Annotated in this window: 52 protein-coding genes, 2 tRNA genes and 1 riboswitch (2 of these 55 cut by a window edge); of the genes, 15 read left to right on the top strand and 39 right to left on the bottom strand. The window is 47.7% G+C overall.

What is annotated here, in order from left to right:
* A protein-coding gene (locus tag GXP22_03575; protein NOX08560.1) for a UvrD-helicase domain-containing protein crosses the window boundary here: on the bottom strand, positions 1 to 1996 show its 5' portion. Its footprint begins 1400 nt before the window's first position; the window shows 1996 of its 3396 coding nt (coding positions 1–1996); the start codon lies at positions 1994 to 1996; its stop codon lies beyond the left edge, outside the window.
* 1 nt (position 1997) lies between these two features.
* Complete coding sequence (locus tag GXP22_03580) at positions 1998 to 4667, bottom strand: hypothetical protein (GenBank protein ID NOX08561.1); 2670 nt, start codon at positions 4665 to 4667, stop codon at positions 1998 to 2000.
* Between the two features lie 168 nt (positions 4668 to 4835).
* Between GXP22_03580 and GXP22_03585 the strand changes: the two genes are divergently transcribed.
* Together GXP22_03585 and GXP22_03590 are read left to right on the top strand one after the other, a co-directional pair.
* Positions 4836 to 5084 carry a DUF2892 domain-containing protein gene (locus GXP22_03585; GenBank protein ID NOX08562.1) on the top strand — a complete coding sequence of 83 codons (249 nt, stop codon included), beginning with the start codon at positions 4836 to 4838 and terminating at the stop codon, positions 5082 to 5084.
* A 12-nt stretch (positions 5085 to 5096) separates the two neighbouring features.
* The gene (locus GXP22_03590; GenBank protein NOX08563.1) at positions 5097 to 6959 is read left to right on the top strand and encodes an EAL domain-containing protein; all 1863 of its coding nucleotides are present in this window, start codon (positions 5097 to 5099) and stop codon (positions 6957 to 6959) included.
* 32 nt (positions 6960 to 6991) lie between these two features.
* Here GXP22_03590 and GXP22_03595 read toward each other — a convergent pair whose 3' ends face one another.
* Together GXP22_03595 and GXP22_03600 are read right to left on the bottom strand one after the other, a co-directional pair.
* Positions 6992 to 8431: a sodium:proton antiporter gene (locus GXP22_03595; GenBank protein NOX08564.1), complete on the bottom strand. Its 1440-nt coding sequence runs from the start codon at positions 8429 to 8431 to the stop codon at positions 6992 to 6994.
* The gene (locus GXP22_03600; protein NOX08565.1) at positions 8428 to 8763 is read right to left on the bottom strand and encodes a cyclic nucleotide-binding domain-containing protein; all 336 of its coding nucleotides are present in this window, start codon (positions 8761 to 8763) and stop codon (positions 8428 to 8430) included. Before GXP22_03600 ends, GXP22_03595 begins: the two co-directional genes overlap by 4 nt.
* 96 nt (positions 8764 to 8859) lie before the next feature.
* Positions 8860 to 8942: riboswitch (cyclic di-GMP riboswitch) on the top strand.
* A 180-nt stretch (positions 8943 to 9122) separates the two neighbouring features.
* Here GXP22_03600 and GXP22_03605 point away from each other — a divergent pair.
* A complete protein-coding gene (locus tag GXP22_03605) occupies positions 9123 to 10043 on the top strand; it encodes a diguanylate cyclase (GenBank protein ID NOX08566.1) in 921 nt (306 codons plus the stop codon).
* On the opposite strand, the gene GXP22_03610 is transcribed toward GXP22_03605, so the two are convergent.
* Positions 10035 to 10829: a ferritin-like domain-containing protein gene (locus tag GXP22_03610; protein ID NOX08567.1), complete on the bottom strand. Its 795-nt coding sequence runs from the start codon at positions 10827 to 10829 to the stop codon at positions 10035 to 10037. The two genes, GXP22_03605 and GXP22_03610, sit on opposite strands and share 9 nt — an antisense overlap.
* Positions 10830 to 10860: 31 nt before the next feature.
* Here GXP22_03610 and GXP22_03615 point away from each other — a divergent pair, with 31 nt between their 5' ends.
* Positions 10861 to 11505 carry a DsbA family protein gene (locus GXP22_03615; protein NOX08568.1) on the top strand — a complete coding sequence of 215 codons (645 nt, stop codon included), beginning with the start codon at positions 10861 to 10863 and terminating at the stop codon, positions 11503 to 11505.
* Here GXP22_03615 and GXP22_03620 read toward each other — a convergent pair.
* The 7 genes from GXP22_03620 to GXP22_03650 all read right to left on the bottom strand — a co-directional run bounded on the left by GXP22_03620 (position 11453) and on the right by GXP22_03650 (position 20917).
* Positions 11453 to 13927, bottom strand: coding sequence for a HAMP domain-containing protein (locus tag GXP22_03620; GenBank protein ID NOX08569.1), 2475 nt, complete (start codon positions 13925 to 13927; stop codon positions 11453 to 11455). The genes GXP22_03615 and GXP22_03620 overlap by 53 nt on opposite strands.
* Positions 13928 to 14111: 184 nt before the next feature.
* Entirely contained in the window at positions 14112 to 14927 is an 816-nt protein-coding gene (locus GXP22_03625) for a hypothetical protein (GenBank protein ID NOX08570.1), read from the bottom strand.
* Complete coding sequence (locus tag GXP22_03630) at positions 14927 to 16282, bottom strand: hydroxylamine oxidoreductase (protein NOX08571.1); 1356 nt, start codon at positions 16280 to 16282, stop codon at positions 14927 to 14929. Before GXP22_03630 ends, GXP22_03625 begins: the two co-directional genes overlap by 1 nt.
* On the bottom strand, positions 16282 to 16491 hold the full coding sequence (locus tag GXP22_03635; GenBank protein NOX08572.1) for a hypothetical protein: 210 nt from the start codon (positions 16489 to 16491) through the stop codon (positions 16282 to 16284). Before GXP22_03635 ends, GXP22_03630 begins: the two co-directional genes overlap by 1 nt.
* 213 nt (positions 16492 to 16704) lie before the next feature.
* Positions 16705 to 19071, bottom strand: a complete 2367-nt coding sequence (locus tag GXP22_03640; protein ID NOX08573.1) for an FAD-dependent oxidoreductase — start codon at positions 19069 to 19071, stop codon at positions 16705 to 16707.
* A gap of 14 nt (positions 19072 to 19085) precedes the next feature.
* Positions 19086 to 20051 carry a sulfurtransferase gene (locus GXP22_03645; GenBank protein NOX08574.1) on the bottom strand — a complete coding sequence of 322 codons (966 nt, stop codon included), beginning with the start codon at positions 20049 to 20051 and terminating at the stop codon, positions 19086 to 19088.
* Positions 20048 to 20917: a sterol desaturase family protein gene (locus tag GXP22_03650; GenBank protein ID NOX08575.1), complete on the bottom strand. Its 870-nt coding sequence runs from the start codon at positions 20915 to 20917 to the stop codon at positions 20048 to 20050. The genes GXP22_03645 and GXP22_03650 overlap by 4 nt, the downstream gene beginning before the upstream one ends.
* 119 nt (positions 20918 to 21036) lie before the next feature.
* Here GXP22_03650 and GXP22_03655 point away from each other — a divergent pair, with 119 nt between their 5' ends.
* The 8 genes from GXP22_03655 to GXP22_03690 all read left to right on the top strand — a co-directional run bounded on the left by GXP22_03655 (position 21037) and on the right by GXP22_03690 (position 26345).
* Complete coding sequence (locus tag GXP22_03655) at positions 21037 to 21696, top strand: metalloregulator ArsR/SmtB family transcription factor (GenBank protein ID NOX08576.1); 660 nt, start codon at positions 21037 to 21039, stop codon at positions 21694 to 21696.
* Between the two features lie 98 nt (positions 21697 to 21794).
* A complete protein-coding gene (locus tag GXP22_03660) occupies positions 21795 to 22400 on the top strand; it encodes a DUF4202 domain-containing protein (protein NOX08577.1) in 606 nt (201 codons plus the stop codon).
* An 80-nt stretch (positions 22401 to 22480) separates the two neighbouring features.
* Positions 22481 to 23293, top strand: a complete 813-nt coding sequence (locus GXP22_03665) for a transporter (GenBank protein NOX08578.1) — start codon at positions 22481 to 22483, stop codon at positions 23291 to 23293.
* Positions 23294 to 23475: 182 nt separating this feature from the next.
* Positions 23476 to 23769 carry a heavy-metal-associated domain-containing protein gene (locus GXP22_03670; protein ID NOX08579.1) on the top strand — a complete coding sequence of 98 codons (294 nt, stop codon included), beginning with the start codon at positions 23476 to 23478 and terminating at the stop codon, positions 23767 to 23769.
* Positions 23770 to 23771: 2 nt separating this feature from the next.
* Positions 23772 to 24158, top strand: coding sequence for a hypothetical protein (locus tag GXP22_03675; protein ID NOX08580.1), 387 nt, complete (start codon positions 23772 to 23774; stop codon positions 24156 to 24158).
* A 141-nt stretch (positions 24159 to 24299) separates the two neighbouring features.
* Complete coding sequence (locus GXP22_03680; GenBank protein ID NOX08581.1) at positions 24300 to 24629, top strand: helix-turn-helix transcriptional regulator; 330 nt, start codon at positions 24300 to 24302, stop codon at positions 24627 to 24629.
* Positions 24626 to 25900 (top strand): type II toxin-antitoxin system HipA family toxin, encoded by a 1275-nt coding sequence (locus GXP22_03685; GenBank protein ID NOX08582.1) that lies wholly within the window; start codon positions 24626 to 24628, stop codon positions 25898 to 25900. Before GXP22_03680 ends, GXP22_03685 begins: the two co-directional genes overlap by 4 nt.
* 133 nt (positions 25901 to 26033) lie before the next feature.
* Complete coding sequence (locus GXP22_03690) at positions 26034 to 26345, top strand: hypothetical protein (protein NOX08583.1); 312 nt, start codon at positions 26034 to 26036, stop codon at positions 26343 to 26345.
* On the opposite strand, the gene GXP22_03695 is transcribed toward GXP22_03690, so the two are convergent.
* Positions 26284 to 27333 (bottom strand): Fic family protein, encoded by a 1050-nt coding sequence (locus GXP22_03695; GenBank protein NOX08584.1) that lies wholly within the window; start codon positions 27331 to 27333, stop codon positions 26284 to 26286. The two genes, GXP22_03690 and GXP22_03695, sit on opposite strands and share 62 nt — an antisense overlap.
* Before the next feature lie 487 nt (positions 27334 to 27820).
* On the opposite strand from GXP22_03695, the gene GXP22_03700 reads away from it, so the two are divergent.
* Positions 27821 to 28294: a tyrosine-type recombinase/integrase gene (locus tag GXP22_03700; GenBank protein ID NOX08585.1), complete on the top strand. Its 474-nt coding sequence runs from the start codon at positions 27821 to 27823 to the stop codon at positions 28292 to 28294.
* Positions 28295 to 28332: 38 nt separating this feature from the next.
* On the opposite strand, the gene GXP22_03705 is transcribed toward GXP22_03700, so the two are convergent.
* The 15 genes from GXP22_03705 to GXP22_03775 all read right to left on the bottom strand — a co-directional run bounded on the left by GXP22_03705 (position 28333) and on the right by GXP22_03775 (position 42915).
* Positions 28333 to 28409, bottom strand: a tRNA-Met gene (locus GXP22_03705).
* A gap of 53 nt (positions 28410 to 28462) precedes the next feature.
* Positions 28463 to 29902: an NADH-quinone oxidoreductase subunit NuoN gene (gene nuoN / locus GXP22_03710; GenBank protein NOX08586.1), complete on the bottom strand. Its 1440-nt coding sequence runs from the start codon at positions 29900 to 29902 to the stop codon at positions 28463 to 28465.
* 18 nt (positions 29903 to 29920) lie between these two features.
* Complete coding sequence (locus tag GXP22_03715) at positions 29921 to 31441, bottom strand: NADH-quinone oxidoreductase subunit M (GenBank protein ID NOX08587.1); 1521 nt, start codon at positions 31439 to 31441, stop codon at positions 29921 to 29923.
* A 33-nt stretch (positions 31442 to 31474) separates the two neighbouring features.
* Positions 31475 to 33430: an NADH-quinone oxidoreductase subunit L gene (nuoL, locus tag GXP22_03720; GenBank protein ID NOX08588.1), complete on the bottom strand. Its 1956-nt coding sequence runs from the start codon at positions 33428 to 33430 to the stop codon at positions 31475 to 31477.
* A gap of 7 nt (positions 33431 to 33437) precedes the next feature.
* Positions 33438 to 33743: an NADH-quinone oxidoreductase subunit NuoK gene (gene nuoK, locus GXP22_03725; GenBank protein ID NOX08589.1), complete on the bottom strand. Its 306-nt coding sequence runs from the start codon at positions 33741 to 33743 to the stop codon at positions 33438 to 33440.
* Positions 33740 to 34342 carry an NADH-quinone oxidoreductase subunit J gene (locus GXP22_03730; GenBank protein NOX08590.1) on the bottom strand — a complete coding sequence of 201 codons (603 nt, stop codon included), beginning with the start codon at positions 34340 to 34342 and terminating at the stop codon, positions 33740 to 33742. Before GXP22_03730 ends, nuoK begins: the two co-directional genes overlap by 4 nt.
* A gap of 26 nt (positions 34343 to 34368) precedes the next feature.
* Positions 34369 to 34860, bottom strand: coding sequence for an NADH-quinone oxidoreductase subunit NuoI (gene nuoI, locus GXP22_03735; protein ID NOX08591.1), 492 nt, complete (start codon positions 34858 to 34860; stop codon positions 34369 to 34371).
* A 15-nt stretch (positions 34861 to 34875) separates the two neighbouring features.
* Positions 34876 to 35904: an NADH-quinone oxidoreductase subunit NuoH gene (gene nuoH, locus GXP22_03740; GenBank protein NOX08592.1), complete on the bottom strand. Its 1029-nt coding sequence runs from the start codon at positions 35902 to 35904 to the stop codon at positions 34876 to 34878.
* A gap of 6 nt (positions 35905 to 35910) precedes the next feature.
* Positions 35911 to 38298, bottom strand: a complete 2388-nt coding sequence (locus GXP22_03745) for an NADH-quinone oxidoreductase subunit G (GenBank protein NOX08593.1) — start codon at positions 38296 to 38298, stop codon at positions 35911 to 35913.
* Positions 38295 to 39581, bottom strand: coding sequence for an NADH-quinone oxidoreductase subunit NuoF (nuoF, locus tag GXP22_03750; GenBank protein ID NOX08594.1), 1287 nt, complete (start codon positions 39579 to 39581; stop codon positions 38295 to 38297). The genes GXP22_03745 and nuoF overlap by 4 nt, the downstream gene beginning before the upstream one ends.
* Positions 39582 to 39584: 3 nt before the next feature.
* Positions 39585 to 40082 (bottom strand): NAD(P)H-dependent oxidoreductase subunit E, encoded by a 498-nt coding sequence (locus tag GXP22_03755; GenBank protein ID NOX08595.1) that lies wholly within the window; start codon positions 40080 to 40082, stop codon positions 39585 to 39587.
* Complete coding sequence (locus GXP22_03760; GenBank protein NOX08596.1) at positions 40082 to 41335, bottom strand: NADH-quinone oxidoreductase subunit D; 1254 nt, start codon at positions 41333 to 41335, stop codon at positions 40082 to 40084. Before GXP22_03760 ends, GXP22_03755 begins: the two co-directional genes overlap by 1 nt.
* 2 nt (positions 41336 to 41337) lie before the next feature.
* The gene (locus tag GXP22_03765) at positions 41338 to 42072 is read right to left on the bottom strand and encodes an NADH-quinone oxidoreductase subunit C (protein ID NOX08597.1); all 735 of its coding nucleotides are present in this window, start codon (positions 42070 to 42072) and stop codon (positions 41338 to 41340) included.
* 19 nt (positions 42073 to 42091) lie between these two features.
* Complete coding sequence (locus tag GXP22_03770) at positions 42092 to 42568, bottom strand: NADH-quinone oxidoreductase subunit B (GenBank protein NOX08598.1); 477 nt, start codon at positions 42566 to 42568, stop codon at positions 42092 to 42094.
* Positions 42559 to 42915 carry an NADH-quinone oxidoreductase subunit A gene (locus GXP22_03775; protein NOX08599.1) on the bottom strand — a complete coding sequence of 119 codons (357 nt, stop codon included), beginning with the start codon at positions 42913 to 42915 and terminating at the stop codon, positions 42559 to 42561. The genes GXP22_03770 and GXP22_03775 overlap by 10 nt, the downstream gene beginning before the upstream one ends.
* Before the next feature lie 191 nt (positions 42916 to 43106).
* Here GXP22_03775 and petA point away from each other — a divergent pair, with 191 nt between their 5' ends.
* Positions 43107 to 43736 carry a ubiquinol-cytochrome c reductase iron-sulfur subunit gene (gene petA, locus GXP22_03780; protein ID NOX08600.1) on the top strand — a complete coding sequence of 210 codons (630 nt, stop codon included), beginning with the start codon at positions 43107 to 43109 and terminating at the stop codon, positions 43734 to 43736.
* A gap of 49 nt (positions 43737 to 43785) precedes the next feature.
* Here the strand turns inward: petA and GXP22_03785 are convergent.
* The 7 genes from GXP22_03785 to rlmE all read right to left on the bottom strand — a co-directional run bounded on the left by GXP22_03785 (position 43786) and on the right by rlmE (position 50201).
* Positions 43786 to 43870: transfer RNA gene (locus tag GXP22_03785), tRNA-Leu, on the bottom strand.
* Positions 43871 to 43926: 56 nt separating this feature from the next.
* The gene (gene secG, locus GXP22_03790) at positions 43927 to 44307 is read right to left on the bottom strand and encodes a preprotein translocase subunit SecG (protein ID NOX08601.1); all 381 of its coding nucleotides are present in this window, start codon (positions 44305 to 44307) and stop codon (positions 43927 to 43929) included.
* A 36-nt stretch (positions 44308 to 44343) separates the two neighbouring features.
* Complete coding sequence (locus GXP22_03795) at positions 44344 to 45102, bottom strand: triose-phosphate isomerase (protein ID NOX08602.1); 759 nt, start codon at positions 45100 to 45102, stop codon at positions 44344 to 44346.
* 132 nt (positions 45103 to 45234) lie between these two features.
* Positions 45235 to 46575, bottom strand: a complete 1341-nt coding sequence (gene glmM / locus GXP22_03800; GenBank protein ID NOX08603.1) for a phosphoglucosamine mutase — start codon at positions 46573 to 46575, stop codon at positions 45235 to 45237.
* Positions 46576 to 46631: 56 nt separating this feature from the next.
* Positions 46632 to 47456, bottom strand: coding sequence for a dihydropteroate synthase (gene folP, locus GXP22_03805; GenBank protein NOX08604.1), 825 nt, complete (start codon positions 47454 to 47456; stop codon positions 46632 to 46634).
* 158 nt (positions 47457 to 47614) lie between these two features.
* Complete coding sequence (gene ftsH, locus GXP22_03810) at positions 47615 to 49543, bottom strand: ATP-dependent zinc metalloprotease FtsH (protein ID NOX08605.1); 1929 nt, start codon at positions 49541 to 49543, stop codon at positions 47615 to 47617.
* Between the two features lie 37 nt (positions 49544 to 49580).
* Complete coding sequence (gene rlmE / locus GXP22_03815) at positions 49581 to 50201, bottom strand: 23S rRNA (uridine(2552)-2'-O)-methyltransferase RlmE (protein NOX08606.1); 621 nt, start codon at positions 50199 to 50201, stop codon at positions 49581 to 49583.
* A gap of 188 nt (positions 50202 to 50389) precedes the next feature.
* On the opposite strand from rlmE, the gene yhbY reads away from it, so the two are divergent.
* Complete coding sequence (gene yhbY, locus GXP22_03820; GenBank protein ID NOX08607.1) at positions 50390 to 50662, top strand: ribosome assembly RNA-binding protein YhbY; 273 nt, start codon at positions 50390 to 50392, stop codon at positions 50660 to 50662.
* 12 nt (positions 50663 to 50674) lie between these two features.
* Here the strand turns inward: yhbY and greA are convergent, their stop codons facing one another.
* The 4 genes from greA to GXP22_03840 form a co-directional block, all read right to left on the bottom strand.
* On the bottom strand, positions 50675 to 51154 hold the full coding sequence (gene greA, locus GXP22_03825; GenBank protein NOX08608.1) for a transcription elongation factor GreA: 480 nt from the start codon (positions 51152 to 51154) through the stop codon (positions 50675 to 50677).
* A gap of 13 nt (positions 51155 to 51167) precedes the next feature.
* On the bottom strand, positions 51168 to 54377 hold the full coding sequence (carB, locus tag GXP22_03830) for a carbamoyl-phosphate synthase large subunit (protein NOX08609.1): 3210 nt from the start codon (positions 54375 to 54377) through the stop codon (positions 51168 to 51170).
* 15 nt (positions 54378 to 54392) lie between these two features.
* The gene (carA, locus tag GXP22_03835; protein NOX08610.1) at positions 54393 to 55532 is read right to left on the bottom strand and encodes a glutamine-hydrolyzing carbamoyl-phosphate synthase small subunit; all 1140 of its coding nucleotides are present in this window, start codon (positions 55530 to 55532) and stop codon (positions 54393 to 54395) included.
* Positions 55533 to 55750: 218 nt separating this feature from the next.
* Positions 55751 to 57671 carry the 3' portion of a VWA domain-containing protein gene (locus GXP22_03840; GenBank protein NOX08611.1) on the bottom strand. The gene runs 674 nt beyond the window's last position, so the window shows 1921 of its 2595 coding nt (coding positions 675–2595); its start codon lies off the right edge, out of view — the gene reads right to left on this strand; the stop codon is at positions 55751 to 55753.

A 57671-nucleotide genomic window follows, 5' to 3' on the forward strand; every position in this document is an offset into this window, starting at 1 on the left:
TCAGGCCCTCGACAGAATCCAGTTGTTGTAACACGAAAGGAATCGTCTGATAACGATTCTGATTTGCCAGAACATGCATGTCATGCAGACTCAAACCACACCAGGGTGCGCGTAATACTGCCAACCAGGCAATACGATCAGCAGGCAATAATAAACTACGAGTAATCGCCAATAGATCACGAATAACCGGACGTTGACCGAGAGATTCAATATCCAGTGCACGAAAACGTAGCCCGGCATGATGTAAGGCAGGAATGATCGATAGCAGATGACTACGATTTCGCACCAGAATAGCAGTGGTAGATAATGGGTTTTCCTGCGCAGCCCGTTGCACCAGATCAACCACTAATGCCGCTTCACCCTCATCATCCCGGTTAATAAAAGGATGAATAAAAACAGCCTGTTCCATGTCAGACTGATCATAGGCAATCGAGGGCAAATAAGACACTGCTCCGACAGAAAAATCATCCTCTACTGCCAATATTGAAGGGAAGTGTTGATTAACCCAATCCACAACAGAACAGCTGGAACGAAAGTTTACACTTAGCTCCCGACTATTGAGGGCAACCGAACCAATACCTTGTGTCTTTGTCTGTAGAAAAAGGCCCACCTCGGCCTCGCGAAAACGATAGATTGACTGCATGGGATCACCCACCAGAAATAATGTCCTGCCATCATCCGGCTGCCAGCCAGCAGTGAGTTTTTCTAACAAACTATATTGATTAAAAGAGGTATCCTGGTACTCATCAACCAGGATATGTTGCATACGGTAATCCAACGCTAATAACAGATCACTCGGTTCATCCACCTTACCTAGCGCATGATTAGCCGCCAGTGACATACCAACAAAATCAATCATTCCCCTTTCCTGAAACACAATGCGCAAATGTGCATCAGCCAGACGCAAGACCTGAAACAAGGTTTGCAAGGTATGCCAATCATCATCCTGATAACCCAATGCAGGCAGGGTCGTTACGGCATGGAGTAGTTCACGAAAGGTATCGTGTTCGCTAAATTGTATAATAAAGTCCTTAAATTCCAGTTTCGTCTCTTTTTTATCCGCAGGAAAGCCATTCGCCTTTGTCACTTGCTTACGCCATGTGCCCTGCCCCGTCAATAACAGGAAAGCAAGCGCACGCCAGACCGAGTAATCTTCTTCCAGGTTCTGAGTAAAACCTGCAACCCCTTGCAGACAAGCTAATAGCGCACTGGTAGCGGGTTTACTTCCACCCCGATTATCAGCAGCGAAACGTGCAAAGCGAAACAACTCCTGTTCCAGTTCACTCGGCAGATGTTGTTTGAGTTTATGCAGGTGCGTATCTACTTCTGCCATCAATGCTTCTTCCAGGCTAGCACGATCCAGCTCCCGATCACTTTCAATACTGATATGACGCAACCACTGATCACGCTTACCTAACATATTGATTAATAGTTCCTGCATACGTCGCTTGTTATTATCCAGATAAGTTAGCAAATAACAGACATCTTCTGACCAGGGATCCCGGCTCTCAAAATCAGCAATCGTTCGTAACGCGGCCTGCTGATAAAATTCTTCAGCATCTTCACAGATAACAGGCACCGAACCAAAACCAGATAACAAGGGCATCTGCCGCACGATACTGGCACATAAGGAATCGATGGTCTGTATCATCAAACGCTGTGGTTGCTGTAATAAATCCCAACCACAACGTTGACTCTGTTGCAATACAGTTCTTGCCAGTTGCCAGGTTTTTTTATCATGTGCTTCAGCCGGTTCAGAATCGACAGATGCCGACTGCAAGGCTTGAAAAATACGTTGGCGCATTTCACCCGCAGCCTTGCGCGTAAAGGTAATGGCAATAATCTCCTCGGGCTCCTGCACCATTGCCAGCAGCACCAGAAAACGCTGGGTAATCAAACCCGTCTTACCCGAACCTGCCGGAGCTTGTACAATATAAGAGTGTTGAGGATTCAGCACCTCATCACGCACGACCTGATCAGCAACCACTCTCATCACTTCATTCCCCAACCCGACAAAGCAATTCCAAACCACAATATTGACAACTCTTTATCCCATCCTTTGGATCCACCGCAGCCATTCCCGCACAGAAAGCCTGCGCCAGAGATTCGATTTGTTGCTGCCAATCGGCTAATAACTCATCCCAGCTACCATATTCAGGAAATTTGTTTTTATCATCGTCATAGGCCTTCACCCCGGGCAAGATATCATCACCCTCCATCGCTCCCCGAAAACATAACTGATCCAGACTAACGAGGGCAAAACTAACACCTCGAATATCACCCTCGACCACCATAGAATACAACGGTAATTGAGGTTCTTCTGGTCGTTCACCAAACCACTGGCGAGCTTCCACTTTACCCGTTTTATAATCAATCACCACCAGTCCACCATCAGCTAACTGATCCACCCTATCGACCTTAAGATTGACCTCGATACCAGCAACCCGTACATTAAATTGTTGCTCATTAGCCAATACATTAAAGTCACTACGCCCTTGCTCCAGTTCCAACCATGCCAACAACAGACGTAACAGACGTATCTTTTCCAGTTGCTGGAAACGCTCACTCAGAATCCGTGGTAACAAGACCGCCTCTTCTGTCAGAGCCTGATCAATACACGCCCCAATACGCTCATTTAATGCGTCGCTAGTCAAAGAATTCAATCGTTCAAGGCTGGTAACCGTCTGCCAGAAAAGCTCCAGGCTACGATGCACAATATTACCTCGATTACTTGCTGGTAAGACTGAACCCACCTCACCCAGAACTCTGGTATGCAAACGACGATTAGCAAAGGCTCGAAAGGGACAAAGTGCCTGATCTTTGAAGATACCACTACCGCCTCTGATACTGGCATCATCAATCACCGGCCCTTGCTCATCAACCATCGTCTCCAGACAGGCGCTTTGATGGATACGCTCACTCCAGGTCGACATGGAAGAAAGTTCAAGATCGTTCTCCGTAATGGGCGTTAGTCCATCAAACAGCGGACTACAGGAAAAAGACTTATCACCCTCATGCAGGGGATAACTAACAATAACCTCAGGCACTGACTGCACAATCGCCTGTATGTTCTTTTTCGCCATATCCAGAACCCGATCAGGTGAACTATGCGGCAACCGATATTCACGTTGCAATGCCAGTGGGATAAAGGCATCCGGCCGACAGGCGGGTGGCCATGCCTCGTCATGCATACCCATAATCCACACTGCATCAAAAGCAAGATGAGCAGCCTCCAGAATACCCAGAACCTGCACCGGGGCATCCCCTGTTTGCGGCTGAAATATACGTCCCCGACTCATTCGCGTTAACCAGGAAAGCGCCCGGTCAGAGGTCTGTTTTTTATTCGATACATCCAAACCACCTAATCGGGCAAGCAGCTCTTTCCAGGCGGCCACTGTCTGAAACTCAGCACTGGATAATGTACGTCCTAACGACCAACCAATATCAGATAACACCTTAATAAAGCATTCTGACCAATGACAAAGATAATCTCTGGCAGGTAAAGATTGCTTAGACAACATTAATCGCTGCAAGCACCTGACCAACACCGGGCAATAATGTGTCTTACCCTGTTGTTCGGCATAAAACACAAGCGTCGTCAGATTCAATTGTAACTCACCACGATCTCTGAGCCGGGCATAGAGCAAGGCGCGAGCATGTTGTTCCTGTTCCCAACCGGCAAGAAAAGGCGAGTGTAATAAACAGGCAATATCGTGTATCGATGATGCCCCCTTATTCAGCAACAACAAGGCCTTTAATGCGATATGAATGACAGGGTATTCATTTAATGGCAAACCCAGTGAGAGGTTATAAACCGGTATCTCCGCCACTGCGCCCGGTTGTAGCGTCTCCGGTGCAAGAAATTCATCTAACACCCGTAACAAACGATAACGTTCAGACGATAAATCCTGAACCACGACAGCGATACGCTGTGCAGGATTCTTATCCAGACGACCTTTCAGCCAACGTGCAACAAATGATGCCTCTTGTCGGGCATCCTCAGCAGCCAGACGAACAAGCGATGACTCTATTTTTTGTAAAGTAACCCAACGCACCTGCGCACCTGCCTGACACAACGATTGCATCAAGGCCTGCAACTGTGGGGTGAGTTCATCAAACCCTGTCAGCAGAATAGTTTTCTCAAAAGGATAATCAGCACTAGAAAAGAAATGGGTAATCTGATCGGGCAGTGCCTCTTCAGCAATCGCTGATAATGCCTGACAACGTGTATCAAAGGTCTGACACCAGCCATAAAAGGCACGACTATCTTCATTATAGCGAAAGGCCGGATCATTGATATCCAGCGCCCATTGCTGAACGGATAACCATGCCTTCCTTGCCAGCTTGGCTGCTCCCTCACGCTGAAGCAGGTCTTTACCCATATCGCTTTCTGCAATAAGTGCTTCCCATAACAATAATTGTTGTTCAGCAGAGAGAACCGCTAGGGGTGACACGCGATCAGCAACCAGAAGTTCTTCCCATATCTCATTGACCCAGTGCCGATAAACAACGATTGCAGGCGACTCTATAACTCCTTGACCATAATGAGCCTGTTCATAGTCATCCCGCAAGATATTGGCATAACGCACACTGGAGGTAATAACAACCGCCCCCGCAGCCAGATTATCCCATAATTGTTCCCTGGCCACATACTCACATTGCAACATCAATACATCCCCTGACCCACTATACCGTAGCGATAACGATATAATAACATCATATAATCACATTCTATTGCAGGGCTTTAATTATCTAAATAAAAAGGGTATGCTGACGCTAACCCTATCAAGGAATTGCATTTAACCTCATCATCAACAGCAAACAGCGAGACCAATATGATTAAAGATCTTTTTAAAAAAAATGTTGGACGTATTGATCGGCTTTTTCGTGTCATCGGTGGTAGTGCGATGATATATTTCGGTTTTTTCGGAAACAGTGCCGTCACCAGTGGTCTATCCGGCACTCTGTTAGGCCTATTTGGGATTGGCATATTTCTATCTGCGGTTTTTCAAAACTGCCCACTATACGTAGTTGCCGGTATCAACACCTGCGAAAAACAAAACAATAATAAAAACGACATTTAAAAGGTATTAGCCATGAGCTTACGCAACAAGCTCCTGACCTACTTCATATCGATTATCGCCATTGTCATCCTGCTGTTTGGATGGAAGGCCTATTATATTGCCGTTGATTCAACGTCAAAAACCGAGGCCGCCTTTTTACAGGATACCACCCGCTTTGAGGCCAATATTCTGGCGCAGGAATACAAGAGAACATTATCAACACCAACGTTACAACCTAATAGCAATGATCAACTTAAGGAGATACAGCACATCCGTTTCCTGATTGACCAACATAACAATATCCTGGATACCAATACCGCTATTACCAACCCTGTTTTTGTATCTTTATTAAAGGACTTCAGGGCAAGTAAAAAAGACAATAACCACTTGCATACAGAGGACAAACACATACTATGGGTCGCGGAATCAATCCCCGGCACCCCGTATCGACTGGTACATAGCCTACGCAGCCAACATGGTCTTACCGATTTTTTTGATGAATTACTCAATAGCCTGGTTGTAACCGCTCTCATTATCCTCTGGATCAGCACCTGGGTAGCCCTGATTATATCATCTACCATTGCCCGTAAAATCAAGCAACAGACAGAGGCACTCGAATACCAGGCAAAACATGATAACCTGACCGACTTACCTAACCGCACCATGCTGTACGAAGATCTAAACAAGAGTATTCTTGCTGCTCAAAAAGATAGCCAGTCCATTACTGTCATGATCATGGATCTTGATATGTTTAAGGAAGTTAATGATACGTTAGGGCACTCAGTTGGAGACAAATTACTACTAGCCGTCGTCGATCGACTGCAAACCATGGCTCATGAAAATAAAATCATTGCCCGCCTCGGCGGGGATGAATTCGCTATCATTATTCCTGATTCAGGGCTTGATAAATCAACCGCTCTTGCGGAAGAATTAACCCAGAAACTAGAGGCGACCTTTAGCATTGATGATCTGAAACTGGATATTGATGCCAGCATTGGTATTGCCCTGTATCCAGAACATGGAAGCGATGCAGACACCCTGATTAAATGTGCTGATATCGCAATGTACAAGGCCAAACAAGATAACTCCGAAGTTTTTATCTATTCACCAGAATCTGATCAATATACCATTCGCCGCCTGACCATTATGGGTGACCTAAGGAGTGCTATCGAAGAGAATCAACTCACCTTATATTACCAGCCCAAGGTCGATCTGAAAACATCCACCGTACATGATGTTGAAGCACTACTAAGATGGAATCATCCAAAATACGGATTCATCCCTCCCGATGAGTTCGTTGCCCTTGCCGAACGTAGTGGATTAATACGACCACTCACATTATGGGTACTCAACAAGGCGATACAACAGTGTCATCTATGGAAAAAGGATGACATAAACCTCACTATTGCTGTCAATTTATCTGTACGTAACCTGCAAGAATCCACGCTTCCAGATCAAATCGCCGAACTACTGGATAGCTGGGAAGTACCCAACTCTTCATTGATGCTGGAGATCACAGAAAGCGCATTCATGCACAATCCGGAACAGGCAAAAGAGATTCTAACGCGCCTGAACGACATGGGGATACATTGCTCTATTGATGACTTTGGTACAGGCTACTCATCATTATCAATGCTGGGGCAACTCCCTGTCAGTGAGATAAAGATTGATCGATCCTTTGTTATGGATATGATGGAAAATGAGAAACACGCCGTGATTGTACGATCCACCATCGACCTGACTCATAGCCTGGGTCGTGAGGTGACAGCTGAAGGTGTCGAGAGTCAGGAAGCATTTGATTTATTAAAATCGTTGGGATGCGAGAAGGCTCAAGGCTATCACATGTCCCGTCCCCTACCTGCCGAAGAGTTGGTCCAGTGGTTGGCTGAGTATTAGATATTGGGTGCGTAATACGCACCCTACCCAGTTTACATTAGTTCTGCATTAACCAGCAGATGCACCCAGATACTAGCAGCATAACCCAAGGCAATCGCCCAGGTCCATTTAAGATGGGCAAAAAAGGTATAGACCCCTCGCGCCTGACCCATCAAGGCAACACCCGCTGCTGAACCAATTGATAACAAGGAACCACCCACACCCGCAGTTAACGTCACCAATAACCACTGACCTAATGACATATCGGGCTGCATCGTCAACACGGCAAACATCACGGGTATATTATCAATAATAGCCGACAAGACCCCAACGGCAATATTCGCCCAGGTCGCACCATAGCCGACATAAAATGTTTCAGAAAGTAATGCCAGATAACCCAGTGTACCCAAACCACCCACACTCAGGATAACACCATAAAAGAACATCAAGGTATCCCACTCAGCCCGCTTCATACTCCTGAAAATATCAAATGCCTTGTGTTCAATAATATCAGCACTCCCATCTTCAGGACCACTGATTTCAACACTCAAACGTGAAATCTCATCTCGACGAATAAAATAACCATAGATCTTAAGCAGTCCCATACCCGTCATCATACCGAGAACCGGTGGCAGGTGCAGGAAGGTATGCAGCACCACAGCCAGGGCAATCGTCAGCAAGAATAAAAACACCACATTATAACCACCCGGCTTGACCTCAACTTCTTCATTGAGTTGTTGAGGTTGACCATTCGGAAGGACAAAAGACATAATCGCTGCTGGCACCAACCAATTAACCAGGGAGGGTGTAAACAGAACAAAAAACTGACTAAAGCTAACCATACCCTTTTGCCAGACCATCAGGGTCGTGATATCACCAAAGGGACTAAAGGCACCACCTGCATTTGCAGCAACAACAATATTGATACATGCCAAGGTGATAAAGCCCGTATTACCAATACCCACGGAAATAACTACCGCCGCCATAACCAATGCTGTCGTCAGGTTATCGGCTACTGGAGAGATAACAAAGGCCAGCCCTCCGGTAATCCAGAATATCTGACGCAATGAATACCCGGAACCCACCAGACGGGAACGTAATTTTTCGAAGACATTACGTTCTTCCATAGTATTAATGTAGGTCATGGCTGCAAGCAAGAACAATAATAGTTCGGCATATTCCAGTAGATTGTGACGGATAGCGGCTCCCGGCGTTACGGTATCGCCGATATTAGCAAAAGCGATGGCCACCAGTATCCAGATTAATCCAGCCACTAGAATAACCGGCTTGGATTTACGCATATGCAGGAACTCTTCTGCAATCACAAAACAATAGGCCACAACAAACAGGATAACCGCACTAATACCCAACCAGGTATTGGTCAAATCAACATCACTGTTGGATCCAGCCACCTCGACACTCGCCATACCGGATAAAGGCCAGACCAATAAAACCAGAAGACTGGCAAATAACAAATTAAACGATTTCATCATAAGGTGCTATCCTCCAGCATAATCACGGTCTCTGAACGCGCATTACCGGAGATCAATGCCTCGCAACCAAAGGCATCACCTTCACCCAATTCAGCAATCTTGTGCATCTCATCATCATAGATGCCACGTTGCAGAACCTCAGCTGAACCCTGGGTAATAATATAATATGAATTACCGGTATCTTCCATCATGTGGACAATTTCACCCTCACGCATCTCGATAAAACGTACAACATTAACAACTTCTAACGTGCATTCATTCGACAGCAAAGTAAATGGCATATAGTTAGAGGTCAGATTATCAAGAATCTTTTCCATCTTCACACTGATCATAAAAACGTCCTATCCGTTACAAGAGTAAGCTTAATGGGCAAAAGTGTGACACAGATCACGAAATTTGACAAACCACATAATTCATGAGAGAGTTAGGATTGTTAATAGCAAACTTGCTGAAAGGCAGGGGCGCAAAGCCACCGGTCTAAGGAGAGGTCTATGATAGCGGGGTTGCCATCGGCACAACTTTTTTATGTTCGCTCAATTATTGTTGCTACGCATTACCGGAAAACCTGTAAAAGAAAATGTAATCTTTGATTACATTCCGTAAAGCGAGTTACACAATGATTCATTCATTACGCATGCGATATTGTTTAATAACAATAATACTCCTGGGTATTGTATGCATACCTATCGCTATGTCTGCATATTATGCGATCCATCAAACTGATAATACATTTCAGAATCTGCTGGACACCTATAAACCCGCGGCACTTGCAATCCCCAACCAGGATTCTACCACCCTCATCAACATCGATAATACGCAACTGAAATTTCAAAAAATCCATGAACGTATGATGTTTGAAATCGGCTTTATCTTACTCGCTGGATTCATTCTCACATTAACCATCAGCATCCTGTTCATCAACTCCGTTCTACGTCCAATCCAATCGCTCACTCAATGCGCCAAAAAATACGGTGAGGGTGAGTTCCACCAGCGCATACCTCATCCAGGCAAGGATGAATTAGGCATATTGGAAAGCACCTTTAACCAAATGGCAGAACAACTGGATCAAAGCCATCAACAAATCAGGGAAATGAGCATACGAGACTACCTGACAGGGTTATTTAATCGTAGAGAATTCATGCGCCTGCTAACACTTGAAATGGATCGTTCTGTACGTCACCAACATCTGTTTGCCCTTATTATTTTTGATCTTGATCACTTCAAGGAGATCAATGATCGATTTGGACACCCGGCAGGTGATAAGGTACTCACCACCATTAGCAAGATTATTGGGTCAGAACTACGACCTCACGATGTCATCTGCCGTTATGGTGGCGAAGAGTTCTCCATCCTGTTACCCATAACATCCTGTAATGAGGCTATGAATACAGCCGAACGATTACGCAAGAATATTCAACATTCTAAAATACCCTTGCATAACAACGAAACATTCTCATTTACAGCCAGTTTTGGCGTCGCCTGCTACCCTAATAATGGCGAACAAATAGAGGACATCATTCAGGCAGCCGACAAGGCACTTTATCATGCCAAACATAAAGGCAGAAACAGTGTCGTGTTAGCGGAAAACGATCAAAATATGGAATTATTTTAACGCCTGTAGCTCATCCTTGCTAAACCCAGCCTGTAGACGCGCAGATTCATTGAGTTCAATCTTGAAACCTCGATCAGGCAGATATTCATCAAGAATCTGACGATAACTTGCTTCCATCACCAGACCACGCTGATTACATAAATAACCAAACCAGCGACTGCCAATAGCCACATGACCAATCTCATCACGCAGGATAATCTGTAACACATCAATGGATGCCTGATCGCCTGTATTTTCCAGCTTACGAATAATACCCGGCGTTACATCCAGCCCCCTCGCTTCCAGAAAACGCGGCACCAGTGCCATGCGAACTAAAATATCATGCGCAGTCTTTGTTGCCATATCCCACAGACCATTATGCGCATCAAAATCACCATACTGATACCCGGTATCTTGTAGACGTTGATGCACCAGACCAAAATGATACGCCTCCTCAAAAGCCACCTGCACCCAATCATCATAGAATTCACGCGGCATCTCCCGAAAACGATAGACCGCATCCCATGCCAGATCAATGGCATTGAACTCAATATGAGCAATCGCATGTAACAAGGCAGCACGGCCTTCAACACTACCCAGTTTCCGTTTAGGCACTGCACCGGCAGACACCAGGGTTGGCTTTACTGGTCGCCCCGGTTGATGAATAGCTTCAACCGGCATATTAGTTTGCAAGGATAAATCACCCCGTTGCCAGGCCGCAGCCATTATTTGGGTTTGGTTAACCTTGTCGTCAACGCTCTCTGCTCGTAGACAATCGTAAGCGGCACTAAATAAGTCTTTTTTCATCATTTACTGAAAATAACATATAATTAAAATTATGCCTAATACACCTATACTCTGGTACTTCGCCGACCCCATGTGTTCATGGTGTTGGGGTTTCTCACCCATCATAACAAAAATTCGACAGAGTTATGCCAACAAGGCTCGCATGGCAATAGTCATGGGTGGGCTGCGCCCCAGTACCACAGAAGAAGTCAATGATATATTTCGTCAGGAGATCATGCATCACTGGCATGATGTTGAAGATAAAACCGGTGCTGCATTCCAATACAGCAATGCCCTGCCAGAAGGCTTTATTTACGATACCGAACCAGCATGTAGAGCCGTCATTAGCATAGGAACACTAGCAGCCGAAAAGGCCTTTCCATTCTTCACCCTGATTCAGCAATCCTTCTACCAATATGGAATTGATGTTAGCCAGGAAGACAATCTGGCATCACTCGCCCACGAATGCGGAATTAAACCAGAGATATTCCTGGAGACCTTTCGTAGCGAACAACTTATCAAGGCAACAAAGCAACACTTCGAGCAGACACAAAGTTTTGAAGTCAGAGGATTCCCAACCCTTATCCTACAAAAAGACAAGCAATACCATAGCCTGTGTCGAGGCTATAAGGGCTATGAAGCACTTAGCCGTGAACTGGATGAGTTGATAAACTATCCTCTTCATCCCCCGTCTTGAAAAAATCAATCAGGCTAGTCAAACGCTGCCCCTGCTCATCCAGTGACTGACTGGCAGCCGCAGCCTCTTCCACCAGCGCTGCATTCTGTTGAGTAACATCATCCATCTGCATAATGGCAGCATTCACCTGTTCGATACCAAGGGATTGTTCCTTACTGGCAGCAGCAATCTCGGCAATAATATCACTGACCTTCTTAACAGCAGTAACAATCTTACCCAGTGATTCACCGGATTGATCAACCAGCTCACTACCTTCTTTAACCTTATCCACACTGTCTCCAATCAACACCTTGATTTCCTTGGCGGCTTCCGCACTACGTTGTGCCAGATTACGAACCTCACCGGCAACTACAGCAAAACCTCGACCCTGCTCTCCTGCACGGGCTGCTTCAACGGCCGCATTCAGTGCTAATAAGTTGGTCTGGAAGGCAATCTCATCAATGACACTAATAATGTCGGCAATCTTCTTACTACTGGTGTTGATTTCCAACATGGCAGAGACCGCCTTACCGACTACGCTACCACCTTGTTCAGCTTCTTCTCGCCCAACAACAGCCAGTTGATTCGCCTGATGGGCATTATCTGCGCTCTGTTTCACAACCGCTGTCATCTCTTCCATACTGGAAGCGGTTTCTTCCAGAGAAGAGGCCTGTTCCTCTGTACGTTGACTCAGATCCATATTACCTCTGGCAATTTCACTGGCACCCGTTGAAATTTGCTGAACCGCCTGTCGAACCTCAGTCACAACACGTCGCTGATTGACCAATGAGTTATTAATTGAGTCTTTGAGCAAGGCAAGTTGACCAGGATAATCACCTCGCACCTGTTGATTAAGGTCACCTTCTGCCATTGCTGTCATGATCTGACTGGTCTCATCAATCACAGCCTCCATTAATTCCATAGCACTATCAACATTCTGACGAATGTCTCCGGCAACACTCTCATCCATCCGGTGTTTAAAATTGCCACTAACGATAGCCTGCATAACACCTGACAGGGCTTCAATCATACGTTCCAGACTATCGACAGCGGCATTAACATTATCCTTAAAGCCAGCAAATTCCCCATGGAAGTCGCCCTCAACGCGCTGGACAAAATCGCCATTAGCCACGGCACTCATCACGCTATTAACCTCGCCTAATGCAGTCTGCACGGAATTCATACTGGTATTCACACCCGACTTAAGTTTATCGAGATCACCCTTAAGTCCCATTTCAATCCGTTGTCCAAAATCACCATTAGCCGCCGCCGTCATAACCTGACCAACACCATCAATAGCCTGTTGCAGGACATCCATATGTTGATTAAGTGCCCCTGCCATAATACCAATCTCATCCTTACCAGTAGCGGGGATACGCACCCCGAAGTCGCCTTTCTCTCCCACTATCGACAAGGCATTAACAATACCAGCAACACCTTCGCTTAAGCGTTTACTAACAAAAAAGGCAAGCAGTGTAGCTGCCAATACAATCACCAGGGTAAACACACTATAGATTACAAATGCCCTTATTGCCGTATTTACGACTTGATCAGCCTCATCAACCAGATCACTAGCAGCTTTACCAGCCACCGCCTTAATTAATTTAATACGGCTTGTGCTTTGTTTGAACCAGTCACCCGCATCAACCCCCGCAACACGCCCTGATGCCGCAAGGGCACGCAGTGCCATAACCCTGTCAATCGCTTCACCCGATAGTTTAGTCGTATAAAATTGGCTCAGTGATTCACTAGCCGACAGATGGAAATCCCTGAAAAATGCATTCTGATCACTAATATAAGAAATAATAGCGTTGGCTTTCGTTGAGTTTACCCGCCCGGATATAAAGACACCATTCAATGCCCCACGCTCCTGACCTGCACGTTCCTTCATCCAAAGTAAATCAGCATAAGCGCGAGCCTGACGTGCAATACTGGCCTGGTTGATACCAGCCCCCAATTTCTGCACCAGTTCCAGCGTTTGTGCATTCAAGCCTGAATAATAGGCAAAGGCTCCATTATCCTGATCCATACGATCAACAGCAGTACGAATAACGCTACGGTTTTTCACCAGACCCAAAATACTATCTATCTCTGTCTGTATGACTGAGATATCAACATGCGTCACACTGCTCTTCAACCATGATTGCAATGCCATAGCCGCAGTATCAGCCTTGACCCGCTGTTCATGTAATTCTGATGCAAGATGCTTGCCTTTACTCGCCAGAAAACCTGCCGACAGACCACGTTCCACAGCAAAATTATGTGCCACAGAATCCAGGTGTTGTGACAATAACACAGCCTCTTGCACCGCCTGTGCCTCACTGAATTGCTGCCACTTATTATTGATCTCACCAATAGAAAAAAACAATAAACCCAGTAACGGGATGCTCAACATAAGCAATAGCTTATGGCTAATTTTTAGGTTATTAAGTCGCTCAATCATAATAGATTACTCCATCCGTCAGATCGAAAAATTAAAATATCAAGACGATTTATCTATCGTCAAAGGATATAAAATATTAAGCGTTTTTTAATAAAAAAGACAACAAAAACAATGTATTAGTCGACAATTACGCACAATACGCACAATCCGAAACAGAATATAACGCTTTAGCTTGTGAACCCAATCAGGGTAGTTTTTTCACCCGCTCCAACCCACTAATAAACCCCTTTATCCGTAACAGATCTCCATCCAGAGCAGGATGCCCGTGCCACCACTGATAATCAGGTGACTGATGGGCAACGCCGAGATAGACATTCCTGAGATGCACAGATTTCATCTTTTTATATTGCATCTCAGCCGCCTCCAACTTCTCTGCACTATATTGCTCCCGAGCTTGTAACAACAACGCCTGCGCCTCCCTGACCTTCATCCGTGCCAGCGCCAACATCTTCTCCCCATTTTCAAACAGACGAGTGATGTAACGTGGGGCGTGACAATCCTGGCATACCCTGCGCATAGTATCCTGCACCAACTCTATTTCAGCCTTGTTTTCTCGCAACAGACCCACATCACGTACAGCAACATTATGCCCACCTCCCTGCATGTGACAATAGGCGCAACCCGGAGTACGATAATTCGCCTGCGACAAGGGTTGTGTCCAGTCCCACTCTTTTTTTTCAAGCCGCAATATCAAACCATGCTTGGAGGTTGAATAACTATGAACCACGGGGTCCTTTTGACCGCCATGACAGTCGATACAGACGGCATCCTGACGTGCTCTCATAGCGGCATTCTCATGTGAAGCACCGTGACAGACCACACAATCAGCACTCACCTCAACACGCGCATGAGCACTGGACTGCCATGCCCTAACCAAAGAGAGATTCCGTTGTTGATGACAATCAATACAGGCTGCATTATCAAAAGAACCTTGCGGGGCAGTACCCGCAAGACTCACGCTAGAGCCAACAACCAATAACATCCACACTAAAAGGTGCATCAGTTATGTCCCCGATTATGATCAGTATATTCACCCTGCTTCCAGATGGAATCATCTTTCCGTTTAATCCCCACCTTCTTTTCTGCATCAGCCAAGGCACGCAAGACATCAGCATTACGACGGATGTTCACCAGTGCTGCATCCATCCCCGCATGACCCTTACGGACAAACCCTGGGTCACCATGCGCAGAACCTTTATAGGCAGCAAGATTATCGAAGTACCACATCTCGAAATAATCACGTTCAATCGGTGAGACATTATAAAAGGCCGATGCCTGCCCCTCAAAAAAACCAATTCGCTCCCATTGCATCAAGGCGTCTTCCGAATCACCTGGGTAGGGTGGACGTTGCCTTGCCAGCGGGTATAACTGTTTTTCATCACGCAAGCCTTTCAATATATCCTCTGCTGCATAGAGTTTTTTCCAGGCACGTTTTCTTTCTGCATCCATTCCAGACAGTTGCTGTCTGGCCCAATCAGATTCATGACAGTCACTACAAAGTTTCACCCACTTATCCCGTTTCACTTCATTGCCGGAGGTTAATGGATTGACCTGCTTGATACCAAACTTCCAGATCGATTTATCCGTCACCTGATGCTTGCCCTCATCCATATGACAGTAGGCACAGGTAGGAGCAGGATAATTACCTTTCTTTAGCGGTTTTGACCAATCCCAGGTATCACCCTCCTTAAGATAGATCTGACCATGCGCCGAATTAAAATAGGTCTCATCATCCGGATGAGGCGGGCCACTGTGACAGGTAATACAAGCCTCAGGGCGACGTGCCTCAGCCGCGTTAAAACGATGACGTGAATGACAGGAATCACATTTGGTTGCCACTGAATGACATTGCAGACAGGCTGTCACCTCAGCCTTGGGCTTGTCGACAAAGTGTTTAGCATCCAGCGCCCGCTCCATCGCCAGCGCGTGACCGGGAAAACCGTAACGCCGTTCATCGTTAAAATCAGTATGTTGTGTCACATGACAATCACCACAGACCTTAGGTGTAGGCAAATGCAGATTTTGATGATCATTACCGTGACAATCAGAACAATAAACCGTTGTCTGCGCCTGTGAATGACGACTCTTGCGCCAATCCTTAACAATGCCGGGGGTTACTGCCTGATGACAGCTAACGCATTCCTCACCCTTAAATATCCCCGTCACACTCTCTACCGATTGATAAAAACGATCCGGGTTCCAATAAGAAAAAACCGCATCCGGCAGCCATTGATGTGAGTACAGTCCTGCACCACTACCACTCTTACTCCAGTTAACATAATAAAAACCAAACGGCACTACAATCAGGATGATAATTATCGGTATCCAGACGTAGCGGACTCTTTTTGTCTTCATTATCGACCCTTCCACCAACGTATCAGACCCAACAACAGGAAAACAAAGACCGCTGCCCACAGCAGCCAGACCGCGCCACCTTCAGCCCCCTGCTGTGTATCTGCAATCACCTGTGCAGAACCCGCTTCCAACATCAAGTGATCCTGGGTATGGTGCGCCCATGCTGATGAAGAGAACAGAGCCATTATTACGATTAATTGTTTCATCATTACCGTCCCGTTAACTCAAGAGATAGGCATTGCTCTTCTCTAACAGAGACCGTCAGCCGCATGGACGCGGCTGTCGAGCCTACATGGATGTATTCACGGCGTGTCTTTGTTAGAGAAGAGTGATTCATATCTCGAACTTACCAGACATATTTTTTTCAGTTAAAACCCTATCATTACAGAAGCCAAAAAAAACCTTAACAAGATAGTAATATTTCATTGAGTCCAACCAACAGCCTTTTTAATCTGCTGCATAGACTGGAAACTCTTGATAATACCCTCAGCTGCACGTCGTCCATCCACAACCGCCGTCACAATCAGATCAGGGCCACGGGTATTATCACCGCCTGCATAAACCTTTATATTCGATGTCTGCCCCTGATCATCAATACGGATAAGACCCCGCTCATCAATATCAACCCCCAATGTTGCTAACCATGCGGGGGGCTGCGCTATCTGACCAATCGCAATAATCAAGGCATCACAAGCCATGATCATGGGTGCTAAATCATCATCGGCCTGTTTAAGCTGCACCGCACTCACCTGACCATCACCCCTCACTACAAGCGGTGAACACTCAAACATAAACTGCACACCTTCTTCCCGTGCCGCCTGTTGTTCCTTTGCTGAGGCACGCATGGCCTGCTCTGTGCCCCGATAAACCAGGATCACCCTGTCTGCACCCTGACGTATAGCCGAACGCGCACAGTCCATAGCACTATCACCACCCCCCAGTACCAGCACACGTTTACCTGACATTCTGTCACCACCCTGCTCTTTATTTACAGCAGCGAGATAATCCAATGCCGTGTAAACACCATCAAGATGACATCCAGGGATATCCAGTATGCGTGAACGTTGCGCACCCAGGCCCAGAAAAACAGCATCATAACGCCCTGTTAATTCCTGCATAAGTTGTCCATCAACCTCAACACCCAGATGAAAATTTATCCCATGATCTTGCAGCAAGTTCTGGCGCCGCATAAGAATCGATTTTTCCAACTTGAAGGGGGGTATCGCAGTCGCCATTAAACCACCGGCTATCTTTTCACGATCAAAGATACTCACCTCAAAACCCGCCTTGTTCAACTGATCAGCACAAGCCAGGCCAGCCGGGCCCGCACCAATAACCGCAATACGTTTACCATTGTTTTTATCGGGCTTCACCGGTTGCCAACCCTGGCGCAATGCCTCATCAGTAATAAAGCGTTCTGCCAGCCCAATGGTTACCGCACCATCCTCTTCCTTAGCCTTGGTACAACTCCCTTCGCAGAGACGATGCTGAGGGCAGAGACGACCACAGATCTCCGGTAGATTACTAGTGCTGTGCGAGATAGTTGCTGCCCCTTTGATATCACCCGCAGCCACCGCCTCCAGCCACTCCGGGATATGGTTGGATAGAGGGCAGGCATTACTACATCCCGGCACACCACAATCCAGACAACGAGCTGCCTGTTGCTGAATCTTCGCAAAGGCCGGTGGCACACTGCTTTCTTTCCAGTCCTGACGGCGTTCAGTGACTACCCGCTCAACACTTCCCTCACGCCAGGTTCTGCCCACCTTTTTACGCTTTAATAAATAGCTGGCATTCTGTTTCAGCGCAGGTCGGAATAGATTGCGTACATCCCGAATCTCCAGTGCATCGGTTGGACAAGACACCACACAACGGGCACAACCCATACAATCTTCCAGTGCAGTGACACGTCCTGCCTCCTTACCCTGTCGCCATACCGGGATTCCCATATCACAAACCTGTTCACAACGCTGACAATCAATACATTTTTCGACATCCATCTCGATACCATAAAAACCGGCATGATTCAGCAGACCAAAGGTCGCGCCATAAGGACAGAGATAACGGCAATAAAAACGGTTGCCAACAATAGGGGCAATAAAAAAGCTACCAAAATAGGTCATTGCTACGACAAGATAAAAACCACCCACAAAACTCACCGTCCATGAATTAGGGGGAAACTGAGTAACTACCATCACACCCACATAGTAAATAAAAAACACCCATTTGCTGTGCCTTAACATCCAGGCCCAATCAGAACGCAGGGTTCGATCCCTAAAGGCAAACCCCACGGTCTCACGCACACCCACACAGGGACAGTTAAAACCACAGATAATACGTCGACCAAATAGAAATACCGCCGCTAGAATCAGGAAGAAGGTAATGGTTCCTGGCACATGCAGGGAAGGGAATACCGGCTGTCCCCAGAGAAAACCAGCGTAAGGCTCATACATCGGATACAGCCACGGGATCATCCACCAGAACACCGTTACCATAAAGACAAGAATCATTAACCGCTTGCGGGTATAGGCATTCTTCTCTGCGATAATACGCCAGATCCCGAAACTCAAGATAATAAGATATTCGGTATAACGATTAAGCCAGACAGGATTATCAAACCAGAATAACCAGGTCTCATTCAGCCAGCCAACAAAGGCCAGGGTAAATGCCGCCATGCTCAAAAACTGAATCCACAGACTATAACGTACGGGCATCAAATCCTGTTGTGTCGCATTAACACGACGTGGATTATGCGTTACCGTTTTTTCAAAAGAGACATCGACATTCATCAGAATAGTCCGTGTTACTCAACCGAAAAACCGTTTTTATTCCAGCCCGTCATCCCCATCTTCGCCACATGCACATCGGCAAAACCATGCTGCGTCAAGATCTTTTCTGCCTGCAAGGATTTACGATCAGTACGGCAAATTGTGACGATGGTCTTTTCCAGATAATCATCCAGCTCATGGATGCGTTGTTCCAGTTCCTCCAGTGGCAACAACATAGAGCCCGCAATATGCCCCTGCTCACCAACATAATCTTCAGCAGTACGCACATCCAGTATCAGCAAGTCCTCACCACTCGCCTGCCTTTTATGCAATTCCGGGATAATCATCATTGGCTTGCTACGTAACTTGCCTATCAGACGCGGCAGAAAACCCACCACAGCCAACAACGCTATCGCCAACATAATTTTCTGTATCGTATCTTCACCACCGGAAATGGCCTCCTTACTGGCATAACCCAGATAGGTATAGGCGATGGCACCGGGTAACATACAAATCCAGCTGGCAAGACTGTATTGGGTAAAACTAATTTTAGTCAGACCCAGGGCATAATTGAGTAGATTAAAAGGAAACAATGGCACCAGACGGGTAAAGGCAACAAAGTGCCAACCCTCACTCTCCACACCATTAACAAGCTGTTTAATCTTGCCACCCGTCTTATTGGCTACCCAGTCAGAGGCTAGATAACGGGATATCAAAAAAGATAACATGGCACCAATGGTGGCACCGGTCAGATTATAAAAGGTGCCCCAGTAAGGGCCAAACAATGCACCACCCAACAGGGTTAGCACCGAACCTGGCAGAAAAAATACGGTGCCCACAATATAGATCAACATAAACAGGAAAGGTCCGGCACTACCCGCTCCCTGCACCCAGGACTCCAGTGCAGCCGTATCAAAATGATGCCGATTCATTACCGCAAAGACAATACCGACTAACAGTAATAACAAGATAAAAAAACGTAATACCTTATTATTCATCATTCATTCCCTTTTGATTCGGCACTATCCCAGCTACGTCGATTAATCACATAACCATGCAGCTTGCCGACAAATGGCAAGGCCAACAAGCCACTAATCCAGACCACTTGTTTATTATCGTGATAATGATGGATGCCAATCTTCATCTGTTCATGACTGGCGCGCGGTTGATCACGATAGGTTCCCATCAGTCTGTCCCACCAGGACAGATTAAAGCCAAAATTACTATTCGCCTCATCATCCTCTACCGAGTGATGCACCCGATGCATATCCGGGGTAACAAAACACATCCGCAGGAGATGATCCAATCCCTTGGGTAAACGGACATTGCCATGATTAAACATCGCCATGGCATTAAGCACGACCTCAAAGATAATGACAGCAACGACAGGCGCACCTAATAAAACAATCGTGGCAAACTTGATGAGCATGGAAAGAATAATCTCGAGCGTATGGAAACGCGCCCCGGTAGTCACATCGTAGTCGGGATCAGCATGATGAACCCGATGCAAACGCCAAAGCACAGGTACAGCATGCACCATCACATGTTGTATGTAGATAATAAAGTCCATGATAATAACAGCGGCGATAACCGTAATGAGAAAGGGAATATCGTAATAATTAAATAGTCCCCAACCCTGTTCAGCTGCAAAGGCAGCAACCCCGACCGCAGCCGCAGGAAATAACAGGCGTATAACGAAGCTATTGAGGAATACCAAACCCAGGTTATTGCTCCAGCGCAACCATCGGGACACACTCTGAACTCGACACGGCGCCAGCACTTCCCATAGCGCCATCACAGCAAATATACCGAAAAAGAAACTCAGGCGAATGCCTATTTCATTATTGAGTATAAAATCCATTGTCATGATCCCTCTAATAAATAAGGTGTCTCTATTTGCATCATCCACAAACAGTGCTAGAATTACTACAAGAGATCATATAATCAATAGATCACTTGAATAATAGAATAGAGGATTTCCAGAATATGTCAAGCGGTCATTTCAAACAAGACCTGTTCACCCAGTTTGCTCGCGTGGGAAAGGCACTCAGTAATGCCAATCGACTGGAGTTAATTGAATTCCTGGCACAAGGTGAACGCAGTGTCGATGAACTTGCCAAGGTATCCAGTCTCAGTGTTGCGAACACCTCTCAACACCTGCAACAACTCCGACAAGCTGGCCTGGTGAGCTCTCGCAAGGAAGGCTTAAAGGTCTTTTACAGCCTGAGCGGGGTTGATGTCATTGGTCTACTAGAGGCGCTACGTGGTGTCGCAGAACGTCATCTTGCCGAAGTTAATCAACTGGTTAATACCTATCTCACGGTCAAGGACAATCTTGAGGCCGTTCCCGCCAAAGAACTACTTAAACGCGTACGCAAAGGTCTCGTCACGGTACTTGATGTGCGCCCAGCCGAAGAATATGCCGCAGGCCATGTGCCTGGTGCCACCAATGTCCCGCTTAATGAACTGGAACAATATCTTGAGACACTTGATCCTGAGCAAGAGGTTGTTGCCTACTGTCGTGGCCCCCACTGTATTCTCGCCTTTGATGCTGTTGCGCGTCTACGAGAAAAAGGCATTAAGGCTCATAGATTAGAAGATGGTTTCCCTGAATGGAAGAGCGCAGGCCTACCCATAGAAACCTGACAAACAGAGATAAAAATATCAACGTCCCCTGCGCTACAATCTTTTGACATAAGCTTATTCCAACGCTCTGCGTAAAAACACATCAACGGAGTCCAATAATGTCCCAGACCTTATACACAAAAACCATCGAATTGATCGATGTCGCTAATAGCGAAGATCCCAATCAGGAAACAGCGGATGGCAAGGAGTGGCCCAAAGAACTACTCTACTCACATCGCATGGCAGAGATGATCGAACGTTATGCCCCCGAGTCGGATGATGTCATGAAGATCGCGGTTCGCGCCCAACATATTCAGCGCTGGAAATCACCCAGGGCAGACTACCCCATGAACCGCCAGGGTTATTTTTCCTGGCGCACCGACCTGTATAAATTTCATGCCCAGACAACAATCGATTTAATGGCACAGACCGGTTACGATGAAGAGAGCATGGAACGTGTCAAAAAGGCCGTCGGCAAATGTGCGCTCAAGGTTAACCCCGATACCCAATTAGTCGAGGATGTTATCGACCTGGTATTTATCGAACATTATATGCAAGCCTTTGTCGACAAGCACCCTGAATATGATGAAGCCAAGTGGATTGATATCGTGCAAAAGACCTGGAAGAAGATGTCTGAACAAGGCCAGCAATATGCCCTGGCAGGCAACATCAAACTTCCTGAGCCGTTAATCCCCCTGATTCAGAAAGCTGTAGCAGGTGCGTAAAATTTACCCATGGTGCGCAGTGCGCACCCTACCCCAGAAACCATCCCGGTAGGGTGCGTACCACGCACCACAAAAAACTCATGAAATGGAAAAACCCTGCTCAATGGCTCTTTGCAATCATTGCACTGACATTCATTACCCCATCAATCATGGCGCATGATCCCATCTTTGGCATCGGGCCCCATGTGCTCTATAAAGGTGGCATTGAAATATCCCCCGAGTTTCATCGCAACAAAAAGGGACCCGCACAAGAGGATGAACTCGGACTGGGACTAACTTACGGTATCACCGGAGACTGGTCAGCAGGAGTTGAGTTACCCTATACATGGGCGGACAATGGCACTAACAGCAACAATGGTACCGGTGACATCCGGCTATTCACCAAATACCGTTTTTGGCGTAATGATCAGCCGGGCATACAGGAGAGTGCCGCTATCTTATTAAAGACCAAAACGAATACGGGCAGCAATACACTTTCTTCTGCCAGTGCTAACACCCTCGGCCTGACCTACGGCTTTGAGGGTCGCAGCTGGTATCGTTGGGCGAGCCTGCGCTACCAGGCGAATAATAAAGACAGCACCGGTCTTAAACATGGCAACAAGATACTGATTGATCTGGTCGCCGGTGTCCGCCCTAATCTCACCGGCTATCTTGAACCCGATACGGTCTGGTTACTTGAGCTCAATGGTGAATATGCTCAACAGACAAGATTAAACGGGACAGCGATTAATAACAGTGGTGGTAACGAATGGTTCCTGTCACCGGGGATCTTCTGGACCCAGCGCAACTTTGCCGTTAAAGCCGCTATACAAGTTCCCATTTCCAGTAATCTGAAGGGTGTTCAGGATAAAACAGACTATAGAGCCAAATTGATTCTGGAATGGCATATGTAACTGCCATCCAGTTAAACTAAAGAGGCAGGAATGACTCCTCTTTAGCAGAGACCCATGCCCGCATGGACGCGGGCATGGAGCCACCATGGATGGTTTCACGGCGTGTCTCTGCTAAAGAGGAGTGATGCATGGCTCGAACTGACCAAGCGAAATTTTCAATGGATATTAAGAGAGACAATACAATGAAACGCATATTAACAGCAACCCTACTCTTCATCTGGAGCCTATCAAGCCTTGCTGCCGGATCACAATACATCATGCGCGTAGATGGTCTGGTCTGTCCCTTTTGTGCCTACGGCATTGAAAAAAAGCTGAAGGAGATTGAAGGCGTTGAAGCCATTGATGTCGATCTGGATAATGGTCTGGTTACCGTCAACACAGCTACAGGCATCGACCTCTCCGAAGAACGAATGAAACAATTATTCACCGATTCAGGTTTCACCTATCGCAGCATGACCAAGACACCGCAAGAGTAGTCATGGCAACATTATTAAAAGGCCGCAGTGTCACCTGGCTAACCTTGTTCACCTCCAGCGGCACCCTGATCTGTTGTGCCCTGCCCATCATCCTGGTGACACTGGGACTCGGCACCACAGTTGCCGCACTCACCAGCACTTTTCCTTTTCTGATCACATTGAGCCAACACAAGATATGGGTGTTTATCTTTTCAGGTCTCATGCTAAGTCTGGCAGGCTGGCTACTCTACCGCCCTGCTCGCCACTGTCCCAGTGATCCTGAACTAGGGCGTTTATGCCAAACCACTCATACATGGAATCAACGCATCTTCTGGGTATCTGTGAGCATCTGGAGTATTGGTTTCTTTGCAGCTTATCTGGCATTACCACTAAGAATGTGGCTGGAGTAACTACGATCACTTTCAATGCATGCATTACTTTTCAGCAAAAAACCTCATCAAACACTAAAAATCTATTTATTAGTTGCTTTTTATTAAAAAAGAAACTAATGTATTTCTTATACTAAAAAAGCAACACATAAGTTTCCTACAATGAGATCATTACTTGAACAACTAAAAAAACGCAGATTAGCCCTCGACCTAAAACAAAAAGATATGATGCTTCGTATCGGCGTATCACGCCAGCAGTATCAGCATTTAGAGTCCAGGGGCAACCCCAGACTAAACACACTTGAACTCATTGCCAAAGGGCTAAAAAGTGAGTTGATGTTGATCCCTACAGAAAAGTTGAACCTGGTAAAAGAGATTCTGGAAAATGATGCATTATCATCTCCAACACTAAAAGATAAAGACTCTAAACAAAGTAATGAAAATACGCTCGCCAATGATCCATGGAAGAATTTACTCGCAGGTGAAGAATGAGCCCAAACGACCCAATAGATGAGATTAACGTTCTTAAACTTACCTTACATGGCAGGCTCGTAGGGTATTTGGCTGGCTTTCAAAACGGCCGTAATGTTTTGAGCTTTGCTGATGAATTTAAGGGTAATCCTTCACGCCCAACATTCAGCTTAATTACGCACCCAAACTTCCCGCATTCAGAAAAGCTGATGTCAAAGCCATGGACAAAAACCATGAGGCTACACCCTATATTATCCAACCTACTCCCAGAAGGGGCATTGCGGGAGTTAATCTCCCAAGGTTTAAAAACGCATATCGATAATGAGTTTCATATTTTTTCATATCTCGGTCAAGACCTGCCCGGTGCATTAGTTGCTACACCGATGGCCCCCCAGGATGTGCCAGATACTGTGCTAACCTCCCATAGTAAAGCCAAAGCTATAAAATTCGAAGGCAACAACCAAAAAAATAAATTTTCCCTGGCTGGCATTCAAATAAAGTTTTCCATGAAGGGAAAAGATGGTCGCTACAACCTGGCTAAAAATGGTGAGCTAGGTGATTGGATTATAAAAACACCATCCACCAAACATAAGCATCTACCCTTAAACGAATATACGGCGATGCACCTTGCGGATTTGGCCGGTGTAGATATCCCGGATATCAAGCTCATTAAGCTTAATAAACTGGACAACTTGCCACAAATTAATCTACCTGATGAAAACCTGGCCTTTGCCATCAAACGATTTGACCGTAAAGGCAATACAAGAATTCACATGGAAGACTTTGCACAAGTCTTAGCGAAATACCCACACGAAAAATATAACTCCGCCAGTTACGAACAAATAGGAAAAGTGATTTATGATTTTTCTGGTGATGGCTTAGCCGACGCTCAGCAATTCGCCAGGCGATTACTGGTGAATATCTTACTCGCCAATGGTGATGCTCATTTAAAAAACTGGAGCCTTCTTTATCAAGATCAGGTAACACCAAGACTGTCTCCAGCGTATGATATCGTCACCACCCGCGTTTACATTGATGAAGAAAAAGAATACGCCTTGAATCTTGGTAAAACGAAAAAGTGGTATTCAGTAACAGAAGACCATTTTCAGTATTGGACTGATAAATCAGGTATTCCCTGGCGTGCAATCAAACCGCATATTGATGATGCCATGGAGAAGGCACGAACATTATGGCCGGAAGCTTTGAAAGATTTGCCTATGGATGAAGAACATAAAAACAAGCTTAAATCCCATTGGCTTAAACTCCATGCTAATTTCAAAATAGAAGCTTAAGGAGCAGAAATTCAAGAACTTATCGATGCAGTTGCGAAGATTGTGGAAGCAGAGTAAGCGCAAAACAAACCACACCCTATACACCTGAAAGGATTTTCTGCACTCTGTTGTTTTACCCTCAGAGGAATGGAATATGTCAGACCCAATCAAGCCGAACCTGACCGAACAACAAAGCCATTGGCTTACGATATTAAAAAACTGTAAGGCATCGGGTCAAACGATGAAGGCCTTTGTGACATCCGAAGGACTGGATCTTCAAGACCTGTACACATGGAAAAAGATGCTGGTTAAAAAAGGTGTCCTGCCAAGAACACAAAAGCCTCGCTTTCAACAGGTGAAGATTATAGATTCAGTGTCTGTGCCTGAATGTCGCATCAATTGCTTCAAACCAAGCTATACCAAGTCGCCCGAGCCTTACCATGCCGCTGAATGCGACTATCATTGACCAACTCACGTAGTCTAACTTTTAACGTATTCTGGTTCGCGCCTGTAAGTTCTACTACTTGAGCAATGGTTAAATGTTCATGCTCTTCTAAAAGCTTAAGAATCCGAACAGAAAGCAACGACAATGAAGTATCGCTTACAGCCTTTTCTTGCTCCACCTTTATAATAAGATTAGCCTTTTGTTTTTTCAAGCAACGTAGAAAAAACCCTAACCAAGGCTCCCAATCTGGGGCATTATTATTGAGCGTAGCTTGGGTGCGCCGCAGTGCCTTATAGTAAAGATCTTTATTCTCTTCAACAATGCTTTCTAGCGAGACATAAGGCACATATTCATAACCTGCACGTAATAACAACAATGTAGTTAGAACACGCGAGAGTCTGCCATTACCATCCTGAAATGGATGGATTGCCAAGAATACCACATTGATAACCGCAATAATTAAAAGCGGGTGCATAGCTGATTCATCAATTGCTTTGGATGCCCATTGTACCAATCCTTCCATTTCTCTGGGCGTATCAAATGGCGTTGCGGTTTCAAAGATCACACCACAACACACACCTTTTTCATCTTTGGCAACAACATGATTGGGAAGTGTTTTGTAAGAGCCGCGATGCCGTTCATCTTTGGCGCTATGACGAAGCAATGTCTGGTGTAATTGACGGATATGATTTTCGTTAAAGTGCAAATCTTCGTAAGCCTGAAATACCAAATCCATCGCTTCGGCGTATCCAGCCACTTCCTGTTCATCACGGGTTTTAAAAGATGTCTTGCCGAGGTTTGAAAGCAGCTTTTCTACCTGTACATCGCTGAGCTTTGCACCTTCAATCCGCGTAGAAGAACCTACACTTTCGATTGTCGCCACTTTACGCAGTTGTTGCAGGCGTTCCGGTGAGAGAGCTTTCAATGCCTGCCATTGGCCTTTGAACTCATCAATTTCAGCGATAAGTTGCAATATATCTTGACCAACAGTGATATGCGGCTCTTTCATTCAGACCCCTTATCGATGCCTATACCCGATTAACATACCCGATAATACCCGATAACACCCGATAATCTAGCTTTATTTTTAGATTATCAACATTTCATACCATAGGTTCTTGGTCGTTCTGTAACCATCCCTTAAAACAGTACCACTAGCCTATACAATCCTCCCATTTTTTAGAGACAACACATTACTGGCCTTTATCTGACTCGTTTTTACGAAAAAATCTAAATAAACAGCAAGCGGCAAGCGCCTCTCCTCTTACGTTTCGACCTTATCAAATGGATTCCCCAGATTTTACTAGACACCAAACAGCCTTATAATGCAACTATTATGAGGGGTTCTATTTCTTGGCAGGAACAGAAAGTTCTTCTACCTGAATTAGCTACTCATCTCGTAGAACCTGTGCTATTCGCCCTGAATACAGGGTGTAGAGAACAGGAAATTTGCCAATTAAGATGGGGATGGGAGATAAGGATAAAGGATAGCTGAATTGGACTGCTCAGTGTTCGTATTGCCTGAATGGGCGACGAAAAATGAGGAAGAAAGGGTTGTGGTACTAAATTCGGCTTCTGCTTCTGTGATCGAAGCTCAAAGAGGGAAACACCCCTCAAGGGTTTTCACACTAAGAAACAGACCATTGAATAAAATCTATAACTCAGGTTGGCAAGGTGGTCGTGAACGTGCCGCAAATAGATATGAAAAAGAGATGAAAGATACTGCCCCTTGGGGTTTTAGAAATCTCAGAGTTCATGATCTAAGGCATACATTTGGTAGAAGGCTTAGAGCTGCTGGAGTTTCTAAAGAAACTAGATCAGCACTACTAGGTCATAAGACTGGAGACATCACGACACACTACTCTGGGGCGGAAATTCAAGAACTTATTGATGCAGTTGCGAAGATTGTGAAAGCAGACTCCCGCAAAACTCCCGCACTGACATTATTAAGAGTTTCTTCCAGACAATAAAAAACCCGATAACTCATTGAATTATCGGGTTTACTGATTGGTAGCGGGGGTAGGATTCGAACCTACGACCTTCGGGTTATGAGCCCGACGAGCTGCCAGGCTGCTCCACCCCGCATCAGAAGAAGAGCATTCTAGCAGTATTCTGCAAGACTTCAAGCCTTATCTCAATTAGCCAATGGCATTTATACACAGCGTCATCAAGGCACCAGGGAATATTCCTAGAGCTAATACCGCCAGGCTATTCAGACTCAACACAAAGCGGGTATCAAAGGCGGCTTGTATCGGTTGTGCTCCCTCTTCCACCTTATCAAAATACATCAGCTTTATGATACGCAAATAATAGAACGCACCAATCACGGAGAAAGCGACGGCAACCAGTGCCAGCCATAACATATCTGCGGATATAACCGCCTCCAGCACCGATAACTTGGCAAAGAAGCCCACGGTAGGTGGCACACCTGCCATTGAGAACATCAGCAACATCATCATAAAGGCTGCCCATGGACTACGATCATTAAGCCCTTTGAAGTCATCCAATTGATCAGCCTCAAAGCCACGCCGACTAAGCAAGATAATGATACCAAAACCACCAGCAGCCATAATGGCATAGGTGATGGCGTAGAACATGGAGGCAGCATAGCCTTCATTGCTACCCGACAGGATACCTAATATCAGAAAACCAATATGCGAGATGGTTGAATACGCCAGCATACGTTTGATATTGGTCTGTGCAATGGCAATCACATTACCCACTGCCATCGACAAGACTGCGAGAATCATCAACATCCCGCTCCAGTCGACATACAAGGGCCCCATAGCATCCACCAGCAGACGCATCACAATGGCGAAAGCAGCCAGTTTAGGCGCACTACCGATATACAAAGTTACTGAGGTCGGCGCACCCTGATAGACATCGGGAACCCACATGTGGAAGGGAACTGCACCCAGTTTAAAGGCCAGCCCCACCACTACAAATACCAGACCAAAGACCAGTGGCAGGTCACGCGCATCATGCGCGGCAATGGCATTCGAGACCTCGGCAATATCCAGTGAACCGGTCACGCCGTAGAGCATGGAGATACCGTAGAGCAACATACCCGATGCCAGCGCACCAAGGACAAAGTATTTCATTGCTGCCTCAGAGGCAGTGGCTGAGTCCCGATCAAAGGCCACCATGGCATACAACGACAGAGACAATAATTCCAGCCCCAGATAGATGGTCAGGAAGTTATGCGCTGAGATCATAATCATCATACCCAGCACACCAAACAGACCTAGCACATAATACTCACCCTTAAACAGACCACGCGCACGCAGATAATCCCTGGAATACTGGAACACCATAAAGGTCACAATACAGACGAACACCTTGAGTACAATCGCCATGGCATCATTGACGAACAGACCGTGCAGCACCACCTCGGTTATGCCACTATCAACAAACACCACCAGCAAGGCGGTAATAACCAGTGTCACCTGTGATAGAGCAAAGGAAATAGTGCGCGTCCGCTCCGTAAGAAAGGCATCCAGGATCAATATAATGCAAGTCATACTGAGGATGAATATCTCAGGGATAAGCGGGAAGAATTCAGCAAGTTCAGGCATTATCATGTTCTCAGACCGCTCTTATAGTTTTGATACCGATATATGTTGCAACAGATTTTCTACTGTTGCATGCAATACATCGACAAGTGGTGCCGGATACAAACCTAGTGCCAATACCGCAATGGCAAGCACACCCAACACCATAAATTCTCTGTAATTCACATCTTCAAGTGCAGCCACCTGATCATTAGCAACCTCACCAAAGATGACCCGTTTCAACAACCACAGACTGTAACCCGCACCCAGCATCAGGGTGGTAGCGGCAAGGAAGGCATACCAGAAGTTCGCCTTAAAGCTGGCAAGGATCACCATAAACTCACCGACAAAACCGGAGGTGCCCGGCAGACCGGAGTTTGCCATACTGAACAACACCATAAAGGCACCAAATATCGGCATTTTGTTAATCACACCACCATAGTCGCTGATGTTGCGGGTATGCATACGGTCGTACAACACCCCGATACAGAGGAATAATGCCCCGGAGATAAAGCCGTGCGAGATCATCTGTACAATAGCACCCTCCAGCCCCAGCATCGCACCTTGTATGCCTCCCGTCTGATCCATGATTTGAAAGGCAACGAAAATACCGAGGATGACAAAACCCATGTGTGCGATAGAGGAATAAGCTATCAGTTTTTTCATATCCTGCTGCACAATGGCAACAAAACCAATATAGACGATGGCAATCAGCGACAGCGTAATCATCAACCAGTCCAACTCCATGCTGGCATCCGGGGTAATCGGCAGACTAAAACGCAGGAAGCCGTAGCCACCAATCTTCAACATAATCGCCGCCAGGATAACCGAACCGCCAGTAGGTGCCTCAACGTGCGCATCCGGTAGCCAGGTATGCACCGGCCACATCGGCACCTTAACCGCAAACGCCATCAGGAAGGCGATAAAGATCAGAATCTGTTCCTGTCGCGTCAACGCCAGTTGATGGAAGTCCAGCACACTGAAGCTGCCCGACTGATAATACATATAGATCAGGGCAACCAGCATAAACACCGAGCCGAGAAAGGTATAGAGGAAGAACTTAATGGTGGCATAAACCCTCTTCGGCCCACCCCAGATACCAATAATCAGGAACATCGGCACCAGCATGCCTTCCCAGAACACATAGAACAACATCGCATCAAGGGCAGCAAACACACCATTCATCAGGCCTTCCATAATCAGGAAACAGGCCATGTATTGAGCCACCTTATCTTTGATCACTTCCCAACTGGCAACAATCACCAGAATGGTGGTAAAGGTGGTCAACAGGATCAACGGCATTGAGATACCATCAATACCGAGGTGATAATTGATGTTAAAGCGATCAATCCATGGCGTGAGTTCAACAAACTGCATGTTTGCCGTATTCAGATCAAAGCCGGTATATAAGGGGATACTCAAGGCAAAGGTCGCCACAGCAACCAGCAGCGCCATCCAGCGTGCATCCAGAAATTTGGGGCCATCGGTCATACTCAGCGCCAGTATCAGTAGACCACCGATAACAGGTACCCAGACAACCAGACTTAATATAGAAGAATCTAACATTTTGCTATCTTTTTAATCCGTAATTAATGCGCATCAAGCCCAAGGCTTGATAACCCAGCTTAACAAACCTAATAAACCTAAAATCATGGCAAAGGCATAATGATAGAGATAACCACTCTGCATCTTGCGCATGACACCTGAGCACAACCCCACCAGTTTGGCACTGCCGTTCACCAACAAGCCATCAATCAATAACTTGTCACCCAGATTCCAAAACAAACGCCCTATACCCACGGTACCACCGGCAAACACCTTCTGGTTAATATCATCCAGGTAATACTTATTCGTTAACAGACGATGCAGACCGGATAGCGATTTCTCAGCCATGTCCGCAATACAAGGTTTCACCATATAGACATACCACGCCACAAACACACCCGCCAGTGCCAGATAGAACGGTGGGCTCACAATCGCATGGGTCGCAAAGGCGATGGGGCCGTGGAAGTCTTCTTTCAAGGATGCCAGCACATCATGTTCAGGTAACACATGAATCACCCCGTCAAAGAAGCCATCGAACAGAATCGGCCCCATCAGATAACCCGCTATCACAGAAGGGATGGCTAACAGGATGAGCGGAATAGTAACCACTGCCGGTGATTCATGCAGGTGTTCACGCGTATGGTCATCCATGCGCTCCTTGCCATGAAATACCAGAAAATACATACGGAAGCTATACAGCGCAGTAATAAACACCCCGGAAAGCACGGCAATATAGGCATAACCCGCACCCGGCAGGGTAGAATTCTGTACTGCCACAATAATACTGTCCTTGGAATAATAACCGGCAAAGAACGGCGTACCAATCAGAGCCAGTGAACCAATCAATGAGGTAATCCAGGTAATGGGGAGATATTTTCTCAGCCCACCCATCTTGCGCATATCCTGTTCATGGTGCATGGCAATAATCACAGAACCGGCAGCGAGAAATAACAGTGCCTTGAAGAAGGCATGAGTCATCAGGTGGAAGATACCGGCCGCATAGGCTGAGGCACCCAGTGCCACCGTCATGTAACCCAGTTGAGACAGGGTTGAATAGGCCACCACACGTTTAATATCATTCTGTACCAGACCCAACAGCCCCATAAAGAAGGCGGTGGTCGCACCGATTATCATGATAAAACTCAACGCCGTCTCTGATAACTCAAACAATGGCGACATACGTGCCACCATAAAGATACCGGCAGTCACCATAGTTGCGGCATGAATCAGTGCCGAGATTGGGGTAGGGCCTTCCATCGAATCAGGCAGCCAGACATGCAGTGGCACCTGCGCCGATTTACCCATAGCACCAATGAACAACAAAATAGCAATCACTGTCATCAACGACCACTGTTCACCACTGAATATCTCAATCGTGGTATCGGTAAGATGCGGTGCAGCAGTGAATACATCCATATAATCCAGGCTATTGAAATGCATAAAGACCGCAGCAATACCCAACAGAAAACCAAAATCACCAATGCGGTTGACCAGAAACGCCTTCATATTGGCGAAGATTGCTGTCGGCTTCTTATACCAAAAACCAATCAGCAGGTAAGACACCAGCCCCACAGCCTCCCAGCCGAAGAATAACTGCAAGAAGTTATTCGACATCACCAGCATCAGCATGGAGAAGGTAAACAAGGCAATATAACTGAAGAAACGTTGATAGCCCGGATCATCATGCATATAACCAATGGTGTAGATATGCACCATCAGCGAGACAAAGGTGACCACCAGCATCATTAACACCGTGAGATTATCGATCAGGAAACCGATCTCAAAGGGAATCCCGCCTACCACCATCCAGGTATAGATGGTTTCGTTAAAGACCGCACCACCCTCCAGCACAATATAATTAAACGCCAGCAGCGACAACAGGAAGGCCGTCGCCACACCGGCAATGGTTGCCATGTGTGATGCCCTGCGTCCGATATACTTGCCAAACAAACCGGCAAGGATAGATCCAAACAGCGGAGCAAGAGGGATAGCAATGTATAAACTTTTCATCATATCCTCAACCCTTCATGCTATCCATATCATCAACATTAATGCTGCGTTTATTACGGAACAGCACCACCAGGATCGCCAGACCAATAGCCGCCTCGGCGGCGGCCACGGTCAAGATAAAAAAGACAAAGACCTGACCGGCGATATCGTTCAGATAATAGGAGAAGGCAACAAAATTCATATTAACCGACAACAACATCAGCTCTATCGACATCAGGATAATGATGACATTCTTACGATTAAGGAAGATACCCGCCATGCTCAAGGCAAACAGGATGGCACCCAGGATGAGATAATCAGATAAGGCAATCATTCTTTTTCTGTCTCCATCTTGACCATGGTCAGACGATCTTCTGCCCGCACCTGAACCTGCTCAGAGATATTCTGGCGTTTAACACCCACGCGCCGACGCATGGTCAACACAATGGCAGCAACAATCGCCACCAGCAGGATCACTGCGGCAATCTCAAATGCATAGACATAATCGGTATAGAGCACCGATGCCAGTTCCCGCGTATTACTGTAATCGGCATCATGTCTATCAGGCAGCGGATATTGATCGGTACCAAAATATTTCACACCCAGCACCAGGGTCATCTCCCACACCACAACAACGGCGACCCCAATACCAAGCGGTAGATTCTTGATAAAACCCTCGCGCAACGGTGTCATATCAATATCCAGCATCATCACCACAAACAGGAACAACACCATCACTGCACCGACATAGACCAGCACCAGGGTAATCGCCAGGAACTCCGCCTCCAGCATCAGCCACAGACCGGCACAGGTAAAGAATGCCAGCACCAAATGCAAGGCAGCATGCACCGGATTACGCACACTGATCACACGCAAGGCGGCATAAACCAGAATGGTCGAAAACAGATAAAATACAAATTTCTCAAAACTCATAATGTTTTCACTACTATCATCTCAATCTAACGATAAGGTGCATCGGCAGCACGGTCAGCAGCAATCTGCTGTTCATGTTCATCGCCCACAGCCAGTAATTTTTCCTTGGTCATAATCTGCTCACCACGCTTCTCAAAATGGTATTCAAACACCCGAGTTTCAACAATTGAATCCACCGGACAGGATTCTTCACAAAAACCACAGAAGATACATTTAAACAGATCAATCTCATAACGCGTGGTACGACGACTACCATCATCCTCACGGGGCCCGGCCTCAATCGTAATCGCTAATGCAGGACAAACCGCCTCACATAACTTGCAGGCAATACAGCGTTCTTCCCCATTAGGATAACGACGCAGGGCATGCAGACCACGAAAACGGGGCGACTGCGGGGTCTTCTCTTCCGGGTATTGCACTGTAATCTTACGCGCAAACAGGTATTTCCCGGTGACAGCCAGACCCTGCAATAGCTCCCAGAGCAAAAAACTCTTAATGTAATGACGTATCATCTTCATAGTTATAGAAAGCCCTTAGTCAAACCAGGGACCGATACCCTCCACTACAGCCACGCCTTCCAGCAATAACCAGATAATCGTTACCGGGATAAACACCTTCCAGCCCAGACGCATGATCTGATCATAACGATAACGCGGGAAGGTGGCTCGGAACCATAAAAACAAAAACAGGAAGAATGCCGTCTTGCCCAATAACCAGAAGGTACCCGGCACCCAGGCAAACAGATCCTCCAACAGCGGGATACCTTGAAACGGCGATAACCAGCCACCGGCAAACATCAAGGCGGTCAGGGTTGCAATCAAGATCATATTGGCATATTCAGCGAGGAAGAACACGGCAAAGGTCATGCCCGAATATTCGACATGGAAACCTGCCACGATCTCGGACTCACCCTCGGACACATCAAACGGGGCGCGGTTGGTCTCGGCCACACCGGAGATAAAATAGACCAGGAATAACGGGAACAATGGCAACCAGAACCAATGCAGGAAACTGCCCTCCTGTGCCAGTACGATATCGCGCAGATTCAGACTACCTCCTGCCAACAACACCCCGACCAGAGCAAAGCCCATGGCAATCTCATAAGATACAATCTGTGCCGCAGAACGCATTGCACCAATAAAGGCATATTTAGAGTTTGATGCCCAACCTGCAATAATAATACCGTATACACCGACCGAGGTCAGCGCCAGGATATACAACAGACTGGCATCAATATCCGCCAGCACCATGGCATCATCAAACGGCACCACTGCCCATGCTGCCAGTGCCGGGCCAATTGCCAGCACCGGTGCCAATACAAACAACAGATGATTGGATTTAGCGGGTAACACTATCTCTTTCATCATCAGTTTCACGGCATCGGCAATCGGCTGTAACCAACCGCGTGGCCCAACACGGTTAGGCCCGATACGCACCTGCATATAACCAATAATCTTACGCTCGGCATAGGTCAAATACGCCACCGCGCCTAACAGCGGCAAGACAATGGCGATAATCTTGATCAAGATCCAGGCAATCGCTAAAAAGAGTTCCAGGGTCATCGTCGCCTATTCCTTTTCCAGCTCAATCGAGCTTGCTGCCATGGTTAGATCAGCGGTCTCGGCAACAGCTGTCGCCAACCAGATGCCATTAACAGGAACAGCATCATCAACCACCAATATCATTACTGTCTGTGTATCGCCGCATTTAATACGCACCCGATCACCATCCTGTAGATTATTTCTATGTGCCGTCTGCGTACAGACTCTGACATTGTGCGCTTGTTGTCCATCCCGGGTCTGTTGCAGTGCATCTGCCCGACGCACCAGACCATCAACTGCGTAAGCAGGCAGATCAACAATTGCCTCCAGTGCAGCATTACTCACAGACACATTAAGATCTGACGAAGAGCAACAGCAGGTCTGATTAGCACCCTGCTCACCCACCTGATTATACAGCTCATCACGCACCTCAGCTGAACTCAGATAATCAAAATTATTCAATCTCAGCAGATTACCCAACACCCGTAACACCTTCCAGCCCGGACGTACCTCAGCTGGAGGTTTGGTTGCTGCATTGAAGGTTTGCCAACAACCCTCGGTATTAACATAGCTTCCTGGCATCTCAGCAAAAGCAGCAATGGGTAGCAGGACATCAGCACAAGCACGTAACTGATCGGAGGCAAACAAATTACAGGCAACAACAAAGCCCGCCGATTGCATCGCGGACTGTGCCGCAACGCTATCAATAAAATCAGCTGCGGGCTCACAGCCATATAATAGATAGGCCTGACGCGAATCAGCCAACATCTGTGCCACATTCAAACCCTTCATACTACGCACATGACCACCCCGACTGCGATGAGGCAACACACCGGCAAGTGCCGCACCCGCTGCATTAGCACCATCGGTCAGACAACCCATTACCGCACCGGTCTGTTCTGCAATCAACGCTGCCAGAGCCTTCAAGGCAGAGGCCGAAACATGCATCAGGGTATGATTACCAAGGATCACATTGACCTTCTCAGCTTGCTGCAAGGCATCCGCCATGGCACGATGCTGATCATTCACCTCAGCACCCGCAATCAATGCCTGTAACTCGGCAGAGATACCTTCCTTATCACTCCCACCGACACACTGTGCAACAGCCGCCAGTTCAGCCACCATAGCCGAAGACAAGACAATGGATTTTTCAGACAAATTAAAATGGAAGTCATAATCCACCGGATTAATTACCATCAACCTCGCACCATCCAGGCTCGCCTTACGCAGACGGTGGGCAACCAGGGGTTGCTCCTTACGAACATTGGAACCGATCAATAACACACAATCTGTTTGTTCCAGTTCCTCTAGTGACTGACCCAACCAAGGGAATACAGCATCCTGATCCTGTCCGCTAAAGTCTTGCTGACGTAGGCGGTAATCAATATTATTACACTTCAGGCCAGCGCCAATCTGTGTCAACAACGACATCTCTTCAATGCTGGCACTTGGCGATACCAATATACCCAGGTCATCCGCCTTATCAGCCAAGCCCTCGACCACCCGTTGCAGTGCCTCATCCCAACTCACTTGCTGCCACTGACCATCAACCTTGATCTCGGGTGCCAACAGACGTTCCTCATGAGTCAATGCCTGATAGCTGTAACGATCCCGATCTGAGATCCAGACTTCATTAACCGCTTCATTATCACGCGGCACCACGCGCATTACCTGACCACGACGACTGTGCACATTCAGGTTTGATCCGACACAATCATGAGCTGCAACACTGGCAAACTGAGATAACTCCCAGGCACGCGCCTGATAACGCGCGGGCTTCGAGGTTAGTGCCCCGACCGGACACACATCAATAATATTACCCGACATCTCGGAATCAATTGATTGTTCGATATAGGTGCTGATCGACAGATTCTCACCACGGGAGATACCGCCCAGTTCTTTGCTACCGGCAATGACCTGCATAAAACGCACACAACGCGTGCAATGAATACAACGCGTCATATCGGTGGCGATCAATGGGCCAATATTCTTGTCTTCGACCACCCGCTTGCCTTCGGCAAAACGCGAGACATCACGACCATAAGCAAAGGCGATATCTTGTAGTTCACACTCACCACCCTGATCACAGATCGGGCAATCCAGTGGATGATTAATCAACAGGAATTCCATCACTGCTTTTTGCGCATTATGGGCATAGGCCGAACGGGTATAAACCTTCATACCTTCCATCACCGGCGTGGCACAAGCTGGCAGAGGTTTGGGTGCCTTTTCAACCTGTACCAGACACATACGGCAACTGGCAGCTATGGGCAGTTTATTGTGATAACAAAAACGGGGCACCTCAATATCATTGGCATCGGTAATCTCGATCAACATCTGTCCCTTACGCGCCTGGTAAGGTTGGTCGTTGATCTCAATATTAACCCGGTCTTCCGGCTGGATATCGGTACTCATACCTCAGCCTCCGTACCTGGCATACAGCAACCATGCTCGATATGATATTCAAACTCATGGCGAAAGTGTTTGAGGAAACTTTGCACCGGCCAGGCTGCAGCATCACCAAAGGCACAAATAGTATGGCCCTCGATCTGCCCGGCAGCACCCTCCAGCAAATTCAGATCTTCGACTCGCCCCTGCCCCTCTTCGATACGTTTAATCACACGGTACATCCAGCCGGTACCCTCACGGCAAGGCGTACACTGACCACAGGATTCGGCGTAATAGAAACGCGCCAGACGCATCAATGCACGTACCATACAGGTCGAATCATCCATCACAATCACAGCACCCGAGCCCATCGCTGAACCTGCCTTGGACAAGGAATCATAATCCATATCACAGTCCATAATGGTTGCCGCTGGCATCACCGGCATAGAACAACCACCCGGGATCACGGCTTTAAGCGTGCGCCCTTCGGTCACACCACCCGCCATCTCAAGCAGATCCTTAAAAGGAGTGCCTAAAGGAATCTCAAAATTACCCGGCTTATTGACGTGCCCGGAGACAGAAAACAGTTTCTCACCGCCATTATTCGGTTTACCCAGCTCCAGAAACCACTTGGCGCCATTACGGATAATGACCGGTACCGACGCCAGACTCTCGGTATTGTTAATCGTCGTTGGTTGGCCATATAAACCAAAGTTAGCAGGGAATGGTGGCTTGTAACGCGGCTGCCCCTTCTTGCCTTCCAGCGAATTCAATAAGGCGGTCTCTTCACCACAGATATAGGCACCCGCACCGAGGTGTCCATGACATTCAAAAGAAAAATCAGAACCGAGGATATTCTCACCCAGAAAACCCGCCTCACGCGCCTCTTTTAGAGCACCTTCAAAGCGTTCAAAGGGCTCGTGATGAAACTCGCCGCGCATATAGTTGTAACCGACTGAGGCACCAATAGAATAACCGGCGATAATCATGCCTTCGACCAAGGCATGAGGATTAAAACGCAAAATATCTCTATCCTTGCAAGTACCCGGTTCAGACTCATCCGAATTACAGACGATATATTTCTGCCCTGGGGCATTACGCGGCATAAAGCTCCACTTCAAACCGGTGGGAAAACCGGCACCACCACGACCACGCAGGGCGGATGCCTTGACCTCTTCGATCACATCCGCAGGTGACATCCCTTGCTGCAGGATTTTTTTCAACGCATCATAGCCACCCACCTTGAGATAATTCTCCAGGGTCCAGGGTTGCTCATATTTGAGCGTTGTAAAACAGACTTCATTAACCATTATTTAATCCAGTGCATCCAGGATCTGATCCAGTTTTTCAACCGTGAGATCCTCATGATAATGTCCATCCACCGCCATCATCGGGCCACCCACACAGGCTGCCAGACACTCTTCTTCCATCTTCAAGGTAATGCGTTGATCGGCTGTGGTTTCACCCAGTTTGATACCCAGCTTATTCTCTACATGAGCCACCAGTTTATCTGCACCACGCAACATGCAAGAGATGTTATTGCACATCGAGACCATGTGTCGACCCACCGGTTGCAGTTCAAACATGGAATAAAAACTACCGACTTCATAAACCGATAGCTTATCCATACTCAAATAATCAGCTACCGCATCCATCGCCCCGGTACTGACATAGCCGTCATGGTGTTGTACCGCATGCAGAGCTGCCAATACCGCAGAACGCTGTTGTTCTGCTGGAAACTTGGCACGCCAGGCATCAATCTCATTTGTCACCTCAGTGGATAACTGCTGTGCTTGCTTCTGATCAGACATCAACGATCAACCTCTCCAAATACAATATCCTGGGTACCGATAATGGTCACCACATCCGACAGCATGTGCCCTTCAACCATCTCATCCAAGGCGGATAGATGAGCAAAACCCGGCGCACGAATCTTGACTCGATAGGGCTTGTTAGCACCATCCGAGATCATATAAATACCAAACTCACCCTTGGGGTGTTCAACCGCACTATAAAACTCACCCTCCGGCACACAATAACCCTCGGTAAACAACTTGAAGTGATGAATCAAGGCCTCCATGTCTTCCTTCATCGCCTCACGTTTGGGTGGTGCCACCTTGCGATCCTCGATCATAACCGGGCCCGGATTATTGCGCAGCCAGGTCACACACTGTGCAATGATACGGTTGGATTGACGCATCTCGGCCATACGCACCAGGTAACGATCATAACTATCACCGGTCTTGCCAACAGGAATATCAAAATCCATTTGATCATAAACCGCATAGGGCTGTTTCTTACGCAGATCCCATGCCACACCGGAGCCACGTAACATGGGCCCGGTAAAGCCCATCTGCTTGGCACGTTCTGCTGTCACTACACCGATATTAACGGTACGCTGTTTCCAGATACGATTATCTGTCAGCAGGGTCTCGTACTCATCGACGCAGCCCGGAAAACGTTGGGTAAAGTCTTCAATAAAATCTAGCAGAGAACCCTGACGATTCTTGTTCAGGCGTTCAACATCCTTCTCATTGTGCCACTTCGAGGTCTTGTACTGCGGCATCGAGTCTGGCAGATCACGATACACGCCACCGGGACGATAATAAGTTGCATGCAGACGCGCACCCGAAACCGCCTCATAGCAATCCATCAGGTCTTCACGTTCGCGGAAGGCATACAGGAACATAGTCATCGCACCCACATCCAACGCATGGGCACCAATCCAGAGTAGATGATTGAGGATACGAGTGATCTCGTCAAACATCACCCGGATATACTGTGCCCGCTCCGGCGCTTCGACACCCATCATCTTTTCAATGGCACGCACATAGGCGTGTTCATTACACATCATGGAGACATAATCGAGCCGATCCATATAACCGATACTCTGATTATAAGGCTTACTCTCAATCAACTTCTCGGTGCCACGATGCAACAGACCGATATGCGGATCAGCGCGTTGGATAGTCTCACCATCCATCTCCAGCACCAGGCGCAACACTCCATGCGCAGCCGGATGCTGAGGACCAAAGTTCAGGGTGAAGTTACGAATCTCAGGCATAATTACTCATCTCCTTGTTCTTTAGGAGGAAGCGGTTCCTGGGTGACTTCTTCAGGACGAATCACCCTCGGCACCAACACCCGTGGTTCAATACTGACTGGCTCATAGATGACCCGTTTTTGTTCTTCATCGTAACGCACCTCGACATTACCACTGAGCGGGAAATCCTTGCGGAAGGGATGACCAATAAAGCCATAATCGGTAAGAATACGACGCAGATCATCATGACCATTAAACAGGATACCAAACAGATCGAAGGCTTCACGCTCATACCAGTTGGCCGAGCTCCAGATTGAAGTCACCGAGTCCACTACGGGCACTTCATCCTCAGGGGCAAATACACGCAGACGCAGACGCAGATTATTCATCACCGATAACAGGTGATAAACCACCGCAAAGCGTCCTTCCCAGACCGGGTTATCCACTGATAATTCATCCGTCACCATAGTCATACGGGCATCCGTGCGGGCATCGACACCACGAGCAAAGCCCGTGCTACTCGCTGCTTCTGTCTCCCACTCAGCGATACCATAACCGGAGTAATCAACACCACAGAGATCGACCAGGGTATCGAAGAAGAATTCGGAGTCATCACGCAGTGCCGTGGCAACGGATAACAGATCGGCAGCAGCCACCTCAATGGTCACTTCACCCAAATCTGAACAAGTACAGACAAGCAATTGATCCTCAAATCGCTCTTGTAATTGTGCTACCAGTGTTTCCAGCTTCTCTGACATTATTTATTCTTTAATTTGATTATCGGGCAATCGTATTAGTACGACGAATTTTATCCTGCAACTGCATAATGCCATACAACAAGGCTTCTGCGGTTGGCGGACAACCGGGTATATAGATATCAACCGGGACAATACGATCACAACCACGTACCACGGCATAGGAATAATGATAATAACCACCGCCATTGGCACAGGAACCCATCGAGATCACCCAACGCGGCTCAGCCATCTGGTCATAGACCTTACGCAAAGCGGGTGCCATCTTGTTGACCAAGGTACCGGCAACAATCATCACATCCGATTGACGTGGACTGGGACGAAATACAATACCAAAACGATCCAGATCATAGCGCGAGGCACCTGCCTGCATCATCTCAACCGCACAACAAGCCAGACCAAAGGTCATCGGCCACATCGAACCGGTACGCGCCCAGTTAATCAGCTTATCGGCATTGGTAGTAATAAAACCTTCTTCGAGAATGCCTTCTATTCCCATTCTAGCGCACCCTTCTTCCATTCATAGATAAAGCCAATCACCAAGATGCCCAGAAAGATCGTCATAGCAATCAGACCCGGCCAGCCCAGATCACCCAGCACTATCGCCCAGGGGAATAAAAATGCAATTTCAAGATCGAAGATAATAAATAGAATCGCCACCAGATAGTAACGCACATCAAATTTCATACGTGCATCTTCAAACGCCTCAAAACCACACTCATAGGGTGATAATTTAGCATCATCCGGTCGTCTTGGCCCCAACATAAACCCCATAAAAATTGGCCCCACCCCAACGGCAATGCCAATCCCTACAAAAATCAAAATGGGTAAATAATTTTCCAGCATAATTGATATTACACGCGGCTAGCCGTGTCTTCCCCCAGTATTTTTATTACCCCATTTCACAGCTATCAGGGTACAGCTGACAATATACCGATGACGCCATGTTTTCGCAACAAAATTAAGACACCTTAGGAACCTATGACTAATCAGATGCTCTATACTATCAGGATACTGATTACCATCAGGAGACGATAATGATAGAAAAACCCGTCGATACGCGCCGCCGTCGATTTTTAACCGCTGCAGCCACTGTCATCGGTGTCAGTGGTCTGGCTGCTGTAGCCGTTCCATTCATCCGCAGTATGAATCCCAGTGCCGCAGTCAATGCAGCCGGCGCACCCGTTGATATTGATGTCAGCAAGCTGGATCCAGGCGCGATGATCACGGTATCCTGGCGTGGTCGTCCGGTATGGGTATTACGTCGTACACCTGAACAACTCAAGACCCTACAAGATGCCGAACTGCTGAAAAAGCTCAGGGACCCTGATTCCAGAGAACCCCAGCAATTCAGCGACGATGTCGCCAATTGGCATCGATCACTAGACCCGGAATATCTGGTTCTTGTCGGCATTTGCACCCATCTTGGCTGCGTACCCACTTATCGCCCGGACATTGCACCGACTGATCTCGGTCCTACATGGGCCGGTGGATTTCTCTGTGCCTGCCACGGCTCTCTTTATGATCTCTCCGGACGGGTGCAAAAGTTCATGCCCGCACCACTCAATCTGCCCGTACCACCTTATTATTTTATTAGTGATACACGCTTACTGGTCGGTGAATTAAAAGATAAATCCGAACAGAACTGGAATCCCCAGGTTTGGTGAGACCATTAAAAAGGGGACAAACCATAGGTTTGTCCCCGTAACTTTAATATGGTGCCGATGGCCGGAGTCGAACCGGCACGGCTTACGCCACTACCCCCTCAAGGTAGCGTGTCTACCAATTTCACCACATCGGCTAAAAAACGAGATCCCCGGAGGCATTTGTCATTCCCGCGCAGGCGGGAATCCATCGCTACGACGGTGGCAGATCACCCTGATTAACAACCGATTCAGGTGCGTCAGGCACACCCGGTACATCTGCTTGCTCTGTTGTCAGGTGGGCATTATCAGCAGGTTCAGTCGGTACAATTTGTTCAACCACACTACCAACCTTCGCGCCTCGATCCATCACTAGCGGTGTCGACAGCAGCAAACTGTTAATAAAGAACGCAGCAGCGATAAACCCCGTCAAACGCGTCAGAAATGATGCTGAACCCTCAGCACCAAATACGGTAGCCGATGCACCACTACCAAATGCCGCACCTGCGTCTGCACCCTTGCCATGTTGAACCAACACCAGACCAATCAAGGAAATGGCGAGGAACACCTGAATAATCAATAATATTGTTGCCATAAGAAACTCTACTCTATCAAGCTAAATCAAGATCCATTAGTCAGCATTAGCTGCACGACAAATGGTCAGAAAACTATCGGCCTTCAGCGATGCACCACCGATCAAGCCACCGTCAATATCCGCCATTGATAATAATTCAGCCGCGTTAGCCGCATTCATACTACCACCATAAAGGATACGCAAACCGGCAGCGACTTCGGCATCTAGTCCGGCAATCTTATTGCGGATAAAGGCATGAACATCCTGCGCCTGATCAGGTGTTGCTGTCTTGCCGGTACCAATCGCCCAAACAGGCTCATAGGCAACCACAGCATTTGCCAACGCTGCAATACCAGCCGTATTAATCACGGCATCCAATTGCTCACCAACCACTTTTTCGGTCACACCTGACTCACGCTGTTCCAGTGACTCACCCACACACAGGATCGGGATCAGACCCTGTTTCTGTGCTGCCATAAATTTACTAGCAGTAAAGGCATCATCTTCACTATAAATACTGCGCCGTTCAGAATGACCAATAATGGCATATTTACAACCGACATCCGTCAGCATAGAACCTGCAATCTCACCCGTATGCGCACCGGATTCCTGGTCATTCATATCCTGCGAGGCGACACTCACACCACAACCACCCAGTTGAGAAACAACCTGGGGAATATAAACAAAAGAGGGGGAAACCACCACTTCGGCGGTCTTTACATCGGACATACCCGCAGCAATACCCGACACCAATTCCTTGATACTTTCGGCATTACCATTCATCTTCCAGTTTCCGGCTACTAATGGCTGACGCATAATTCTTTCCTGACTACATTATAAAGCCGCCTAGCATAGCGGGAAAGACACCAAAAATCAATCAAGAAAAAATGGGGTCAGACCACGATTAAATTTCATTTAATCGTGGTCTGACCCCATTTTTTCCGTTTTTCAGCTACAAGCCGCCTTAACCACTGCCGCTAGCTTCTCAGCCTCTTGCTGTACCATTTCGGCATCATTACCCTCAACCATCACACGCACTACCGGTTCGGTGCCCGATGGACGCAATAACACCCTGCCATTCTCCTGCATACGTCCCTCAGCAGCTTTGACTGCCGCCTGCACTTCGGCTGAGGCATCCAAATCAACACGTTCCTTCAGCGCCACATTAATCAACACCTGGGGATACTTGGTCATACCCAAGGCCAGCGCATGTAATGACTTACGTCCTAGCACAATCTCTGCCAACACCTGTAATGCCGAGACAATACCATCACCCGTTGTGGTTCGATCCAGGCAGATAATATGTCCCGATGACTCACCACCCAATATGCAGTTATGCTGAATCAACATCTCCATAACATAACGATCACCGACTCCGGCTCGATGTAACGTTATGCCCTTCTTACTCAAAGCATGTTCCAGACCAAGATTACTCATCAAGGTACCCACCACAGCAGAATTATTCAAATGTGAAGAACGCTGGCGCGAACAGGCAATAATATAAAGAATTTGATCGCCATCCACGACCTCACCGGTATGATCCACCATAATCAGACGATCACCGTCTCCATCCAGGGCGATGCCCAAATCAGCGCGGGTCTCACGCACCTTGTCCTGCAACTGAGCAACATGCGTTGAACCACAGTCCTGATTAATATTCAGACCATCAGGTTTCACACCAATCGAGATTACCTCGGCACCCAATTCGTCAAACACATTCGGCGCCACATGATAGGTAGCTCCATGCGCACAATCGACGACAATCTTCATCCCGCGCAAACTCAGAGACATGGGCACGGTGCTCTTACAAAATTCAATATAACGACCGGCAGCATCTGTTACCCGTTCCACACGTCCCAGTTCAGCAGAGCCCATGGTCACCATGTCTTTATCCATCTCAGCTTCAATTGCCAGCTCGATTTCATCGGCCAGTTTAGTGCCCTGAGCCGAAAAAAATTTAACCCCGTTATCAAAATAAGGGTTGTGTGAGGCACTGATGACGATACCGGCACAGGCATGTAGCGTGCGTGTCAGGTAAGCAATCGCCGGGGTTGGCATAGGCCCCAGTAAACGCGCATCCATCCCCGCAGCAGTGATCCCAGCCTCTAATGCGGATTCAAACATATACCCCGAGATACGCGTATCCTTGCCGATCAGGATAAGATTTCCCTGCCCTTGTCCCATCACACGACCAACCGCCCACCCCAGCTTGAGCATAAAATCAGCCGTAATGGGATAGCCACCCACCTTGCCACGGATACCGTCGGTACCAAAATATTTTCTAGCCAATGAATTTCTCCTCGATCAATGGTGCGTGGTACGCACCCTACCGTAATGTGTCTACCCTAGCGGTAGGGTGCGCAATGCGCACCAAAAACTGCCGCACACATACGCAAAGCCTGTACTGTCTCCGCTACATCATGCACACGAATAATTTGCACTCCCTGCCAGGCGGCAATAACCGCCAATGCCACACTGGGTTGCAGGCGTTGATCTACTGGCAGATCCAGCACCTCGGCAATCATGGATTTACGCGACAGACCAACCAGTACAGGATAGCCCGCAGCCACCAAACAATCCAGTTGCCGTAATAATGCCAGATTATGCTCCAATGTCTTGCCAAAACCAAAACCGGGATCCAGGATGATATTTTTCCTGGCAATCCCTGCTTGCTCACAGGTCTTAGCGCGTGTCAGCAGGAAATCTTTAACCTCGGTAACAACATTGGTGTATTCAGGTTGTTGCTGCATACTCCCCGGCACACCCTGCATGTGCATTAAACAAACCGGCACACGTAGTTCTACAGCTGCATTCAGCGCCCCTTCTCCCTGTAAGGCACAGACATCATTAATCATACCCGCACCCGCAGTCACAGCCGCCTGCATCACCACAGCCTTACTGCTATCCACTGATATTGTTATCGAAAAACGTTGCTGAATGGCTTCAATTACCGGTATAACACGATCAAGTTCTTGTTGTAATGGAACAGGTGCCGCACCCGGACGGGTTGATTCGCCACCAATATCGATGATATCGACACCGGCATCGATCATAGAGGTCGCTTGTTGTAGGGCCAATTCCAGCACATTGAATTGTCCCCCGTCAGAGAATGAGTCGGGGGTTACGTTCAGAATACCCATGACACGGGGTGGGGAGATATTCAGTGACATGATAATAAGCCTTTGTCGAGTTATGCTTCGCTAACCCGAGCTACCGCTCTTGTTCCCATGCTCCAGCGTGGGAACACGTACCAGAACATCAGGTGAAACAAACCATGGGGTTCCCACGCTGGAGCATGGGAACCAGAAACAGCAAGCCAGGACAGGAATCAATGCTGTCCGGCGGTTCCACCAATCGAACTATCCGGCTTGTCTTTTTTATCCGTCTGTTTGGCACTAACCTCGGCATCACCCTTGCCTTTATCATCCGGCTCACTCCAGCCTGCTGGTGGACGCGGTGGTTTACCTGCCATAATATCGTCGATCTGAAGATGATCGATAGTCTCATACTTAAGCAACAACTCAGCCATCGTCTTCAATTTGTCCTCATTCTCTTTCAACAAGGTCTCGGCACGTTGATAATTACCATCAATGACATGACGAATTTCCTCATCAATCACATGTGCAGTCTCATCAGAGACATTCTTGTGCTGTGTCACTGAACGACCAAGAAACACCTCGCCTTCCTCTTCACCATAAACCAATGGACCCAGCTTATCGGACAGCCCCCAGCGGGTAACCATCTTACGCGCCAGTTCAGTTGCACGTTCAATATCATTCGACGCACCGGTCGTCACTGCATCAGCACCAAAGATTAACTCCTCAGCAATACGACCACCAAACAAACTACAGATCTGGCTATTCAGGCGTTGCTTGGAATAACTATGCCGATCCTCTTCCGGCAAAAACAGGGTCACACCCAGGGCACGACCACGCGGGATAATACTCACCTTATGCACGGGATCATGTTCAGGCACCAAACGACCGACAATCGCATGGCCCGCCTCGTGGTATGCCGTCAACTCCTTCTCAGCATCACTCATGACCATAGAACGACGCTCTGCACCCATCATAATTTTGTCTTTTGCGCGTTCGAAGTCATCCATCTCTACCAGACGCTTATTCGATCTAGCAGCAAATAATGCCGCCTCGTTCACCAGGTTTGCCAGATCAGCACCGGAGAAACCCGGTGTACCACGCGCAATAATCGCTGCATTCACATCATCATCAACCGGTACCTTACGCGTATGCACCTTAAGGATCTGCTCACGACCACGAATATCCGGCAGTGGCACCACCACCTGACGATCAAAACGTCCAGGACGCAACAGGGCAGGATCCAGCACATCCGGGCGATTGGTTGCCGCAATCACGATAACGCCTTCATTACCCTCAAACCCATCCATCTCAACCAATAACTGATTCAGTGTCTGCTCACGTTCATCATGTCCACCACCTAAACCGGCACCACGATGACGACCCACGGCATCAATCTCATCAATAAAGATGATACAAGGAGAATGCTTCTTCGCCTGCTCAAACATATCACGCACACGCGAGGCACCGACACCAACAAACATCTCAACAAAATCAGAACCGGATATAGTAAAGAAAGGCACCTTCGCCTCACCCGCAATCGCCCTGGCAAGCAGAGTTTTACCCGTACCCGGTGAGCCGACCAGCAACACACCGCGCGGAATCTTACCACCCAATTTCTGAAATTTGGATGGCTCACTCAAAAACTCAACCAGCTCAGACACTTCTTCCTTGGCTTCTTCAACACCCGCAACATCCGAGAAGTTAATCTTAACCTGATCCTCACCCAGCATACGCGCACGACTCTTACCAAAAGACATCGCGCCGCGACCACCGCCGCCACCCTGCATCTGACGCATAAAGAACAACCAGACACCAATCAACAGCAACATTGGGAACCAGGAGATAAAGATCTGCATCAACAGTGATTCTTGCTCCGGCGGCTGCGCATTAACATTAACGCCATTCGCCAACAAGTCATCAATCATGCGTGGATCATACGGGGTATAAGTCGTAAAGGCATCGCCTGTAATACGCTCGGCCTTAACCGTGCGACCATCAATGATTACCTTACTAACCCGACCTTCCTTCACCTCGGAAATAAAATCCGAATAACCCACCGATTCTACACGCGGTTTTGATGGGCCAAAATTATTAAATACTGACATCAGGACAACGGCAATCACCAGCCATAACACCATATTTTTTAACATATCATTCAAAATATCTTCCTCTTTACACCGGCATATCTCAAGACTACTACATCCTGAAACCCTGTGCCAATAAATACACTTCGCGTGAACGCGAACGCGAGGCCTGGGGCTTACGCGCACTCACTTTGTCATAATGCTGACGTATTTCCCTGAAAACCTCATCAAAACCCTCACCATGAAAGGCCTTGACCAACAAAGTACCACCCGATTTGAGGGTTTTTTCTGCCATATCAGCGGCTAACTCAACCAGATACATCGCCCTGGGCTGATCAACGGCCTCCATACCACTTATATTGGGGGCCATATCCGACATTACAAGGTCTATGCGCTGATTATCCAGTACCGACATCATTTTTTCCAGTGCCTCATCCTCTCGAAAATCACCTTCAATGAAGTGTACATCAGGTATCGGATCCATCGGCAAAATATCCAGGGCAAATACATTACCTGATTTACCCACCAATGGCGCCGCATATTGCGACCAGCCCCCTGGAGATGAGCCCAGATCAACCACATTCATCCCGGGACGAATGATACGACTCTTTTTCTGGATCTCTTCCAGTTTATAAACGGCACGCGAGCGATAGCCCTCCTGCTGTGATTTCTTCACATAAGGATCACTAAAATGTTCGCGCAACCAGCGCGAGCTACTTTTACTGCGTGCCATGTCATTGCCTTTCTTTGTTCTTTGTCGGGTTACGATTTAGATGGTGCGTGGTACGCACCCTACCGAATAAATACCCGATGGTAGGGTGCGCACCGCGCACCATTATTTATTTAAACAATCACCCACTATCACCTTGGTACGACACCATTTATTGAGTATAATTCACTCGGTCAACTAAGGAATACACAATGAAACCAAGTGAAATACAAAAACGTAAACTACGCGGCAAAGGCCATCAACTAAAACCTGTCGTCATGATTGGCAATGCAGGGCTCACCGATGCCATTTGCGAGGAGATTGATCGCTCATTAGATCATCACGAACTCATCAAGATCAAGGTCAGTGCCGGGGATCGCGATAGCCGCAGTCAGATGATTACAGAATTCTGTCAACGCACCCAGGCCACACTGATTCAGAGTATTGGTCATATTGCCCTGATCTATCGCGAAAAGGCCGAGTAAACCCTTGCCGGTCTATTCGTAACGAACCGCTACGACCTCATACTCATTCATCCCACCCGGGGTATTTACCGCAACGATATCCCCTTCACTATTACCGATCAGAGCACGGGCAATGGGTGAATTCACCGAGATCTGACCAGCCTGGATATCGGCCTCATCTTCACCGACAATCTGGTAGGTCACCTCATCACCGGTATCCTCATTCACCAGGTCCACGGTCACACCAAAAACCACCTTACCATTTTGATTCAATTCCGTTACATCAATAATGTGGGCGTTGGATAATTTACCCTCAAAATCAGCAATACGGCCTTCAATAAAACCCTGTTGCTCACGTGCGGCATGATATTCTGCATTCTCTTTCAAGTCACCGTGAGCACGTGCCTCGGCAATCGCCTCAATCACCTGAGGGCGTTCTACACTCTTAAGGTGCTGCAATTCTTCACGCAACGCATTGGCACCGCGCACTGTTAATGGAACCTTATTACTCATACTATATAACTCCTTAATACAGATCCTGCAGACAACTTACCTCGGCGGTATCGCGTGCTGCCAACGCCATGCAGGTCGCCTGACCATGGGCCAGGGTCGTGCTGTAGGCAATTTTGTGTTGTAAGGCTGAGCCACGAATCTCATAGGAATCCGCAATCGCCTGTTTACCTTCTGTTGTATTGATAATCAAATCAATCTGTTCATTCTTGATCATGTCGACAATATGCGGGCGGCCTTCAGTCACTTTATTCACCACTGCACAAGGAATGCCTGCGGCATCAATTGCCCTGGCAGTACCACGAGTAGCAATGATCTCATACCCCTGATCCACCAGATCACTGGCAATAGTAACGGCACCGGCACGATCCACCTCGCGCACACTAATAAAGACCTTACCCACCTCAGGCAGATCAACACCGGCACCCAGTTGCGCTTTGCCAAAGGCGGTGCCAAAGTCACGCCCGATACCCATCACCTCACCGGTCGATTTCATCTCTGGTCCCAGCAATGGATCAACACCTCTAAACTTCACAAACGGAAATACCGATTCCTTAACCGAGTAATATTCCGGGATGGTCTCTTCAGTCTCACCCTGTTCAGCCAGGGTCTTACCGGTCATGCAACGTACTGCAATCTTAGCCAACTGACGACCCGTTGCCTTGGATACAAAGGGTACCGTCCTGGAGGCACGTGGATTGACCTCCAGCACATAAATATCATCGCCCTTGATAGCAAACTGGGTATTCATCAGACCAATAACCCCCAATTCCAATGCCATGCGTGTCGCCTGTTCACGAATACGATCCTGAATGGCCTGACTCAGACTAAAGGGTGGCAATGAACAGGCAGAATCACCGGAGTGTACACCCGCCTGCTCAATATGCTCCATAATGCCGCCACACAGCACCTGTTCACCATCACAGATGACATCAATATCCACCTCAATAGCATCGTTCAGGAAGCGATCCAGTAATACTGGAGAATCATTGGATACCGATACTGCTTCACGCATATAACGCTGCAGATCTTCATCACTATAGACGATCTCCATAGCGCGACCGCCTAATACATAAGACGGGCGCACCACCAGGGGATAACCTACCTCGGCAGCCAACGCCAAAGCCTCATCCTCTTTACGCACGGTACGATTCGGTGGCTGTAGCAGCCCTAAATATTCAATCATTTGTTGAAAACGTTCTCTATCCTCAGCCAGATCAATAGAATCCGGTGAGGTACCGATAATCGGCACACCCGCTGCTTCCAGTGCGCGCGCCAGTTTTAATGGGGTCTGACCCCCATATTGCACGATGACACCGTGAGGGTTTTCTTTGCGCATAATCTCCAGCACATCCTCCAGCGTCAGTGACTCGAAATATAGCCGATCCGAGGTATCGTAATCCGTTGATACGGTCTCTGGATTACAATTTATCATAATGGTTTCGTAACCATCTTCACGACAAGCAAAGGCGGCATGCACACAGCAATAATCAAACTCGATACCCTGACCAATCCGATTCGGGCCACCACCCAGAACAACAATTTTCTTGTTATCCGTCGGCTCGGACTCACATTCTTCCTCGTAGGTCGAATACAAATAAGCAGTTGAGGTGGCAAACTCGGCAGCACAGGTATCCACGCGCTTATAGACCGGATGCACATTCAACTCATAACGCAGAGCACGCACCTCATCCTCGGATACACCCGTCAAAGTTGCCAAACGTCGATCAGAGAAACCCTTTTGCTTGATGGCAAACAGACTGTTGGCATCCAGTTCCAGCAGACCACCAATGCGGATATCCGCCTCTATCTCAACCAACTCCTGGATCTGATTCAAAAACCAGGGATCCACCGAGCTCATATCAAACACACTCTCCAGACTATGACCGGCACGGAAAGCATCCGCCAGATACCAGAGGCGATCCGGGCCAGGGAAACGCAACTGCTGACGCAAAATAGCATCCACATCCTCGGCATTCTCCAAATCCAGCATCTCATTGAGACCATCCATCCCGGTCTCCAGACCACGCAACGCCTTTTGCAAAGATTCCTGGAAGCTACGACCAATCGCCATCACCTCACCCACCGACTTCATTTGAGTACCCAGCAAGGCCTCCGCCTGGGGGAATTTCTCAAAGGTGAAACGCGGGATTTTGGTCACCACATAATCAATCGAAGGTTCAAACGATGCCGGTGTCGCACCGCCGGTAATATCATTACTCAACTCATCCAGGGTGTAGCCCACGGCCAGTTTAGCCGCCACCTTGGCAATCGGGAAACCGGTTGCCTTGGATGCCAATGCCGAAGAACGCGAGACCCGTGGATTCATCTCAATGACAATCATCTCGCCATTTTCCGGATTGATGGCAAACTGTACGTTAGAACCGCCGGTCTCTACCCCGATCTTGCGCAACACCGCCAGTGAGGCATTACGCATGATCTGATATTCCTTATCGGTCAGAGTCTGTGCCGGGGCAACGGTAATCGAATCACCGGTGTGCACACCCATAGGATCAAGGTTCTCAATCGAACAGATAATGATGCAATTATCATTACGATCACGCACCACCTCCATCTCGTACTCCTTCCAGCCCAGTACCGAGACCTCTAACAGGATCTCATTGGTGGGCGACAGGTCGATACCCCGCTCACAGATCTCGTTAAATTCTTCCTTGTTATAGGCAATACCGCCACCACTACCCCCCATAGTAAAAGAGGGGCGAATAATTACCGGATAACCCAATGAACCGCGCACCTGATTGGCTTCTTCCATAGAGTGTGCAATAAAGGCCTTGGGTGTGCTCAGACCAATCTCGGCCATTGCCTTACGGAAACGATCCCGATCCTCCGCCATATCAATGGCATCCTGACTGGCACCGATCATCTCGATATTATATTTATCCAACACACCCTCACGCACCAGATCCAGCGCACAGTTCAGCGCGGTCTGCCCACCCATAGTCGGCAACAAGGCATCCGGGCGTTCCTTCTCAATAATCAGCTCTAGCGTCTGCCAGGTGATCGGCTCGATATAAACAGCATCTGCCATCTCGGGATCGGTCATGATAGTGGCAGGGTTCGAGTTCACCAGAACCACGCGATAACCTTCCTCACGTAGCGCCTTACACGCCTGGGCACCGGAATAATCAAACTCACAGGCCTGCCCGATAACAATCGGCCCGGCACCAATAATAAGGATAGATTTTAGGTCAGTTCTCTTTGGCATATTGAATAAGCGCTATCAGGTAGTGGATTTAGCTGTCATCAGCTCAATAAAATGGTCAAACAAGGGCGCAACATCATGCGGTCCAGGACTTGCCTCAGGGTGCCCCTGAAAACCAAATGCCGGACTCTCGGTATGATGCACACCTTGTATGGATTGATCAAACAAGGAACGATGGGTCGCCTGCAAGGTCGTTGGCATAGCCTCTTCATCCACTGCAAAGCCATGATTCTGACTGGTGATCATCACCACCTTACTGGCAAGATCCTGTACCGGATGATTGGCACCATGATGACCAAACTTCATCTTCATGGTTTTGGCACCACTGGCGAGGGATAATAACTGATGCCCCAGGCAGATCCCGAACATCGGCATCTTGCTATCGAGCAAGGTCTTGATCGCCTCAATGGCATAGGTGCAAGGCTCGGGATCACCCGGGCCATTCGACAGGAACACACCGTCCGGATTCAAAGCCAGCACCTCAGCAACCGGGGTTTTAGCTGGCACCACCGTTACCCGACAACCCTTGTCCACCAACATACGCAGGATATTACGCTTCACACCAAAATCATAAGCCACCACATAATGCGGCAGATCAGCCACATCACGGTTTTCGATACCCGACTCCAGCGACCAACTGCCCTCAACCCACTGATAACTATCGGCGGTCGTTACTTCTTGTGCTAAATCCATGCCCTTGATACCCGCAAACGCCTGCGCCGTAGTGAGTGCCTGATCCTCATCAAGTTCATCACCCGCCAGGATACAACCACCTAAGGCACCTTTCTCACGCAGGATACGGGTTAGCCTGCGAGTATCAATACCGGCAATTCCGACCACATTATTACGCTTAAGATAGCCTTCCAGCGATTCTTGATTACGCCAGCAACTAGCAAGCCGGGGCACGTCACGCACAATCAGACCAGTACAATGAATAGCACTGGATTCTTCATCCTCTGCATTAGTGCCGGTATTACCGATATGAGGATAGGTCAGGGTCACCATCTGGCGTGCATAGGACGGATCGGTCAGGATCTCCTGATAACCCGTCATCGCCGTATTAAAAACCACCTCACCGGTTGAAGATCCATCAATACCAATAGCCTCGCCGTAAAACAGACTACCATCTTCTAACGCTAACAGAGCTGGTTTCCTCAAGGGAACCTCCACATTCAGACACACAAAACGGGAAAGACCTGTAAGTCATTCCCGTCAAAAACAAAATATTGCAGAACTGCGACTTAAACAAGCCAGGATGCAGTTTCTAATCTGAGGAAGAATTTTACTGCAATTCAGATAAAGAGTCTATGACGAAAAGGGGTCGGTGTGATTTTTTTATTTAAAATGACACCAACCCTCTCCCGGAGATACTCTGATCAAGCATCTGTACTATTGGATCTCCTCCGTAACATGAAGCCAAAGGCCGCAACCAGAATCAATAACAACAGGGTTGGATCAACACTACCATCAGCATTTGTACTCACACTACAGCCAAAGATCCCGAACCCGCCACCACCAGAGCTTCCCACAGCATTCGAACTGACACCAAATGAATTCGAATACACACTACTTCCACCTACCGTCAAACCATAACTACCGGTACCCGGACTGGCATGAGCCACCTTCACATAGTAGGTATCTGTCGCTGGAGCCGTCCATTCAACATAAGAGACATCACCACCATCATAATGCGAACTGGAAGCCAGCTCAGTAGTGGCATCGGTATCGTATAAGGTAAGTAACGTAGCCATATCATTCAGATCCCAGGTAAGCAGACCACTGGTTTGAATATAGTAAGTTGCACCCTGTGTTGCGTTAAACTTATACCAGACCACACCCTCATCGACAGTAATAGCACCCCACATTGTAGTATTATCGACAGAAAGCAATGTTGCGTTAGCAGAGTTAGTTGGCTGCTCAACAACATCAGCAACGGTCAAATCATCCACTGCAGCACGTGAGAAACTGGTCAACGCTACAGCTGCCGCATCATCCCCTGCCTCCAGAGTACCCGCGGAATCAAATGTTGCTACACCATCCGGATTTGAGGCAATGACATTGAACATATATTCACCATTAACCGAATAACCCGCAAACACTCCACTATAAACGCCATCATCAGCCAACTGATCCGGCGCCACGCCATCATCGCGCAAGGCCATATCCGCAACAGCATCCGCACCAACCGGCACCTCAATGGAAGCAATTACAGTAGCACCAATGACTGCCTCAGGGCCGGTTACTGTGGCCATAATACCAATAGGTTCAGGAAAATTACCGCCCGTAAGCAACAACGCCACATTCAACAGACTCTGAGTGGTAACCTCATACGTCACATTACCATCTGCATCTGCGGTTACCTGCGCCGTCCAGTCACCATTTGCCGGAGCATCGATGGTATAGATCGCATAATTGCTATCATTGGAGTAAGTCACTCCATCGGGCAGATTAGAAGGTGTGATAATGACGCCATTAGGATCGGTTAACTGAAAAGCGACCGTACCGGCAACCCAGGCCACACGAAACAAGGTTGATCCATCCGAAGAACCTATATTAGTAACCCAGGTATTGCTATTACCGGTAAGCAAATCGGCTTCTGATGAAGCTGCCAGCGTCTCATTACTACCCGCACCCGTAGCACGACGTACCTCGGCATAGACATTGGCCAACTCTTCATTCGTTGGTGAATTCACGTAGAGACCATTAGTTGCATTTGCCATTGACTGCAACACAGTTGCATCAGCACCATCACCCAAAGCAATGGTATAGATCGGTACACTATTGGTTTGATACCAACTCGTATCTGGTGCATCGGCTTCCCCATCAGACATCATCACTAGATAGCGGTTATCGGACGAGGTTGTTGCCGCAAGAACGGTCTGCGCGGTCGCCAGCGCGCTGGTGAAATCCGTACCACCACCTGCCGACAGGCCATCAATCGCTGCCTTGGCTGCTGTCCGGTTGCTTTCATCGACTAATTCAGTCAGCGCAAAGTCGACACGAGCAGAACTATCAAAACCGACCACTGCGACCTTTTCACCCAGACTCATCAAATCAATAAATTGCTTAGCGGCACCGATTGCCGCTGTCATTCGGCTACCACCCATGCTGCCTGAATCATCAATCACCAACACAGCAATGGAACCACCTTCCATATAGATAATTTCAAAATCAGAATCCCATCCCGTCGTTGGTGCTGTCAATGCTGTAGCCGCAGGTGCAGTCACCCCGCTAAATTCAGCATAACGCACACGACCATTACTAGTACGATAGGCACTGGGTCGAGTATCATTCGTT

The organism is Gammaproteobacteria bacterium (assembly GCA_013151035.1).
GTDB lineage: Bacteria > Pseudomonadota > Gammaproteobacteria > JAADJB01 > JAADJB01 > JAADJB01.

What these genes read in the sequence shown, in the direction of transcription:
- GXP22_03635 (NOX08572.1), bottom strand. Translation starts at nt 16,491, where the DNA reads ATGATGAAACAATTAATCGTAATAATGGCTCTGTTCTCTTCATCAGCA.
- GXP22_03770 (NOX08598.1), bottom strand. Translation starts at nt 42,568, where the DNA reads ATGGGAATAGAAGGCATTCTCGAAGAAGGTTTTATTACTACCAATGCC.
- GXP22_03695 (NOX08584.1), bottom strand. Translation starts at nt 27,333, where the DNA reads ATGAAAGAGCCGCATATCACTGTTGGTCAAGATATATTGCAACTTATC.
- GXP22_03670 (NOX08579.1), top strand. Translation starts at nt 23,476, where the DNA reads ATGAAACGCATATTAACAGCAACCCTACTCTTCATCTGGAGCCTATCA.
- GXP22_03665 (NOX08578.1), top strand. Translation starts at nt 22,481, where the DNA reads ATGAAATGGAAAAACCCTGCTCAATGGCTCTTTGCAATCATTGCACTG.
- secG (NOX08601.1), bottom strand. Translation starts at nt 44,307, where the DNA reads ATGGCAACAATATTATTGATTATTCAGGTGTTCCTCGCCATTTCCTTG.
- GXP22_03760 (NOX08596.1), bottom strand. Translation starts at nt 41,335, where the DNA reads ATGCCTGAGATTCGTAACTTCACCCTGAACTTTGGTCCTCAGCATCCG.
- GXP22_03650 (NOX08575.1), bottom strand. Translation starts at nt 20,917, where the DNA reads ATGACAATGGATTTTATACTCAATAATGAAATAGGCATTCGCCTGAGT.
- GXP22_03690 (NOX08583.1), top strand. Translation starts at nt 26,034, where the DNA reads ATGTCAGACCCAATCAAGCCGAACCTGACCGAACAACAAAGCCATTGG.
- nuoL (NOX08588.1), bottom strand. Translation starts at nt 33,430, where the DNA reads ATGAAAAGTTTATACATTGCTATCCCTCTTGCTCCGCTGTTTGGATCT.
- GXP22_03745 (NOX08593.1), bottom strand. Translation starts at nt 38,298, where the DNA reads ATGAGTACCGATATCCAGCCGGAAGACCGGGTTAATATTGAGATCAAC.
- GXP22_03755 (NOX08595.1), bottom strand. Translation starts at nt 40,082, where the DNA reads ATGTCTGATCAGAAGCAAGCACAGCAGTTATCCACTGAGGTGACAAAT.
- GXP22_03590 (NOX08563.1), top strand. Translation starts at nt 5,097, where the DNA reads ATGAGCTTACGCAACAAGCTCCTGACCTACTTCATATCGATTATCGCC.
- greA (NOX08608.1), bottom strand. Translation starts at nt 51,154, where the DNA reads ATGAGTAATAAGGTTCCATTAACAGTGCGCGGTGCCAATGCGTTGCGT.
- GXP22_03685 (NOX08582.1), top strand. Translation starts at nt 24,626, where the DNA reads ATGAGCCCAAACGACCCAATAGATGAGATTAACGTTCTTAAACTTACC.
- rlmE (NOX08606.1), bottom strand. Translation starts at nt 50,201, where the DNA reads ATGGCACGCAGTAAAAGTAGCTCGCGCTGGTTGCGCGAACATTTTAGT.
- GXP22_03625 (NOX08570.1), bottom strand. Translation starts at nt 14,927, where the DNA reads ATGCACCTTTTAGTGTGGATGTTATTGGTTGTTGGCTCTAGCGTGAGT.
- GXP22_03675 (NOX08580.1), top strand. Translation starts at nt 23,772, where the DNA reads ATGGCAACATTATTAAAAGGCCGCAGTGTCACCTGGCTAACCTTGTTC.
- GXP22_03660 (NOX08577.1), top strand. Translation starts at nt 21,795, where the DNA reads ATGTCCCAGACCTTATACACAAAAACCATCGAATTGATCGATGTCGCT.
- GXP22_03640 (NOX08573.1), bottom strand. Translation starts at nt 19,071, where the DNA reads ATGAATGTCGATGTCTCTTTTGAAAAAACGGTAACGCATAATCCACGT.
- GXP22_03585 (NOX08562.1), top strand. Translation starts at nt 4,836, where the DNA reads ATGATTAAAGATCTTTTTAAAAAAAATGTTGGACGTATTGATCGGCTT.
- GXP22_03580 (NOX08561.1), bottom strand. Translation starts at nt 4,667, where the DNA reads ATGTTGCAATGTGAGTATGTGGCCAGGGAACAATTATGGGATAATCTG.
- GXP22_03775 (NOX08599.1), bottom strand. Translation starts at nt 42,915, where the DNA reads ATGCTGGAAAATTATTTACCCATTTTGATTTTTGTAGGGATTGGCATT.
- GXP22_03600 (NOX08565.1), bottom strand. Translation starts at nt 8,763, where the DNA reads ATGATCAGTGTGAAGATGGAAAAGATTCTTGATAATCTGACCTCTAAC.
- GXP22_03620 (NOX08569.1), bottom strand. Translation starts at nt 13,927, where the DNA reads ATGATTGAGCGACTTAATAACCTAAAAATTAGCCATAAGCTATTGCTT.
- GXP22_03645 (NOX08574.1), bottom strand. Translation starts at nt 20,051, where the DNA reads ATGATGAATAATAAGGTATTACGTTTTTTTATCTTGTTATTACTGTTA.
- GXP22_03765 (NOX08597.1), bottom strand. Translation starts at nt 42,072, where the DNA reads ATGTCAGAGAAGCTGGAAACACTGGTAGCACAATTACAAGAGCGATTT.
- yhbY (NOX08607.1), top strand. Translation starts at nt 50,390, where the DNA reads ATGAAACCAAGTGAAATACAAAAACGTAAACTACGCGGCAAAGGCCAT.
- GXP22_03610 (NOX08567.1), bottom strand. Translation starts at nt 10,829, where the DNA reads ATGAAAAAAGACTTATTTAGTGCCGCTTACGATTGTCTACGAGCAGAG.
- GXP22_03605 (NOX08566.1), top strand. Translation starts at nt 9,123, where the DNA reads ATGTCTGCATATTATGCGATCCATCAAACTGATAATACATTTCAGAAT.
- nuoK (NOX08589.1), bottom strand. Translation starts at nt 33,743, where the DNA reads ATGATTGCCTTATCTGATTATCTCATCCTGGGTGCCATCCTGTTTGCC.
- GXP22_03655 (NOX08576.1), top strand. Translation starts at nt 21,037, where the DNA reads ATGTCAAGCGGTCATTTCAAACAAGACCTGTTCACCCAGTTTGCTCGC.
- folP (NOX08604.1), bottom strand. Translation starts at nt 47,456, where the DNA reads ATGTCACTGAATATCTCCCCACCCCGTGTCATGGGTATTCTGAACGTA.
- GXP22_03630 (NOX08571.1), bottom strand. Translation starts at nt 16,282, where the DNA reads ATGAAGACAAAAAGAGTCCGCTACGTCTGGATACCGATAATTATCATC.
- GXP22_03680 (NOX08581.1), top strand. Translation starts at nt 24,300, where the DNA reads ATGAGATCATTACTTGAACAACTAAAAAAACGCAGATTAGCCCTCGAC.
- GXP22_03795 (NOX08602.1), bottom strand. Translation starts at nt 45,102, where the DNA reads ATGCGTCAGCCATTAGTAGCCGGAAACTGGAAGATGAATGGTAATGCC.
- GXP22_03730 (NOX08590.1), bottom strand. Translation starts at nt 34,342, where the DNA reads ATGAGTTTTGAGAAATTTGTATTTTATCTGTTTTCGACCATTCTGGTT.
- petA (NOX08600.1), top strand. Translation starts at nt 43,107, where the DNA reads ATGATAGAAAAACCCGTCGATACGCGCCGCCGTCGATTTTTAACCGCT.
- GXP22_03615 (NOX08568.1), top strand. Translation starts at nt 10,861, where the DNA reads ATGCCTAATACACCTATACTCTGGTACTTCGCCGACCCCATGTGTTCA.
- nuoH (NOX08592.1), bottom strand. Translation starts at nt 35,904, where the DNA reads ATGACCCTGGAACTCTTTTTAGCGATTGCCTGGATCTTGATCAAGATT.
- GXP22_03595 (NOX08564.1), bottom strand. Translation starts at nt 8,431, where the DNA reads ATGATGAAATCGTTTAATTTGTTATTTGCCAGTCTTCTGGTTTTATTG.
- carB (NOX08609.1), bottom strand. Translation starts at nt 54,377, where the DNA reads ATGCCAAAGAGAACTGACCTAAAATCTATCCTTATTATTGGTGCCGGG.
- GXP22_03715 (NOX08587.1), bottom strand. Translation starts at nt 31,441, where the DNA reads ATGTTAGATTCTTCTATATTAAGTCTGGTTGTCTGGGTACCTGTTATC.
- nuoI (NOX08591.1), bottom strand. Translation starts at nt 34,860, where the DNA reads ATGAAGATGATACGTCATTACATTAAGAGTTTTTTGCTCTGGGAGCTA.
- nuoF (NOX08594.1), bottom strand. Translation starts at nt 39,581, where the DNA reads ATGGTTAATGAAGTCTGTTTTACAACGCTCAAATATGAGCAACCCTGG.